Annotated in this window: 44 protein-coding genes; 20 read left to right on the forward strand and 24 right to left on the reverse strand. The window is 44.5% G+C overall.

All coding sequences use genetic code 11. The annotated features are described in order from the left end of the window. Positions 1-192: 192 nt before the first annotated feature. The 19 genes from ACVBIL_RS16345 to ACVBIL_RS16435 form a co-directional block, all read right to left on the reverse strand. Positions 193-714 carry a type II secretion system protein gene (locus tag ACVBIL_RS16345; protein ID WP_447163284.1) on the reverse strand — a complete coding sequence of 174 codons (522 nt, stop codon included), beginning with the start codon at positions 712-714 and terminating at the stop codon, positions 193-195. Positions 715-740: 26 nt separating this feature from the next. Then, on the reverse strand, positions 741-1,256 hold the full coding sequence (locus ACVBIL_RS16350; RefSeq protein ID WP_447163285.1) for a type II secretion system protein: 516 nt from the start codon (positions 1,254-1,256) through the stop codon (positions 741-743). A gap of 26 nt (positions 1,257-1,282) precedes the next feature. Then, positions 1,283-1,798, reverse strand: a complete 516-nt coding sequence (locus ACVBIL_RS16355) for a type II secretion system protein (protein ID WP_447168015.1) — start codon at positions 1,796-1,798, stop codon at positions 1,283-1,285. A gap of 62 nt (positions 1,799-1,860) precedes the next feature. Continuing rightward, a complete protein-coding gene (locus tag ACVBIL_RS16360; protein WP_447168016.1) occupies positions 1,861-2,469 on the reverse strand; it encodes a type II secretion system protein in 609 nt (202 codons plus the stop codon). Positions 2,470-2,538: 69 nt separating this feature from the next. Beyond that, entirely contained in the window at positions 2,539-3,030 is a 492-nt protein-coding gene (locus tag ACVBIL_RS16365; protein WP_447168017.1) for a hypothetical protein, read from the reverse strand. A gap of 21 nt (positions 3,031-3,051) precedes the next feature. Continuing rightward, complete coding sequence (locus tag ACVBIL_RS16370) at positions 3,052-4,272, reverse strand: type II secretion system F family protein (RefSeq protein WP_447168018.1); 1,221 nt, start codon at positions 4,270-4,272, stop codon at positions 3,052-3,054. Between the two features lie 2 nt (positions 4,273-4,274). Next, positions 4,275-6,008 carry a GspE/PulE family protein gene (locus ACVBIL_RS16375; protein WP_447168019.1) on the reverse strand — a complete coding sequence of 578 codons (1,734 nt, stop codon included), beginning with the start codon at positions 6,006-6,008 and terminating at the stop codon, positions 4,275-4,277. Next, entirely contained in the window at positions 6,008-7,249 is a 1,242-nt protein-coding gene (locus tag ACVBIL_RS16380) for a tetratricopeptide repeat protein (protein ID WP_447168020.1), read from the reverse strand. The genes ACVBIL_RS16375 and ACVBIL_RS16380 overlap by 1 nt, the downstream gene beginning before the upstream one ends. Further along, positions 7,246-8,154, reverse strand: coding sequence for an ExeA family protein (locus ACVBIL_RS16385; RefSeq protein WP_447168021.1), 909 nt, complete (start codon positions 8,152-8,154; stop codon positions 7,246-7,248). Before ACVBIL_RS16385 ends, ACVBIL_RS16380 begins: the two co-directional genes overlap by 4 nt. 2 nt (positions 8,155-8,156) lie before the next feature. Continuing rightward, positions 8,157-9,830, reverse strand: a complete 1,674-nt coding sequence (mshL, locus tag ACVBIL_RS16390; RefSeq protein WP_447168022.1) for a pilus (MSHA type) biogenesis protein MshL — start codon at positions 9,828-9,830, stop codon at positions 8,157-8,159. A gap of 5 nt (positions 9,831-9,835) precedes the next feature. Then, positions 9,836-10,171 (reverse strand): MSHA biogenesis protein MshK, encoded by a 336-nt coding sequence (locus ACVBIL_RS16395; protein WP_447168023.1) that lies wholly within the window; start codon positions 10,169-10,171, stop codon positions 9,836-9,838. Then, positions 10,152-10,808: an MSHA biogenesis protein MshJ gene (locus ACVBIL_RS16400; protein WP_447168024.1), complete on the reverse strand. Its 657-nt coding sequence runs from the start codon at positions 10,806-10,808 to the stop codon at positions 10,152-10,154. The genes ACVBIL_RS16395 and ACVBIL_RS16400 overlap by 20 nt, the downstream gene beginning before the upstream one ends. Further along, positions 10,805-11,413 carry a PilN domain-containing protein gene (locus tag ACVBIL_RS16405; protein ID WP_447168025.1) on the reverse strand — a complete coding sequence of 203 codons (609 nt, stop codon included), beginning with the start codon at positions 11,411-11,413 and terminating at the stop codon, positions 10,805-10,807. The genes ACVBIL_RS16400 and ACVBIL_RS16405 overlap by 4 nt, the downstream gene beginning before the upstream one ends. Further along, on the reverse strand, positions 11,410-12,291 hold the full coding sequence (locus ACVBIL_RS16410) for an MSHA biogenesis protein MshI (protein WP_447168026.1): 882 nt from the start codon (positions 12,289-12,291) through the stop codon (positions 11,410-11,412). Before ACVBIL_RS16410 ends, ACVBIL_RS16405 begins: the two co-directional genes overlap by 4 nt. A 224-nt stretch (positions 12,292-12,515) precedes the next feature. After that, positions 12,516-14,435: an RNase E specificity factor CsrD gene (csrD, locus tag ACVBIL_RS16415; protein WP_447168027.1), complete on the reverse strand. Its 1,920-nt coding sequence runs from the start codon at positions 14,433-14,435 to the stop codon at positions 12,516-12,518. Between the two features lie 171 nt (positions 14,436-14,606). Continuing rightward, positions 14,607-15,857, reverse strand: a complete 1,251-nt coding sequence (locus ACVBIL_RS16420) for a malic enzyme-like NAD(P)-binding protein (RefSeq protein WP_447168028.1) — start codon at positions 15,855-15,857, stop codon at positions 14,607-14,609. 200 nt (positions 15,858-16,057) lie between these two features. Then, positions 16,058-16,831 carry a thermonuclease family protein gene (locus tag ACVBIL_RS16425; protein WP_447168029.1) on the reverse strand — a complete coding sequence of 258 codons (774 nt, stop codon included), beginning with the start codon at positions 16,829-16,831 and terminating at the stop codon, positions 16,058-16,060. Between the two features lie 218 nt (positions 16,832-17,049). After that, positions 17,050-17,262, reverse strand: coding sequence for a 50S ribosomal protein L31 (gene rpmE / locus ACVBIL_RS16430; protein ID WP_447168030.1), 213 nt, complete (start codon positions 17,260-17,262; stop codon positions 17,050-17,052). A 201-nt stretch (positions 17,263-17,463) separates the two neighbouring features. Continuing rightward, positions 17,464-18,186: a FimV/HubP family polar landmark protein gene (locus ACVBIL_RS16435; protein WP_447168031.1), complete on the reverse strand. Its 723-nt coding sequence runs from the start codon at positions 18,184-18,186 to the stop codon at positions 17,464-17,466. Between the two features lie 273 nt (positions 18,187-18,459). On the opposite strand from ACVBIL_RS16435, the gene priA reads away from it, so the two are divergent. From priA to ACVBIL_RS16450, 3 genes are all read left to right on the forward strand, one after another. Then, on the forward strand, positions 18,460-20,655 hold the full coding sequence (priA, locus tag ACVBIL_RS16440; protein WP_447168032.1) for a primosomal protein N': 2,196 nt from the start codon (positions 18,460-18,462) through the stop codon (positions 20,653-20,655). A 124-nt stretch (positions 20,656-20,779) separates the two neighbouring features. Then, a complete protein-coding gene (gene argS, locus ACVBIL_RS16445) occupies positions 20,780-22,525 on the forward strand; it encodes an arginine--tRNA ligase (RefSeq protein ID WP_447168033.1) in 1,746 nt (581 codons plus the stop codon). 10 nt (positions 22,526-22,535) lie between these two features. Then, positions 22,536-23,111, forward strand: coding sequence for an SPOR domain-containing protein (locus ACVBIL_RS16450; RefSeq protein WP_447168034.1), 576 nt, complete (start codon positions 22,536-22,538; stop codon positions 23,109-23,111). 141 nt (positions 23,112-23,252) lie between these two features. On the opposite strand, the gene ACVBIL_RS16455 is transcribed toward ACVBIL_RS16450, so the two are convergent. Continuing rightward, the gene (locus ACVBIL_RS16455) at positions 23,253-23,756 is read right to left on the reverse strand and encodes a YbhB/YbcL family Raf kinase inhibitor-like protein (RefSeq protein WP_447168035.1); all 504 of its coding nucleotides are present in this window, start codon (positions 23,754-23,756) and stop codon (positions 23,253-23,255) included. Between the two features lie 583 nt (positions 23,757-24,339). Here ACVBIL_RS16455 and hslV point away from each other — a divergent pair. From hslV to tsgA, 5 genes are all read left to right on the forward strand, one after another. Further along, positions 24,340-24,864 carry an ATP-dependent protease subunit HslV gene (hslV, locus tag ACVBIL_RS16460; RefSeq protein WP_447168036.1) on the forward strand — a complete coding sequence of 175 codons (525 nt, stop codon included), beginning with the start codon at positions 24,340-24,342 and terminating at the stop codon, positions 24,862-24,864. A 49-nt stretch (positions 24,865-24,913) separates the two neighbouring features. Further along, complete coding sequence (hslU, locus tag ACVBIL_RS16465) at positions 24,914-26,239, forward strand: ATP-dependent protease ATPase subunit HslU (protein ID WP_447168037.1); 1,326 nt, start codon at positions 24,914-24,916, stop codon at positions 26,237-26,239. A gap of 129 nt (positions 26,240-26,368) precedes the next feature. Beyond that, on the forward strand, positions 26,369-26,764 hold the full coding sequence (locus tag ACVBIL_RS16470) for a gamma-butyrobetaine hydroxylase-like domain-containing protein (protein ID WP_447168038.1): 396 nt from the start codon (positions 26,369-26,371) through the stop codon (positions 26,762-26,764). A 237-nt stretch (positions 26,765-27,001) separates the two neighbouring features. Next, complete coding sequence (deoD, locus tag ACVBIL_RS16475) at positions 27,002-27,706, forward strand: purine-nucleoside phosphorylase (protein WP_447168039.1); 705 nt, start codon at positions 27,002-27,004, stop codon at positions 27,704-27,706. A gap of 119 nt (positions 27,707-27,825) precedes the next feature. After that, positions 27,826-28,995, forward strand: coding sequence for an MFS transporter TsgA (tsgA, locus tag ACVBIL_RS16480; protein ID WP_447168040.1), 1,170 nt, complete (start codon positions 27,826-27,828; stop codon positions 28,993-28,995). Between the two features lie 47 nt (positions 28,996-29,042). Here the strand turns inward: tsgA and ACVBIL_RS16485 are convergent, their stop codons facing one another. The 4 genes from ACVBIL_RS16485 to ACVBIL_RS16500 form a co-directional block, all read right to left on the reverse strand. Further along, positions 29,043-29,714, reverse strand: a complete 672-nt coding sequence (locus tag ACVBIL_RS16485) for a Crp/Fnr family transcriptional regulator (protein ID WP_447168041.1) — start codon at positions 29,712-29,714, stop codon at positions 29,043-29,045. Between the two features lie 84 nt (positions 29,715-29,798). Next, positions 29,799-30,854: an MJ1255/VC2487 family glycosyltransferase gene (locus ACVBIL_RS16490; RefSeq protein WP_447168042.1), complete on the reverse strand. Its 1,056-nt coding sequence runs from the start codon at positions 30,852-30,854 to the stop codon at positions 29,799-29,801. 9 nt (positions 30,855-30,863) lie between these two features. Beyond that, entirely contained in the window at positions 30,864-31,376 is a 513-nt protein-coding gene (locus tag ACVBIL_RS16495; RefSeq protein WP_447168055.1) for a phosphatase PAP2 family protein, read from the reverse strand. A gap of 233 nt (positions 31,377-31,609) precedes the next feature. Further along, the gene (locus tag ACVBIL_RS16500) at positions 31,610-31,861 is read right to left on the reverse strand and encodes a YgjV family protein (RefSeq protein WP_447168043.1); all 252 of its coding nucleotides are present in this window, start codon (positions 31,859-31,861) and stop codon (positions 31,610-31,612) included. Positions 31,862-32,199: 338 nt separating this feature from the next. On the opposite strand from ACVBIL_RS16500, the gene rraA reads away from it, so the two are divergent. The 12 genes from rraA to hemB all read left to right on the forward strand — a co-directional run bounded on the left by rraA (position 32,200) and on the right by hemB (position 43,039). Then, positions 32,200-32,685: a ribonuclease E activity regulator RraA gene (rraA, locus tag ACVBIL_RS16505; protein WP_447168044.1), complete on the forward strand. Its 486-nt coding sequence runs from the start codon at positions 32,200-32,202 to the stop codon at positions 32,683-32,685. A 197-nt stretch (positions 32,686-32,882) separates the two neighbouring features. Then, a complete protein-coding gene (locus tag ACVBIL_RS16510) occupies positions 32,883-33,917 on the forward strand; it encodes a formimidoylglutamase (protein ID WP_447168045.1) in 1,035 nt (344 codons plus the stop codon). Positions 33,918-34,122: 205 nt separating this feature from the next. Beyond that, the gene (ubiE, locus tag ACVBIL_RS16515; protein WP_447168046.1) at positions 34,123-34,878 is read left to right on the forward strand and encodes a bifunctional demethylmenaquinone methyltransferase/2-methoxy-6-polyprenyl-1,4-benzoquinol methylase UbiE; all 756 of its coding nucleotides are present in this window, start codon (positions 34,123-34,125) and stop codon (positions 34,876-34,878) included. Between the two features lie 11 nt (positions 34,879-34,889). Then, the gene (locus ACVBIL_RS16520; protein ID WP_447168047.1) at positions 34,890-35,513 is read left to right on the forward strand and encodes a ubiquinone biosynthesis accessory factor UbiJ; all 624 of its coding nucleotides are present in this window, start codon (positions 34,890-34,892) and stop codon (positions 35,511-35,513) included. Then, a complete protein-coding gene (ubiB, locus tag ACVBIL_RS16525; protein WP_447168048.1) occupies positions 35,510-37,159 on the forward strand; it encodes a ubiquinone biosynthesis regulatory protein kinase UbiB in 1,650 nt (549 codons plus the stop codon). The genes ACVBIL_RS16520 and ubiB overlap by 4 nt, the downstream gene beginning before the upstream one ends. 60 nt (positions 37,160-37,219) lie before the next feature. Continuing rightward, a complete protein-coding gene (gene tatA / locus ACVBIL_RS16530; protein ID WP_447168049.1) occupies positions 37,220-37,489 on the forward strand; it encodes a Sec-independent protein translocase subunit TatA in 270 nt (89 codons plus the stop codon). A gap of 6 nt (positions 37,490-37,495) precedes the next feature. Beyond that, the gene (gene tatB, locus ACVBIL_RS16535; protein ID WP_202721263.1) at positions 37,496-37,891 is read left to right on the forward strand and encodes a Sec-independent protein translocase protein TatB; all 396 of its coding nucleotides are present in this window, start codon (positions 37,496-37,498) and stop codon (positions 37,889-37,891) included. A 3-nt stretch (positions 37,892-37,894) separates the two neighbouring features. Continuing rightward, positions 37,895-38,662: a twin-arginine translocase subunit TatC gene (gene tatC, locus ACVBIL_RS16540; RefSeq protein WP_447168050.1), complete on the forward strand. Its 768-nt coding sequence runs from the start codon at positions 37,895-37,897 to the stop codon at positions 38,660-38,662. Between the two features lie 170 nt (positions 38,663-38,832). Continuing rightward, positions 38,833-39,345, forward strand: a complete 513-nt coding sequence (locus tag ACVBIL_RS16545; RefSeq protein WP_447168051.1) for a hypothetical protein — start codon at positions 38,833-38,835, stop codon at positions 39,343-39,345. Continuing rightward, positions 39,345-40,139, forward strand: coding sequence for a TatD family hydrolase (locus ACVBIL_RS16550; protein WP_447168052.1), 795 nt, complete (start codon positions 39,345-39,347; stop codon positions 40,137-40,139). The genes ACVBIL_RS16545 and ACVBIL_RS16550 overlap by 1 nt, the downstream gene beginning before the upstream one ends. After that, positions 40,139-42,004 carry a sensor domain-containing diguanylate cyclase gene (locus ACVBIL_RS16555; RefSeq protein WP_447168053.1) on the forward strand — a complete coding sequence of 622 codons (1,866 nt, stop codon included), beginning with the start codon at positions 40,139-40,141 and terminating at the stop codon, positions 42,002-42,004. Before ACVBIL_RS16550 ends, ACVBIL_RS16555 begins: the two co-directional genes overlap by 1 nt. Before the next feature lie 24 nt (positions 42,005-42,028). After that, positions 42,029-43,039: a porphobilinogen synthase gene (gene hemB, locus ACVBIL_RS16560; RefSeq protein WP_447168054.1), complete on the forward strand. Its 1,011-nt coding sequence runs from the start codon at positions 42,029-42,031 to the stop codon at positions 43,037-43,039. Positions 43,040-43,542 lie beyond the last annotated feature (503 nt).

Below are 43,542 nucleotides of genomic sequence, written 5' to 3' on the forward strand. Positions count from 1 at the left end.
AGGTTCTAGGTTCTAGGTTCTAGGTTCTAGGTTCTAGGTTCTAGGTTCTAGGTTCTAGGTTCTAGGTTCTAGGTTCTGCAAATTCTAAAACCTGATTTCCCAACAGTTTAATAATTATGGCAAATAAAGCCACAATTAATGCCCTAGATACAAAAAAGGCCTGCGAGGCAGGCCTTTTTCACTAAGAGCTAATTAACAATCAGAGGCTGAAGGTAAAGCTAAGAAACTTGGACCAACTGAAGTGCTTGTTGCTTCGGTATAAGTCAACTTACATGCAGCTGGTGCACCTTTCTGCCAAATTTCAACAGACTTAGGTGTTCCTGCAGTATCTTTAATAATCCAATCTGCAGTACCAGAAGTCGCTGTAGGTTTGCCATCAGCACCAGCATCAAACACTACATCTAATGCTTTTTGCAATTCAGTTTGTGTCGCCTGCATATAGCCGTATTGAGTTACAGCCGTTACACCAGGAGCAATGATAACTGCAGGAGGCGGAGTCGCGTCAAAAGCGTCTCTCTCCTCACCAGCAATCGCAGCTTTAGAATATACAAGCGAATTTGAGCCTTGGATTGCCGCTTTCATACCCTGAAGCGCAGATGCACGCGCATCGCCTTGCAGGTTGATAAACTTAGGTGCTGCAGTTACAGCCAAGATACCTAGAATGATGATGACAACCACTAATTCGATTAGTGTAAAACCATTTTGCTTTTGCATTTTCATTTTCTCTTCAACAGGTCCGATTAACAGCCGTTATCTGTAATTACATAAGTTGGAACAGTGCTAGCATCTTTTGCTTGAGTATAAACAAGGTTACAAGCTTTTGCTGGCGGTCCAGTTACAGGGTCTGGAGCACCAGCCTGCGTAATTGTGGCCGTAGCCACACCACCTACATCAGCAAAAGTCACAATCCAATCAGTATCTGCAGTACCAAAATCAGCATCAACAGCATTATTTAGCTCTGCTAAAGTTGCTTGCAGGTAACCAAAGTTAGTTTGCGCTGGGTCTTCAGCTCCAATTTCTACACCTTCATCAGTAGCCCAAGATGAACCCGCTTTCTTCTCATCACCAGCTAAAGCAGCTTTAGCGAACACTAGGCCGTTAGCGCCTTGAATGGCACCTTTAACACCTTGCAGTGCTGATGCACGCGCATCACTCTGTAGATTGATAAACTTAGGCGCAGCTGTAACAGCCAAGATACCTAGAATGATAATCACAACCACTAATTCAATGAGGGTAAAACCATTTTGCTTTTGCATTTTCATTTACTCTTAAACAGATCCGATTAACAGCCAGTGTCTACAATTACATAAGTAGGCGTAGTTGTTGCTGTAGCCTCTGTATATGTAACTTGGCAAGTCTCACTGTCATTTGGGGCGCCAACTTGATTGATAACCATAGTTCCAGGAGTACCAGTGGAGCCAGCAGTTACTGTATAAACCCAATCAGCATTGCCAGGCGTTGCTACTGGTGCAAACGAGGCATCAATAGCAGTATTAAAATCAGTGCCTGTTGCTAATAAATAACCGTAAAGAGTCTTTACATTAATAGGAGCAGCCTCTGTACCGATGTTCACATCAGTTCCAGCTACATCGCTAGCTTTCTCTTCACCAGCTAAAGCCGACTTAGCGAACACTAGGCCATTAGCGCCTTGAATGGCACCTTTAACACCTTGAAGTGCTGATGCACGTGCATCGCTTTGTAAGTTGATAAACTTAGGTGCTGCTGTAACTGCCAAAATACCAAGAATGATGATCACGACCACTAATTCGATTAGTGTAAAACCATTTTGCTTTTGCATATAAAATTCCTCGATCACGTAACAAATACAACTAACGAATCAACTCGTTAGGTTGTAAAAACTTAGTCAATAAAACTCGCTACTTGGCCTGAACCTGGGTTGTAAGTCACCCCTTTACCTGCCAAATTGTTCAAATCAGCCAAATCCCCAGTCGGTATGCCCGTTTGAGGATTTAACACGAGTGATGAGGCTAGGTAATACAGACAAACATCAAGACCGCTTACAAGCTCGCCGTCTATAGTATTTGAACTACCACCCGCTCCTTTTGCCACGCTCACTACATATCTTGCTTTACGCGCATCTTCTCCTGAAACTACGCTTCTTGGGGCATTTTGTAAAACAAGCTCAAACACTTGTTGGCAAGAACTTTGGTCCATGCCTTTTGCATCGGTATTGGTTGCACCTGTTGGATAACCAAAACGCGTATCGAGCGATACCGTTGTACCATCTAGCAACACGGTATTATTACGACGACCATCGACTTCCCACTGCGAACGCACAAAGCTCACCGCAGTGCTCAAACCACCCGCTACGCCGTCTACACTGGCATCTTCAGCATCATCAGTTACGTTTAAAAAACGCGGTATCGCTGTCGCAGCCAACAAACCTAAGATCACGATGACTATGACTAACTCGATAAGGGAGAAGCCCTTTTGATACTGTTGTTTCATTTTACCCCCAATGTTGTATGCGGCTATTCTAGCAGTTTGTTAAAATTAGAAAACAGATAATTTCACTCTTTAGTCGGCCCTTGTCAAAAAAATGACTCGCCCCGAGGTGGTTTGATAGCTAATACTATCGCCTGACTCGCCAATATAGCGACACTCACCTGTATACACGTTGAACTCTGTATCAATTTGTAGAGCGTAGCTTTTACCTAGCAACTCTGACAACAACTGCTGACAACCAGCAACACTTATCTCATCCATAATAGGCCAGCCCCCCACTGCCATCCGTACTTGGCCTGTAGAGGTAATATGTTCTTCGCTGTCTGAATACCAATCCAATTGCAGTACTTCAGGCTTGCTTCGCATCAACCATTGTGAGCGCACCACGCCGAGTACATTCAATAATCGAGTATGCTCTACTCGAACGCTTTGCTGGCCCACTTGTTTAATACTGCCAAAATAATGAAAACCTAAGTAAGACAATACAATCAGCAAAATTATCAAGGCGAGCACTTTGCCATAGATGCTAATCAGCTCGCTGTCGGCCTTGTGTTGCCTTAGCACCTTAATGTCCCAGAGGCTTCATTAATTGCCCCCCTTAACCACATTAAGCATATCCCACATAGGCAGGTAAATACCCAGTGCTAGCACCAAGACAATACAGGCAACAAAACCAATTAAAATGGGCTCTAACTTGGCGGTTAAGTTTTTAAGGTCGTAGTCGACCTCGCCTTCATAAAAGTCAGCAGCGTCATTGAGCAGCTCATCGATTTGCCCCGTCTCTTCACCTACCGCCACCATCTGCAGCACGAGAGGTGTAAACAGTTGACAGTTATTCGACACTCTTAACATCGAATCGCCCGACTCGATACCTCGGCGCATACCCACAATACGGTCGTGCATATAGGCATTATCTACGGCGTCAGCAACAAGACTTAGCGCCTGAGTCATGGGCACGCCTGCACTCAACATCATTGAAAAACTACGACAATAACGCGACAGGGTTGAACGCTCGATAATACTGCCGACTACGGGGATATTTAACTTCCATTTATCCCACTGTTTCTCGCCTTTTTCCGAGTTATGCCAATAGCGAATACCCACAAACCCAGCAAGGAGTACAAGGATCATCGCTGGCCAGTAATTGACGAAAATATTCGAGGTATTAATTAACAGTTTAGTCGCCCACGGAAGATCGGCACCAAAACGCGAGAACATTTCTGCAAACTTAGGGATCACCATGATGTTTAAGATCACCATGGCAATCGCAATCGCGATCATTACAAATATCGGATAACGCATCGCCGCTTTAATCCGTCTACGCGTTTCTTGCTCACGTTCGATATAGCCTGACAGCTGAATAAAGGCGTCCTCAAGTTTACCTGTGTTCTCCCCCACATGAACCATAGAGACAAACAGCGCATCAAATACGTCTGGGTGTTGGTTCATCGCTGATGATAGCGGGCGACCTGAGGTTAACTGTGCTGAAATATCATCGAGCGCCTCTTTCATGCGCACCGAATGCGTCGTTTCAGAAAGCCCTGCTATTGCTCTTAAGATCGGGATCCCTGATCGTGTCAACGAGTACATCTGCCGAGTGAAAATCTGCAGTTCTTCTAATGCGACCTTACCTTTAAATAAAGACTTTAAGTCAAACTCTTTAGCTTCTTTTGCTAATACTAGCTCAAGGGGGATCACGCCGCGAGACATCAGTTGATCGGCAGCCGCACTCTCTGAGCTAGCATCAACTTGCCCTTTTATCTGCTCACCTTGAGCGCTTCGACCGCGGTAGTGATATGTAGGCATGTTTAAGCCTCACCCAAATCTAATGAATTATCGCTCACATCTTCAACCAACTTGGCAACCTCTTCTATGGTCGTCATGCCCTGTGCTAAGTATTTTAGGGCCGACTTTGCAAGCGGAGTAAAGTTTGGACTCTGGTAGGCTGCGTGAGTAAAGTCTTGTGGATTACCACTGCGCATCGCCTCAATCATAGGCTCATCAAGCTCTAAGATCTCAAACACACCAATACGGCCGCGATAACCACTGCCATTACAGCTTTGACAACCCGTACCTATTTTAAATGTGGCTTGTGAGTAATCGAGCTGACTCACGCTAGATAGCCAGGCTTTATCTTGGGCGCTGAGATGGTAGTCAATAGCGCAGTTTTGACATACTCGGCGCACCAATCGCTGTGCAATGATGACTCTAAGCGCACTCGCCACTAAGTAGCTTGCCGCGCCCATATCCAGCAAGCGCAGGGCACTGGTCACCGCATCGTTAGTATGCAGAGTCGAGAGGACGAAGTGACCCGTTAATGCGCCACGTAGACCAATTTCTACCGTCTCTTGGTCTCGCATCTCACCGACCATGATAATGTCGGGATCTTGTCGTAAGGTGGTTCTGAGAACGTTAGAAAAATCGAGACCAATTTTATGATTAACCTGTACCTGATTAATACGAGGTAGCTGATACTCAACAGGGTCTTCAACGGTAATGATCTTGCGATCTGCGGTGTTAAGCTCACTCAACACGCCGTAAAGGGTCGTAGTTTTACCGCTACCTGTCGGCCCGGTAACCAGTAACATTCCGTGAGGACGCTTGATCTGACGGCGGATCCTTGCCAGCATTTCTGGCGGCATACCGGTTTCATTTAGCGTCAGTAGGCCTGCTGATTGATCCAGCAAACGCATCACCACAGACTCACCATGATAGATCGGCATCGTCGACATACGTACGTCAATCTTATGCCCTTTGATTTCTATGTGAAAACGCCCATCCTGAGGTAAACGCTTCTCTGAAATATCCAAGCCAGCCATTAGCTTTAAGCGCAGTACTAACGCCGCAGCGATGCTCACTTCAGGCAAAATATTTTCGTGTAGCTGACCATCAATACGCTGGCGAATTCGCAGTGCTTTTTCACCCGGCTCAATATGAATATCTGATGCTCGCATCTGCACAGCATCTTCAAAGATGGATTGCAGCAGTTTAACAACCGTGGTTTCGTTGTCGCTATCACCGTCCGTCAAGCTACCGAGATCAAACAGCTCATCAGCGGCGTATTCCTCTTCCAGCTTACCCGCAATTTGAGCAATTTCGTCGGTGCGGCGATAAAGGTTATCAAACGCATGCAATAACTGCTCTTCAGTTACGACCGCAATAGATATGCTCTTTGGGGCCAACAACAACTCTAAGTTATCCATGGCTTGTAGATCGGCAGGATCGCTCATCGCAATCAGCACGTCATCGCCTCTATCTTCGACAACTAATGCGCGATATCGTCGAGCCTGCACTTCAGGTAACAAACTCACGACTTCCGTCGCTATAGCGCGCTTACTAATATCGATGAAAGGAATGTTGAGCTGATGCGACAAAAACTGCAGCAATTGTTGCTCTGTGATACAAGACAAGTCGATTAGCGTACGCCCAAGTTTCTTTCCCGTACTACGCTGTTCGCTTAATGCTTGTTGCAACTGTGCTTCGGTGATGATGTGCTCTTGAACGAGCAGATCACCTAATCGCATTTTTAACTTGGGTTTCACTAGTACGCTCCTAACTGCAGCAATCGATTATCAACGTAAACTTTAGCTTGTGCAGATAAATTACCTTGCGACAAGGCTTGGTTGTAAGCCAACTTTGCCTCGGTATATTGTTGCTGGGCATCTAACGCATAGCCTAGGCCCATCCACCAGCGCCCTTGATAAGGCTCACTCTTGGCTAGCTGCCTAAAACTTTGCTCGGCAACGGGATAATCCTTCTGCTTTTGAGCTAAATCACTTTGCTGATGCCACTTTTTAATCGCTAAATCACTGGAGTCTGGGATTAGCGCTAAGCTTTTAAGTGCTTGCTCATTTTGCCCCCCCGCCTGCAGGACCCGCGCTAATAACAATGAAAACTCGTATTCCTGCGGAAATAACAACTGACCTTGCTCTAACAGTTTCGCCGCTTGAGCTAATTTATTTTGGCCATAATACAAGGCCGCCGCCTGTCTTCTAGCTTGATGCAATGCAGGGTTATACATCAATGCCGCTTCGTAATAGGTTAACGCATCCAGATGCAACCCCTGCTGCTGTGCATCGGTTGCTAACAGCATCTGCTTTTGGGCAAGTGCTTCAGGCGAAAGCTTCACCTCTGTTACCGCCATATTGCCGCTGCGATGCAACGCCTTTTGAGGCTGACTCGCAGGGGCTATATTCATCTGGGCAACTAGAGATACTGGAACCTGTGGCTTAGGTTTAGTGACTTCAGTTGTTACTGTCTCTGTTTTTGGTTTAGTGGCTGCTGTAGCGGCCAGTGTAGTAGCTGGTTTAGTAGCGGGTTTAATTAGCTCAGTAGTGACTGCTGAGGCCGATAATTTTGCGTCTTGTTGCGGTGCTACTTTGGGCTCTTTCGTCACTGCTGTCACTTTCGCTATGACAGGCGTTGCAGCATCCAGCTCCTGAGTTCCAAGTTGAACGTTAGCCTGCTCCTGAGGCTCTACGTCAGTGTTAACTAGAGGGCTATCATCCTTTGGCTCATCTACAGATTCTTTAACATCACTCATTGCTGCAGGCGGCTGAACACTCACTTGCTTAATGTTTATTTCGGTTTCTGACTGCAACACACCGGTTGCCCAAAAAGCCACAAAGCCACCAATCACTAACGACACTAAGCTCGTTATTACTAAAGCGCGCTTTGAAGTTGAGTTAGCTTTATAAGCCAATTGCGGCGTGGCCATACTTTCGATATTGTGAGGCTGTTGACGCTTATCTAAATCTTTGAGCATTTTGTTGATTACACTCATATCACGCCTCCTTTAAACCAATAAAACACACTAACGGATATGCCTGTTATCACGGCCATGGCTAGCGCCCATTTAATAACGCGGCCTGGATGAGCCCTAGCGTCACTCGTGTCGACAATCGCCGCATTTACGTGGTGCCGCTCAACACGTTTGCTACCTTCGCCAAAGGCCACCAGCAATGCCTTATGGGACAATATATTTATCAACCGTGGAATACCTCTGGCCGCTTTTGCGATACGTTTAGCATAGGAGTCATTAAATAAAGACCCATTATCACTGCCCGCTACGCTCAATCGGTGCTGAATATAAGCAGCCGATTCATCAAGCGTTAATGAGCGTAAGCAATAACTAAAGCTGATCCTTTGTCTAAGCTGCCTAAATTTGTTTTGCGCCAAACGCTCATCGAGCTCTGGTTGGGCAAATAACACCACCTGCAGTAGCTTACGGCTTTCAGTTTCTAAATTAGTAAACAGACGCAGTGCTTCAAGACTTTCATCTGGTAAAGCTTGCGCCTCATCGAGCACCAAGATAATTGAATGGCCGTGTACACTTAATGCCAACAGTTGTTGCTGAATAAGACCGGTTAATTGCTGCTGATTAATTTGGCTTGAATGTTTTAAGCCAAGCTCCATCGCCACTGCCCAACGTAACTCATCTGGAGTCAGGTATGGATTAGGCAGATACGCACAATGAAAACGCTCAGGCAGATCATTCATCAACTTACGGCAGATGAGCGTCTTACCCGTTCCCACTTCGCCGGTTACCTTTATAAAACCTTCACCCGTTTGTAACGCCGTTTGCAGCACTTGTAAGGCTTCTACGTGCGGGGCAAGGCCAAAGAAGAATCCCGTATTCGGGGTAAGTGAAAACGGGACTTCTGTTAAGCCAAAATGCTGCAGATACAAGCTTATTGCTCCTCAGGATACCAACGGTCAAGTAGTTCTTGAGAACGCTTCAACTCGTTTTCCCAAGTGTTAGCACCGACAACAATGGGTTTAAGCAAAATCACCAATTCTGTTTTCACAGTGGAGTTAGCACGGTTAGTAAAGAGTTCACCTAGGTAAGGAATATCACCGAGTAACGGGACTTTTGAGACAATCTCAGTATTCTCACTCTTCATCAAGCCACCAATCACCACGACATCACCGCTAGCGGCCTTAATCACGGTGTCTGATTCGCGGATCTCACTCTGGGCAAGAGGCAACTCCAATGTGCTACCGGAGATCTTAATAATCTTAGTTTGCTCTTTTATATCTATCACTGATGGGTGGATATGCAGCAATACATTGCCTTGCTCATCAATTTGTGGCGTAACATCAAGCGCGATGCCTGAGAAGAATGGCGTCAATTCAACATCTGGAGTGGTTATTGGAGTATTACTTGCCACTGTCGTAGAAGAAACGTTAGTCACAAAGTACTCATCGGTACCGACCTTAATAACCGCCTTCTGGTTATTAGATGCAGTCACACGTGGGCTTGATAATACATCCACATCACCTTGAGTATCGAGCAAACTAATCATGGTGCTAAAGTCAGAGCCTTGCAGCTTAATCGATGTAACCCCGCCTAATACGCTAGTAATTTGATCGCTAAGGCCTGTCGTCGGGCTGGTACCAAAGCTAATATCTGTGCTCCCCGCATGACCGAGGACACTTTCCCAGTGGATCCCCTGCTGATAGCCATCAGAGAGTGTCACTTCAAGTACTTTGGCTTCCAAGATAACTTGACGCTGCAGGTGACTTTCAGCGGTCTTGATAAAATTACGCACCTGGCGAATCTCATTTGGATAAGCTCTAACGGTCACTAAACCCGCTTGCGGCGTCACCACCACTTGGCGTCCACCACCAGAGTTACCAATAATCGATACTAAGGTCTCTTTTAACTCGCCCCAAAAATCTGATTTAGTCTCAGAGCGAATAAAAGTGCCGTTAGTTTGATCGCTTGAACTGCTATTTGAGCCAGAATCACTGTTCGAGGAATTATTGAAATTACTATTACTGTTGCCGTTACTATTACTGTTGCCATTAGAATTTGAATCATTATCTGAAATACGACCTGAACTCACAGAGGTCAAAGACAGACCTTGGCGTTGCATGTACAGATAATTTAACGAGAAAGTCTCTGTTCGCATGCCGGCAGGGAAAATACGTAACACGCGCCCTTCTCGGCTCACCTCGTAACCATAAATATCTTCAACAACTTGTAACGCTTCTTTCAGAGTCACGCTTTTTAAAGACAATGAAATTTTGCCTGTTACATCAGGGTGCACAGCCACACTTAACGGTGTACCTTGTGCTAGGCTTGGGAAAAAAACTCTGGCATCGACATTATTCGCCGAAACATCGAAACGTCGTTCCGTCGGCCTTGCAGGTGCAAAACCTTGCAACAAGTTATCAGAAGACAACTCACGCTGCACATCATCAGGCATGACAGCTGGCGGCGGCGTAACATTTGCGGCCTTATCTGCAGCGATAGATTCAGCTAACGCCTCTTTAGAGGCTACCGGATTAGGTCTGTCAACAGTTTGGCAAGCCACTAAAAGTAGTGACAGCAAAGGGGTGATATAGATAATTGAGCGCATTTTTATTATTGTCCCTTAAGATCTGTTACAGCTGGAAACAAAGTCAACTTACGACCGTCAGCTAACGACACAGTGTCTTTACCAATATGCACGATTTTGACACCTTTAACTTTTCCACCTAATGTGAAAATTTGATTATTTATCACAGCGTAAGCTGAATTACCTTTTTGAACGATACTATTTAGCACCATGCTGGTGCTTGATGTGCTTTTCAGCGAAGTTGTTTTTGCTGACATATAACCCGGTTTGGTCGGATCGCGCAGCGATGCAGCATTAAGGTTAAAACCTAACGTACTGCACAGGAAGGCAATCAATAGCGCACTAATCTGTTTTGGCAACACTGATAAAGTCCTTACTAATACTCAAGGTATAAAGTTCTAATGTAACAGAGGCCTTAGGATACGTATCAACTTGATAGTCCATACTGCGCCAGTACAATTTGTTCGGCATGCTTTCGACCGCTTCCACAAATCGTAATACCGCAAAATAATCACCGACAAACTCAAGCTTAATACCATGGCTATATAGATTGACCTTCTTGTCTTCACCCACCTCTAATAACGGAGTGGGTGCAATTGAAGTAAAAGATTTGAGCTTGATTCCTTTTATCTTAGAAAGCAGGCCAGCCAAAAGCGTTGGCATATAGTCGGCTGGCACCATATCGACCATTTGATGAGAAAGCTGCTCATCAAGCGATTTATGCTGTTGGTTAATGTTGTTTAACCGTTGGCGATAGTCTTCATCAGGATCTTTTCGAAGGCTCTGTTCATATAGCTCTATTTGTTGCTCGGAAATCCTATTTTCACTTGCAACCGCTTGGTTCAGCTCGGTGAGTTGGCCATGCTGTTTCAAAACCGATTCTAGCGGGATATAAAACAGTAACCCGACCACTATCAGCCCCGCTGCGGCGATTAAGACTCGCTCTCGCTGACTTAAAGCATCAAACTTTTCAGCGATTAAATTCCATTTTTGTTTCATTTAATCAACTCCTTACCCATAGAAGTCGCATCGCTGGTCAACTTAAACGCAAGCGGCTGGTTTTCACCTAGATTCATCGTCATGGTTGCAAAGGCATGGCCTTTGAGGGTGGTTGTGGTTTTTAAGCGTTCAATCCATAACGGCACGCTTTCAGGGCTAGAAGTAAAACCTTCAAACATGTAATTTTTCTCATTTACTTGAATACGAGTTAGCCAAATACTTGAATTAGCAACGCTAGCAAGATCTGTCATTAATGGGGAGTAGCCATAACTAGTCAGTATTTCTTGCTGACTAAGCTTACTAAATAACTTCTGTTTCAGTTCCAGCTGCTGCGCTTTTAAATTTACTTCAGCGACTAATGCTTCGCTCGGCCCGCGCTTTGCTAACGCAGTCTCAAGATTTTTTTTATCTGAATCAAGACGCTGTTTATCTTGCAAAAGCATTGTCTTGTCAGACTCTAGGCTAGAATTCAATGCATAGACTGCCGCACTAGAGAGTAATAGTACGACCACTACCGCTAGCATCGCTTGGTTTAATCTTAAAAAGGATAAACCTAGTTCTGGCGGAAAGAGGGTATCGGAATAGAGGTTTACTCTTAACTTCATTGTTGCTCACCTCGCATCGTTTCAGCTAAAGCTAACTCAGCGAACGTTGCGTCAACAGAAGCGCCTTTATAGGCCGTCACACTTTGATTAAAGTTGGCACTAATCAAACTAGCTAGCTGTTCACTCTGCCCCCCCATGACTAACTCTATTGAAGAGACGGGCGCCTCACGCAGTTGACTCTCAAAATAATCCATCGAGCGCTGGATCTCTAAACTCAAGTTGTCAGCAACACCATAGCCCAAATCTTCCGCCGAAATCTTATCGATTTGTAAGAAGCCCCTGACTCGCCTCTGCATGAAGACTTCGCCAGCCTTGACTACAGTTAGCAGTAACTCTTGCCCTTCGCGGTGGCTCAACACTAATCGAGCTTGGTTATCATCAAACAGATTACTGATTGCCATCTCTTCAACGGTGACACCACTGGTGAGCAGGCCTACATTCTTGGCTGCTAATAATAACGCTGAGAGAAACGATTTTTCGGTGACAACGACATTAACTTTATTGGTGGTTTGCTTAGAGGATTCGAAGTAATCCAAATGAATATCTGTAACAGACTGAGTCACAATATCTTTTACTGACCAAAGTAATGCAGCACAGAGCTCTTCTACAGGCACGTTCGGCTTATCAACTAACAGTAGTTGATAAAAATCAGCCGCTAGTACGATTTGGATTTTCGCAGCACCAAATTCTTTAACCACTTGAGAGAAGGCTTGATTCCAGTCGTGATGACTAAAAGAAAAAGTCATCATTTTAGCATCGAGCTGAGGCGTAGATGCTTGAAAGACGGATATTGTTTCAGCGCAAATATAAATGCCCAACATTAACCTTGGTGCAGGTTTACGCCAAAACTGGATTTTATCCAACAGGCTTTTTTCCATTAATCCATGCCTTAAAAAATGACTCAAAATCTAATCTAGAAAATTCGTAGAAGCATATTAAACATGTTTAACATGTAACTTTGTATATTTAATACTTTTATAACTTATCTAGATAGCGCAAGACTCTTATTATGCCATTAGTGTAGCGAGTTATCCCTGATTATTATAGATAAAACCCCAAATTAAGAATATCTCGCAACAAATACCCTAAAAAAGAAAACAAACTATACCTCTTCGATCGGCTCGCTGAAAAAGCTTCCTTGGCCAGCACTAACACCCAAAATCTGCAATGTTTGCCACTCTTCGAACACTTCTACCCCTTCCGCACATACCTGCACATCAGTACGGAACAGACCCGCAATCAGGCTTCGAACAAACAGTTGATTCTCCGCACGCAGATGAATTTGATTAACAACTGAACGATGAAGCTTAATTAAAGAGATTGGGTAACGCTGGATATACTCAGTACTCACGACTTGTTGACCCACGCGATCGACACAGATGCTTGCGCCCATTTTATTGATCATATCCAAGGGCTCTGTGAGCAGATCTTGATGCTTGACTAAGATGTCTTCATTCACCTCAAAGATAAGCCTTGGGGCTAAATGGCGATACTCAAGTAACGTCGTTTTCAACCAGCGCACGAACGCACGGCTGGTTAAGGTGTCTAGGCTTAAATTAATACTAAACTTTAGCGTGTTATCTTTATGCTTAGGCAACAGGTCAAACAACACCATCTCTATGACCTGACGCTCAATTTGTGGTGTCAAACCGCACTTTATCGCCATAGGTAAAAACAAGGTTGCTCTCACCAAGTTTCCTTGCGTATCTCGCAAGCGACAAGTCACCTCTTGGTGATGCGCCAGCGAGTCACTGTCTACCACAGGCTGTGAAAAAAGAAATACCCTTTTGCTCACCAACACATTCTCAAGAAAACTTCGCCAACGTACAGAGCCTTTTGACAAGTCACCATCAACCGAGCCCTTGTCATACATAAACCAACTACTCCCGCCCTGGAATTGAGCGGAGCGCAGCGCGAGTTCAGCCTCTTCCATTAACGCATCTTTATCATCACCGACTTTAAAGTAAGCGCCACCTAAATGTATAAAGTCGTCTGGTAGTGGGATAAATGTATTAAGTTGATTCAGGCTCAAGCGTAGCAATTTAGCAGCCAGCTGGTCAGCCTCAGCTTGAGATATTTGTGGCACCACAACAGCGAATTGGTTGTATGAACGTCTTGAGAAAATACTATTCGCTTTGTCCGCTAAGATTTGGTTGACGACATTAATTAACTGTAACAGCAGCTCGTCGACCTCGTGATCCGCTAACTCTTTACCGAGTAAGTCCAAATCCTCCATCTCAAACAGATACAAAACACCTGGCGTCATCATACCTGAGCCATTACTTAACGCATCCAAGCGGTTTTTCAAAAACAAACTATTACCTATGCCTGTTTCCGCATCTAAAAATGTATTCGACCGAATAAACTGATCAAATCGAGCACGCTCTTTATGCGCATCATCAAGCTCTAACAGCAGGTGCGTTAACGCTCGATTGATTAACCTCGGCTTACCATGCCCCTTTTCGGCCAACGCTTTATCATACTGCCCCGACAGAATAAGACTTGAGCGTTGCGCTAAATGCTCAATCCCTTCAAGGTGCAGTGAGAACCAGCGAAACCCAAAACGCACAAATAGGAATACAGCAAGGCAGCCGATGACAATAATCAGTAATTCATACCAGCCAATCTCACCGCGACTAAATGGTTGAGGTAAAGTAAGGTGCATCGACAACTTGCCACCAGCGAGTTGACTCTGATAGTTCACCCCGCCTCGTTGAGGAGTCGGTGACTGATACTCAAAAATAACCTCTTTGCCTGTCGATAACGTAAAGGCATGTGCGCGATACGCATTAAGTAAAGGCGGTAACCACGCATTAATCTGCCCACGATTTTGCTGCGCTACCTGTTGTTCAACTTGCTGTTCAAGTAAGTTTTCTAGTTCGGTAACCTTTTGCTGCTGAAAGGTATAGGTGAGTTGAATAAAGCTAACCATAGCGGTCAAAAAACAGATGAACGCGACACCAGCGAGTGACATAAGCCAAAAGCTAGTCAGTTTTTTTGTAAGAATTCGAGTCAGTTTCATCTGTCCGCTTCCTGCTGGATCTTATTGTTGTATCTAAACCTGCATCCTCAAGGCGATGGAGAATGACGTAAAGCCAACCTTACCTTGCTAGCCTTCAGTTATACAGTAATCGAAAAACTCTCGGCAACAAAAAAGGGACCCAAGGGCCCCTTTTTCAAACTATCAGAGTACTTACGACTCCATATAGCCTTCTGGAAGCTCTTTAATTATCGCAACGCCAGATTCAATTGCTGCAATTGCAACCGCTTTGGCCACATTAGGCAAAAGACGTGCATCCATTGGTTTAGGGAGCACGTATTCAGGACCAAACTCTAATGAGTCAACATTCGGATATGCAGCGAGTACAGAAGCAGGAACAGGCTCTCTCGCCAAAGCCGCAATTGCACGTACTGCGGCAATCTTCATTTCATCGTTGATTCTTGAAGCACGTACATCTAACGCACCACGGAAAATGAACGGGAAACAAAGCACATTGTTAACTTGATTAGGATAATCACTACGCCCCGTACCCATGATCAAATCTTTACGCACATCATGAGCAATCTCAGGTTTGATTTCAGGATCAGGGTTAGAACAAGCAAAAATCACCGGCTTATCAGCCATTAACGCAACATCTTCGGCAGCTAAAACGTCAGGACCAGAAAGGCCTAAGAATACGTCTGCACCTTTAATCACATCTTGCAGCGTACGCTTGTCAGTATTGTTAGCAAATAGCGCTTTATACTCATTGATGTCATCACGACGAGTATGGATAACACCCTTTCTATCTAACATGTATACGTTTTCACGCTGTGCACCACAATTAACAATCATGGTCATACAAGCAATCGCAGCAGCGCCAGCACCCATACATACAAATACTGCTTCTTCGATAGACTTGCCTTGAATTTCAAGCGCATTAATCATACCGGCAGCCGTTACGATTGCAGTACCATGCTGATCATCATGGAACACAGGTACGTTACAACGCTCAATCAGTGCCTTTTCAATTTCAAAGCACTCTGGCGCCTTGATATCTTCTAGGTTAATACCACCAAATGTGTCGGCAATGGCTTCAACGGTATTAATAAATTCTTCAGATGTTCTGTGCTTCACTTCAATATCAGTGGCATCAATGTTAGCAAAGTGCTTGAAAAGCAAAGCCTTGCCTTCCATAACAGGCTTAGATGCCAATGGGCCTAAGTTACCAAGACCTAAAATAGCCGTGCCGTTAGAGATAACAGCAACGGTGTTGCCTTTACCGGTATAACGGTAAGCGTTGTCTGGATTAGCCGCAATTTCGCGTACAGGCTCTGCAACACCTGGGCTATAAGCCAGTGCGAGGTCCATGCTAGTTTCTGCGGGTTTAGTTAGGCAAACTGCTGTTTTGCCTGGAACGGGGAATTCGTGATAATCGAGGGCTTGTTGACGAAGATCTGCCATTTTTCTAATCCTGAGTGCGACTAATAATATCCTGAGCGAAAGGTCGACAACTAAAGGTTCATTATTCCTCAATTTAGATTCTTTATAGAGATTTTAAATTGAGCAAAAAACAGTTAGTTGATAGCCGCTAAGATACTTGAATCTCAGGTCATTTCAAACAAGTTCTTCTCATTTTTTAACTTTATCGCTATATATTATTCCTAAGGGGCATTTTCCATGGTTATCTGCGAGGCATGTGTCGCATTTAGGCGATATTTGCCGTAAGAAAAGTACAACTTACCTCTTACTATTACGCGGCTTTCAAGCAAATTCAACGTCAAAATGTTGCTAAACTTACCAATATCTTGCTGAGCCATCATCAAAACCAAGTTATTGTCGATATTAAGCTCGAAATTTGGACCTTTTCTTTCATAACCCGTAACAACTCCTCTGACCTCTCGCCATTTATTACTGTCATTACGCGTTAGCTTGTAGGTGGTCAAAGGTTGATAGGCTTTATGACTCCATAAGCCCACTTTATTTGTACGTGCGCTTCGTTCTATTTTACTTAAACACTGCCAAAAATAGTCGTTTTGGTAGACTCGTGCCTTAGCAAAACCATTAGCTAGCATCACCTCTTGCAGATGCTCTAATTGCTCAGTGTAGACATAGGCCAGCGTTCGACCAAACGGATCTAAGCGCTTCTTATCAAATGCAAGTAACAGCGACTGACCGGGTATAACGACTTCAGAAAGGAATTTTTTTGCAGGTGTAGCGTAAGGCTGAGAGAGTTCTGGAAACTGGAAATCAATTTCAGGGGAGTCGATACCGATGAGTCGCACTAAGCGGCCGTCGGTTAAAGTAATCGTATCACCATCATTAACATAATCTAAGGTAACGGTTTCATCAAATTGAGTAGGGACACATAGGCTTGCTTCGACTCCGAAGGCCTGCAAACTAAAAAGCAGAATTGCCAGTAACGTTATTCGGTTCATTTTAGGCTCCGTTTATTACATCCATACTCAGTGCCAACCACTTACGTACTGCATCAACACACATTCATACCTTTCGGCACAACTAAAATAACATGCTCTAATATTATACTGCTAGCCAATAATCTAGTGATTAAACATTATTATCATTGAGTAAACTCATATTTTAGATAGCAAAAAGGCGCCAAAAGGCGCCTTTTTTAAATTCATTGCAGAAGTAATTACTTCTTGCCAAGTGCACCAAAGCGCTTGTTGAACTTATCGATACGTCCGCCACTATCCATAACTTTCTGGGTACCAGTGTAGAACGGGTGACATGCACCACATACGTCTAGGTGTAAATCTTTACCTACAGTAGAGTTAATCTTGATAACGTTACCACAAGTACAAGTTGCAGTGATTTCTGCATAATCAGGATGAATGCCTGGTTTCATTGGAATTACCTCAGTAAAAGGCCATGTCGCTCTTCCAACCCGAAGTCGGACACCACATGCAGTTAAAATAAAATTATTTAGGCGGCGAATAGTACAGGATCTGATTAGCAGATTCAAGCTCCATAATGCGCGAATATCCAACAATCAAAAAAAGTGAGCAAAAGCCTATTCCAATGCACTCTAACAAGCAGCCTTAACCCATTATTTCATCGCATTAAATTGCTTCTCAGCGCCTTTAGCATCGGTATACTTTTCAAGTGTAGCCATGGACGGACACGCTAGTTTCGCTCGCGCTTTAAGCCCATTTATACTCTGCTGATTAAATGCCTTAGGGTTACGCTCAAAAATAGCGAGTATGGCTCCATAAGGGCTTATCCCCCACCGCTTAGCTTGGCGATTACCAATACGCCATAGACTTTCTTTACCATCAAATTCAATTTGGCAATCATCTAAACGGCTTACAATCACCTCCGCGCCGCTAACACGAATGCCGTTTGCAACTGCAGCTACCTGGTCTTGAGTACCCAGATCAACCATTGCAGAGCGGCTGGCAATATAATCGCTATCCATCTCGGCCTGTGCGCGGTTTACATCAAACAAGTTAATCACTTTGACTTGGTACCAACGATTGACTCGATACTCTTTGATCACCAATACGGCCTCTTTATCCACGACATCATCGATACCCGTCACCTGAACCTTAAAACGAGTTAACGGCTTAGATATTAGCCGCTCTTCACCATTGGCTTGACGGATAGAGAACTGCACTTTTTTCAAGTTACTATGTGAAGACACAATGTTTAGCATTAAATTAGGGTGCTGACCGAGCTCAAACTGCCTTTCATTTATGCTGACATGAGACACCTGCGCATGAGCCGTTGTCAGCATAAACAGGCTCGCTAAGGCCAATATAATTCTCTTCATCAAATACTCGTCCTTTTAACCCTAGTTTCCAATTCCCGTCACCCCGAACCCACTGCCCTGAACAAGTCCGCAATGAAACGGCATATAAATCGACTAAGGTGTTTTGTTATATCTATTTTATTGCTAAAAGACATTAATCAGTTACTACCGCCGCAGTCTCCCTGCTTAACGTGCAGCGAAGTCAGTCAATAAGCAATTAAATTAATTGTCGCTAGCTCTGGCCAAGTTGGCTCGGTACACTTAAGGCCAATATCCTTTCGAAACAGTAAACCTATGCCTTTGTTTGTTGAGGTCGCACTCCCCGTTCCGATGCGACGAAACTTTAGCTACCAAGTGCCTGAACACATCACTATTACGCCTCAAAAAGGGTTGCGTGTTCAAGTCCCATTTGGTCGCCAACAGCTCATAGGCTTAATCACTGCTGTCAGTGATAGCTGCTCACTCCCCCCCAAACAAATTAAACCTATAGTTGCAATCTTGGACAATGAGCCACTGTTACCTGAATCACTCTATAAATTAACCGCTTGGGCCGCAAGGTATTACTTCTGTAGCTTAGGGCAAATGTTGTCTCAAGCCATTCCTGTTGCACTACGCAAAGGCGCCGAGGTAAAAGCTTCTAGTGTCTCTTATTGGACACTGACCGATGCTGGTAAACAAGCAGATATTAATCAACTTAATCGAGCTCCGGCGCAGCGCAAGCTTCTGCATTGCTTACGTGAACGCGATTTAGAACTCGGTGACATCACCAGCTTAGAGTTAAGCAAGGCCGCAATCAAAGCTTTGGATGATAAAGGTTGGATCGAAAAACAAACTCGCACTGTCGCAACCGACTTAAGTTGGCGCTCTGAGCTTGAAATGACGGAGGAGCCACATAGGCTTAATCCTGAACAAGCCATTGCGGTGGCCACGCTAACTCAACAGTCAGGTTATCACTGCACCTTGCTCGAAGGCGTCACAGGCTCAGGAAAAACCGAAGTCTACTTAGCCATGCTAGAAACGGTGTTAAAACAGGGCAAACAAGCATTAGTCTTGGTACCTGAGATTGGTCTTACGCCGCAGACGATTAACCGCTTTAGACGCCGATTCAACGTTAAAGTGGCAGTCATTCACTCGGGGCTTACCGACAATCAAAGGCTGGACGCTTGGCGCCAAGCAAAGTCTGGTGAGGCCGCCATTATCATCGGCACCCGCTCCGCACTCTTCACACCGATGGCGTACCCAGGGGTCATCATCTTAGATGAAGAGCATGATTCAAGTTTTAAGCAACAAGAAGGGGTGGGCTATCATGCGCGCGATTTAGCGGTTATGCGCGGTCATCTTGAACAAATCCCGGTATTGCTTGGCACTGCAACACCATCACTAGAAACCCTACAAAATGCACTAACGGGTCGCTATCAACATCTGCATTTGTCCAAACGCGCTGGCGCGGCAGAAAAAGTCCGCCAAGGTATTATCGATATCCGCAATCAGCCGCTACGCTCGGGGATGTCGCACGCGCTATTAAACGAGATGCGCATTCACCTCGACGCTGGCAATCAAGTCATTTTATTTTTGAACCGTCGTGGCTTTGCCCCCGCGCTGATCTGCCATGAATGTGGCCACCTGCATGAGTGCGACCGCTGTGACGCCTTTTTTACTGTACATCAAGCTCTAGGCGAGATCCGCTGCCACCACTGCAGCAACCAATACGCAATCCCCAAGCAGTGCCACAGTTGCGGCAGCACTATGCTTGCGGGCCAAGGCGTGGGTACTGAGCAGTTGGCGTCTTTTTTAGAAAAAGAGTTTCCTAATCATCCTGTGGTACGTATCGATAGAGACACCACCCGTAATAAGGGCTCACTTGAAGGCCACCTTAACGCGATCCACAAGGGTGAGTACAAAATCTTAGTTGGCACCCAAATGTTGGCAAAGGGCCATCACTTCCCCGATGTGACACTCGTTGGACTGCTCGATGTCGACGGCGCTCTATTTAGCGCCGACTTTAGAGCACCCGAACGCTTTGGTCAGCTTTATACTCAGGTATCGGGCCGTGCAGGCCGTGCAACCAAACCCGGCACAGTGTTATTGCAAACTCATCAAAGCGATAACGCTATGCTACGAGAACTCATGCATAAAGGTTATGGCGAGTTTGCCCGTAATCAGTTATTTGAGCGTACTCAGGCATTACTGCCACCAGCCTGGCATATGATTCTGATCCGCGCCGAAGCCCATCAAGCTATCGATGCCGATAACCTACTAAGTCAAATTGGCGCCTTGCTTCCTCAAGATGATGAATGTGAAGTCATTGGCCCGATGCCAGCGCCACTTGACCGAAAAGCGGGTAAGTATCGCCGCCAATTACTGTTTCAGACTAAAAACCGCAATAGGTTACAGCAGGAATTTGAGCGTGCACTGCCGCAAATTGAGCAGCTGCCGCTGGCTAAAAAATGTCGCTGGAGTATCGATAGAGACCCACAAGATCTGCTTTAAATCGACTTTATTGGCTTCAAAGCAGAAAAAGTTCGCTAGAGGATAGTAATTCACCATCACTAGCGGCTAAAATAGTCGGTTACCCCTTATTATTTTACTTAATGTAAGTGTCGATTAAACGCCAATGAAATCACATACTCAATCTTTACTCGCTGAATCTTTAAATGCCCTTAAACAACAAGGGATTGTTCCTGCTGACTTTGAAGCTCGCATTCAAGTTGACCGAACGAAAGATAAGAGCCACGGTGATTTTGCAACTAACTTGGCAATGATGCTAACTAAAGCTGCGGGTAAGAATCCACGTGAAATTGCACAACTGTTAATTGATAACTTGCCAGCATCTAGCCATGTTGAGAAAGTTGAAATTGCCGGTCCTGGATTTATCAACTTCTTTATTGATGATAACGCCCTTGCTAACCAGCTAATGGCAGCACTCAACAGCGATCACCTTGGTCTTGAGTTACCAACACCACAAACGGTTGTTGTCGATTACTCTTCACCTAACCTTGCCAAAGAGATGCACGTGGGTCACCTACGTTCAACCATTATTGGTGACAGCGTAGTGCGCGCCCTTGAATTTATGGGTCACAATGTTATTCGTCAAAACCACGTGGGTGACTGGGGTACTCAGTTCGGTATGCTACTTGCCTACATGGAAGAGCTTCAAGCTGCCAATGGCGAACAAGCCAAAATGGAGCTGTCTGATCTAGAGAACTTCTATCGCGCCGCTAAAGTACGTTTTGACGAATCAGAAGAATTTGCTATCCGCGCTCGTAAACTCGTGGTTGCATTGCAATCGGGTGATGAGTATTGCAACAAACTATGGCGTGAATTTAACGATATCTCGTTAAGCCATTGCCACGAGTTATATGAACGTCTAGGCGTTAGCTTAACTCGCGCAGATGTTCGCGGTGAAAGCGCCTATAACAGTGATCTCGCACAAGTGGTTGCAGATTTAGATGCACAAGGATTATTGTCTGAAAGCAACGGTGCAAAAGTTGTTTTCCAAGACGAATTTAAAAACAAAGAAGGCGAGCCTCTGCCGGTTATTATCCAAAAAGCCGATGGCGGTTACCTATATGCCACCAGCGATTTGGCGGCCATGCGTTACCGCTCAAGCGTGCTCAATGCTGACCGAGCACTGTACTTTGTAGACTTACGTCAAGCACTGCACTTCCAGCAAGTATTTAAACTCGCTAAAACCGCTAAGTTTGTACGCGAAGAAATGAGCTTCGAGCACATGGGCTTTGGCACCATGAACGGTGAAGACGGTCGTCCATTCAAGACCCGTTCTGGCGGCGTAGTTAAACTTATCGACCTACTAAAAGAAGCCGATATACGCGCACTTGAATTGGTACGCAGCAAGAATCCCGATATGGACGAAGCTGAACTTGCTGAAATTGCCCGCGTTGTGGGTATTGCTTCAGTTAAGTACGCCGATCTTTCAAAGAACCGCGCCAGCGACTATATCTTCAGCTTCGAGCAAATGCTGAGCTTTGAAGGCAACACGGCGCCATACCTACTTTATGCTTACACTCGCGTAGCAGGTATTTTTAAGCGTGCTCAAGACGTTGACTTAAGCGATGCAACAATCATTCTAGAACACGAAAAAGAGAAATACTTAGGCACTAAGTTGGCTCAATTTGGTGAAGTGATGACACGCATGGTTGGCAAAGGTCAGCCTCACGCTCTTTGTGGTTACCTATTTGAACTTGCAGGTGCCTTCTCAAGTTTCTATGAAGCGTGCCCAGTATTGGCCGCGGAAACAGAAGCGTCTAAGAAGAGCCGTTTACTCTTGTCTCAGCTAACCGCTAAGACATTGAAGCAAGGCTTAAATCTTCTTGGTCTAGAAACGTTAGAACGGATGTAAACTTTAGCTCATGACAAATCGTGATTATGCAAACCGTAAGCCTGCTCGAAAAGGTAAGAACAGCGCTCGCACCAAGAGCTCAAAAGGAAACGCCCCTAAGCGTTTTCCTATTCTGCTGTTGCTTATCACGCTTGCAGGTGTTGGCGGCTTTGGCTATTTACTGTGGATTTTAAGCAGTAGTGACGAACCAGCAACCACACCTGCGGTTGTCGAGCAGCCAAAGAAAAAGCCTGTTAAGAAAGATCCAGACGCCCTTCCTCCAGCCCCGAAGGAAGAGTGGACCTATCTTAAAGAGTTAGAGAACAAGAAGGTTGAAGTTGATCTACCAGAGGTATCGACTAAGCCTAAGCGTCCATATCAGATGCAATGTGGCTCATTTAGAAAAGAGTCACAGGCTAATGAACTCAAGGCTATTATCGCGTTCCAAGGCTTAGAGGCTCAGGTGCGTAAGGCCAAAGGCAGCAGCGGCGTTTGGTACAAAGTCGTACTGGGACCTTATGACAAGAAACGTGATGCCGAAAGGCAACGTCATGTCTTGCAAAATTCCGGCACTAACGGCTGCCAGATCTGGTTCTGGGAAGGCTAATCCCCCGAAGTCTTGAACGCTAAAGCGCTGCTTATTGCAGCGCTTTTTTATTACCATCAACACACCTGCTAATAACAGTGATCCTCAATGACAAAGATGGCCGGGGCCAAAATGGCACATTGGGATCAAACTAAAACAAGCTTACTCTTGCACATAGACAGAGGTTAATGTGGCCGATGCTGTCGCAGTAGCATTCAGCATAAAACCGACCATAGCTGCAGAAGCAGCCTCTGGCAATTCTAAGGTCTCAACAGGTAATGCCCATAGGGTAAAGTGATATCTGTGCATGCCATGGCCCACAGGAGGATTAGCACCACCGTAGCCTAAACTACCATAGTCATTAGCTAACTCTCTAGCACCTGCTATCTGACCCGATGCACCACGGGCAATACTGGTAGTGCTCGCAGGAATATTAACGACTTGCCAATGCCACCAGCCAGAACCAGTAGGCGCATCAGGGTCAAATACCGTAATAGCATAACTCTTAGTGCTAGCAGGTGCTCCTTGCCAGCTCAGTTGTGGAGACAAGTTATTTTTATTTTCACCAAAGGTAAAAACATCACCCATTGGCTGACCTTCAAAAATATCTTCACTGGTTAACGTCATGCCTACGCTATTTTCACTCAGAACATGTATTGCTCTCATCACACAACCCTCTTTAATTGGATAGCTAAAGAATAGGCCTATTTTGCGATGACGGTATGAGATCCCCCTGCTTTCTCCGCATTAAATACGTTCGAAGAATTACCGTTGCAGCAAGACTCCTTGCAAGATAAAACCACAACCAATCACTCGCTCAAAAACAATCAGCGGCTATAAAGTTCTGACCCCGAGCGGTAACAACATAAAGCCCCTATTCACAGTGTTCGTTCAGAGTGTAATGTTAAATCGTTGTTTTTGAAGATTGCGCTAGTCCAACATCCGATCACATAGACATAGGTTAGAGCAAGCTTTGTTATGACGACCTTGATACATCAAAGCGCAATGGGTTTCCAAATCCAATACTCTTTGGGCATGAAGTCGGGGCAAATCCAGACTTATTTCTTGACAGGACTGCGCTTAATTTAGCCTAAAGCTATCCCTATTATTTACGCTCAACGTATATACAGATGCAGCTGTGGCACGAAGCAATACCAATATTCCCCTTGATATTTACTCATGCATCCCCATATCTCTATTATCGTCAACCAGTAGGCAGACCGTCTCTGGCTAGAGAAGAGGATTTATTGTGACCACAATCGTATCAGTACGCCGAAATAACCAAGTCGTTATCGCCGGTGATGGCCAAGTTTCTCTCGGTAACACCGTTATGAAAGGCAATGCGAGAAAAGTTCGTCGCCTGTACCACAACAAGGTACTTGCGGGCTTTGCTGGCAGTACCGCCGATGCATTCACCCTATTTGAGCGTTTCGAAGCTAAGCTCGAAATGCACCAAGGTCACCTTATGCGCGCAGCCGTTGAAATGGCTAAAGACTGGCGCTCAGATAAAGTGTTACGCAAGCTTGAAGCTTTACTTGCCGTAGCAGATGCTGAATCGTCATTGATCATTACCGGTAATGGTGATGTGGTTCAGCCTGAAAATGATCTTATCGCGATTGGTTCTGGTGGCGCCTTTGCCCAATCTGCAGCGACTGCACTGCTTGAAAACACTGACTTAAGTGCATTAGAAATTGCTGATAAATCGCTAACAATTGCAGGTAACATTTGCGTGTTTACCAACCAATTTAAGACTATTGAAGAATTAAAGTACTAGGCGAGCAAATCGTTTATACCAAAAATGCTGCAAAGCATGAGGAAAGATTATGTCTGAGATGACACCACGTGAAATTGTTCACGAGCTAGACAGCCACATTATTGGTCAACAAAAAGCTAAGCGTTCAGTGGCCATTGCCCTACGTAACCGCTGGCGCCGTATGCAACTTCCTGCCGATCTTCGTCAAGAAGTCACCCCGAAGAACATTCTAATGATCGGCCCAACGGGTGTGGGTAAAACTGAGATAGCTCGTCGCCTAGCTCGCCTAGCAAAAGCGCCATTTATTAAAGTTGAAGCCACCAAGTTCACCGAAGTGGGTTATGTGGGTAAGGAAGTTGAACAGATCATTCGCGATCTTACTGACTCAGCAATTAAATTGACTCGCGAAGAGCAAATTAAAAAGTGTAAATTCCGCGCTGAAGAAGCTGCAGAAGAGCGTATTTTAGATGCATTGCTGCCTAAGCCTAAAGAAGATTGGGACAACGAAAAGCCAAGTGACAATGCCACACGTCAAATCTTCCGTAAGAAATTACGCGAAGGTCAGCTAGACGACAAAGAGATTGAAATCGATGTATCGGCGCCGCAAGCAGGCATTGACATCATGTCTCCTCCAGGTATGGAAGAGATGACTAACCAGCTGCAAAGCATATTCCAGAACATGGGGCCGGGTGCCAGCAAGCGCCGTAAAATGCCAATCAAAGAAGCTTATAAGCTATTGATTGAAGAAGAAGCGTCTAAGTTAGTTAATCAAGAAGATCTTAAAGAGCAAGCAATTGAATTAGTTGAGCAACACGGTATTGTGTTCCTTGATGAGATCGACAAAATTTGTAAGCGCGGCGAATCATCAGGCCCAGATGTGTCTCGCGAAGGTGTGCAGCGCGACCTTCTACCATTAGTAGAAGGTTGTACCGTTAACACTAAGCACGGCATGGTAAAGACTGACCACATTTTGTTTATCGCCTCTGGTGCATTCCAGATGTCTAAGCCGTCAGATCTTATCCCAGAGCTACAAGGTCGCTTGCCAATTCGTGTTGAGCTAGATGCACTTTCTGCCAATGACTTTAAGCGTATCTTAACCGAGCCACACGCGTCGCTAACTGAACAGTATATTGCGTTGATGGGCACAGAAGGCGTGACAATCGAGTTTACCGAAGACGGTATCGATAGTATTGCAGAAGCGGCTTGGCAGGTAAACGAGCGTACAGAAAACATCGGTGCCCGTCGTCTACATACTGTAATGGAACGCCTAATGGAAGAGCTTTCTTATGAGGCCTCTGACAAGTCAGGCTCTGTGACTGTTATCGATGCCGCGTATGTGAAAGCAAGCTTAGATAACTTGGTGCAAGACGAAGACTTAAGTCGCTATATTCTTTAAGCTAAGGCTAAAGTACAAGCTAGTATCGTCGCCAAGCTAATGGCAAAATTAGTGATAGCGGTTAAGGACATTTACGGACTTAATCGCTATTGTGTTTCTAATACTCGTTAAAATCATTTTGGTTAATCAATGACTCAAGATAACAACACTCCCAATGTTGCAGCGCTAAAGCTAAAACGAAAATCTCGCCAACTTGAGATGACTTTTGATAATGGTGAAACCCATCAATTAAGCTGTGAGATGCTAAGGGTTTACTCGCCTTCGGCTGAAGTGCATGGTCACGGCAATCCGGTACTGGTGACCCACAAGAAAAATGTCAATATCACCGCTATCGAACCTGTTGGTAACTATGCGGTAAAAATTGTCTTTGATGATGGCCACGATACCGGCCTGTTTTCTTGGAAGGTCTTGTACGATCTTGCCACTCATCAAATAGAGTTATGGGAAAAATATCTCGCTCGCCTGCGTGCGGCCAAAGCCAGCCGTGAGCCGTTAATCGATATGACCGTGAAGTACCATAAGTAGACTCCAGCAAGGTTAACAAAGCCTACAGCAATAGATCGCCTAACACCTCTTAGGTGATCTACGTATCAGCCATCTATTTTCCACTATCGCTCAAATCACAAAAAATGGCACATCGAAACCATTTCCCTGTGAGCAAATACAAAAAAATGCGCATATTTCAGTCTATGCGGACTTATGTCCTCTATGCATACCGACATGGCACTTACTATCGGTTGCAATCAAAAAAGAGGATAACTCATGACTGCACACATCAATGGCAAAATCGGCGACTTCGCCGAAACTATCATCATGCCGGGCGACCCACTTCGCGCCAAATACATCGCAGAGAACTTTCTAGAAGACGCGGTTGAAGTCACCAATATTCGTAACATGCTCGGTTTCACGGGTTTTTATAAAGGCCAGCGTATATCGGTAATGGGTCACGGTATGGGTATTCCATCGATGGTGTTATACGCCCATGAGCTTGTCGCTGACTTTGGTGTTAAACGTATTATTCGTGTTGGTAGCCTTGGAGCAACTCAGCAACACGTCAAAATTAATGACGTGATTTTAGCGCAAGCAGCAGGCACAGATTCACCGACTAACGCTAAGCGTAGTAGCGGTTATCAGATGGCCACGTCCGCGACATTCGATCTACTACATAAAGCCTATATGATCGCGCAGCAGAAACAGATCAACGTTAAAGTCGGTAACGTCTTCAGTGGCGACATGTACTACGACCCAGATGAAGATATGATCCCAGCCCTTGAGCGTTTTGGCGTTTTAGGCGTGGATATGGAAGTGGCTGGTCTTTATGGCCTTGCACACCATAAAGGCTTTGAATCACTCGCAATCCTTACGGTTTCTGACCACTGCTTAACTGGCGAAGAGACCAGTGCAGAGGCTCGTCAATTAACCTTTAATCAGATGATTGAGCTGGCATTAGAAACCGCCTGTCAGTAAGACTCAAATAAGCCGCTCGAAGCCTTACTTCCAGCGGCTTACTTTTTAACGACTAGCTTTAATGATTAGTTTTAATGGTGAGTTGTTAGCTGGTGATACAGCAACAATAGGAACAGATGATGAAAAACAAAATATCCTTAACCTTGCTCAGCTTTTTAGCCAACTTCGTGATGGCAGGCTTTGCAACTCAGTTCGGTATGCTAATTGAACCGATTAGCGATAAGTTCTCTGCTAACGTTAACGAAGTCGCTTCTATCTTCTCGCTGCTTAATGGCGGTGCGCTAGCCGGTACTATTGCAGCGTTTTTCTTAATTGAAAAAATTGGCGTAAAGCGCATTACTCTGCTCAGTTACGTTAGTATCGCACTCAGTGCTGCGGCGCTGCACTTTACTGGATCACTAAGTGTGGTCATGGTCGCGATGACTGTGATTGGTCTTTGTGGCGGTGTGGGCCTTTGTATTGCGGGTACGATAGTGGTATCGGTATGGAAAGATAAAATTCAAAGCACCATGCTAGTCGTGCAAGATGCCACCTTTAACGTGGCCGGTGTGGTCTTCCCATTAATCACGACCTATGCACTAAGCAATGCACTTTCTTGGAGCTACAGCTACCTTGCCGTCGGTATCGTTGCACTCGCTACAGCAGCAATCGCTCTAGCTACTAACTTTGAGCTTTGTGAGACTAAGGGCAAGACTGAAGCAAGCAAAGATCAGTCTGAGTGGAACCTTGGTATTATCAGCGGCGGTTTAGGCTTATTTCTTGGGATGTTAGCGCTTTATACCTTCCTCACTTGGGCACCGATGTTTGTTAAGACTAAATTCGACATCCCTTTTGAAGAAGCGGGTAACATCATCACTCAATACTGGTCAGCAGCATTAGTTGGCGCGTTAGTATCAACCGTGATTGTCTCAAGAGTGAAAATCCAACACTTTATTATGGGTATGATTTCACTGGCATTAGTCATTACCAGTCTTATCGTTACCACAGATAACTTAAGCTGGATTGGTTACCTAACCTATGGCTACGGCTTTGCCTGCGCCGCGCTGTATAACGCGTTTATCGCTTATGGCGTATCATTTGTGAAAAATGCCAGCAGCCGTAACGTGTCTTACATCTTAATTAGTGGCAGTGCGGGCGCTATGTTTAGCCCTGCGATTAGTTCACTATTTGAAAGTGTTATCGGCCTACAAACCGTGATGTATGCAATCCCAGTCATCTACGCGTTAATCATTGCAATGCTAGTCCTGTCGACACGTCAGAAAGGGCCGTTAACGACACAAGTAGCCTAATACCTAGATCTTAAATATGCTCTAAGCGCTATAGTTAGCGTTTAGAGCTATTCAATAAATGCTTTTAATCCTTTTAAATCACAAATGATGAGCCCCTCTTTCTCTCGCTTTATTAATCCAAGATCTTCAAGCTTTTTAACTGCGCGGCGATAAACTCGGTCTGTCGTAGCAAAGCGTTCAGCTTCTAAATAACACTTAGTAAAACCTTCGACCGGCTGGTCTTTTAAATACTGATGGTAAAGATCATAAGCGATGTTATAAGCAATAGGATATAGCATTCTACGGGTAAAAATATCGACCGTATCCTGATAATCAATAGCGATTGCACTGGCAAAAAATAGCGCAAACTGTGGCGTTTTGAGCAAGGCTTGCTGCAGCTTATCGCCATTAATAATCGAGATCTCTAACGGCTCTTCCGCAATGATGTCTAGTTGACATAGGTAATCGGTAAAGAACTCCATCTCGCCAAATATCTGTGAATCACAAGTCATGGTTCCCAGCTGAAAACTGCGACCATTTCTGGCAGTGTACCCCATAGAGATCCGCCCGTGTGGCACAAGAATGAGTGCATTAACCTGTTGGCCTTGCTGCATCAGCTTGTGCTGCGCCGCAACCATTTTAGTTTCGGTAATACACTCTCGCATGATCTGCTCAATAGCATCATGCTCTTGCTCCCATAAAGAATGGAAGCGCCCTTTTGCGAGTGGTTTTAGCTGCATAGTCTTGTTGGTCTAGTTTACATTCAGGCGATTGATAGCTTTTATTATACGCCTTTGTAGGCACTGAGTGGCAGCTTCACTAAATTAGGGGCTCTTTTTCTGCCAACTGACAGGCAAGCTTACGTTCTCCCATAGCGATTGGCATAATGCTTCAGGCTGACTCCAATTCCCTTGTAATAGCCATGTAACTAAGGCATCACCGACTTCAGGATATTGAATCGCTTCTGGCATAGGAGCCTTTAACCAACGCCTTAATGCATCAGGATCTAAATGTGTTTTCATACATTCTGCAGCGCCTAGCAGCTCTAGTGCTGCCACATTCGACAGCTGCTCAAACTGCCCCAATAACGGTTTAATTAACAGCTTTTTCCCCAGCGTTAAGGCTTCACTCGCTAACTCAAATCCAGCATTACCAATGACACCACCGCAGCTTGCCATCGCCGCTTTAAAACCGCTTCGGTCAAAACCATGCCACTTAACGTGCCCAGGCACACAATGAGGCGCCTCACCTGCGTGATACACCCAAAAAGTATAATCGCTAAAAGGAGTAAGAAACTTCGCTATTTCGTCTGGCGATTCAAACGGTAAATACACGACTATTTGATGTGCAAGTTGCAACTCAACCTTATCAACCTCAACAAATGGCGGCAAAATAGGAAAGCCAAAATGATGCCAATGACAGCCTAACGCAATGTCCACAGGAGCAAAATAACTTAGCATCACCTCGTTAAACCAACTGTCACCTATCTTAGGAACCGGATAATTCAACGCCGCTTGGTGGCTAATGCCTATGGATGGAATACCTTGATTTTTTGCCGCCCAAGCCGATACGGGCTCAAAATCATTGAGCACTAAATCATAACCGCTTAAGTCGAGATTTTTAACGTCTTTAATAAACCCAAACCAGGCATTATGTTTTGCGGTTTTTGCTACGCTAACCCGGCCATTTGCAGTTGCGAATGTCAGTCCAGCTTGCAGCTGATATTGACCAAAACACTGCATATCAAAAAACTGCTCAGCTGAGCGTCCTGAAAAGAAGAAATCAACATCTACACCTTGGCGTTGTAGTGCTTTCGCCATAACGCGTGCGCGACTTAAATGACCATTTCCCGTACCTTGAACACCATAAAGAATTCGCAAATGATTCTCCTAAATAAATTGCCGGCTTAATAACACAGATATAATTCCCAGCATCGCACCTGCCAGTATATCTAGCGGATAATGCACACCTAGCACGACGCGAGCTAAACCTATCGCTAACGCCCAGAATATGGTGATATAGAAAAGTGATGGGTAGACAAGATAGATGCTCGTTGCCATAACGAAAGCCGCTGCCGTATGGCCTGATGGTAAGCTGAATTTGTCTGCCGGTTCAAAACTCGCGACGCCATCAGCAAGCGCGTGACATGGGCGGGGGCGACGGATCATATTTTTAAGCGCAAAGTACAGCGGAAGCTCTAGCAGATATGCTGCCACCATAGTATTGAACAACTGCTCCCCCCTGTTATCCATGATTAGAAACGCCACCGCTAGATAAAGATATACGGGGCCATTACCTGATGCTGATAACAAACGTGCACACTTTTGCAGCCCGTGCAGCTGGCCTTTTTGAACAATATAACGGTAAAGAAACCGATCGAACGTCGTTATCAGAGCCATTATCATTACCCACCTATTGTTTATGCTCTTTCAATCTAGGCAAGCTATGAAATCTCTATGACGTGGCAGTGACAACTTATCTAAAGTTTTATGACAGATGCTTAGCTTAGGCTATACCCCTAAGGCTCTTAGGTATAAATAGGGTTAAGGAAACAGCAGGAAGGTAGAAGGCGTTAAAAACAGCAATGATAACCAGCCTAAGAAGGAGTTATAGGCTGGTTTACAGTGTGCTCACATTATTCTGGCGCAAGCACTGGATTATTGCGGTTTCTATATAGCTTTAGTAAGTGATAGATATTGATACATGCGACGAACGCGTTCATACCGGCAACGGGCCAGGCTTCAATGGATGAACCATAAATGACAAACAATGTACATCCAGTAAAGTTAAGACATCTTAGCCAAATAATGTCTTTCATCATGAGTGATATTGCCACCATAATTGATGCAGCATAACCGATGATTTCAATAGTGTTAACAGCTTCCATAAGGCACCTTTTTTAGGCCCTATGCCTTCCCTAAGCTAATCGGGGGATCCGTGCCCCTAAAGCGGGTCAAAATTAAAGTTTACGTTAAATTATCTGACAACATGCTAACAAATATCGCTACAAATGGTAATAAAAAAACGTTATATAATGACTCAAGTCATGTTTTAGTGGTTTTATTAACCAATGCGTGGAAATATTACTACATCAATATCAAACGCAGCCTTAATAGACAATTGCGTGATTGATAACACTTTTCTTTTTAAGAATCCCTTATATACTGAGTGCAACTACTTGCTTGCTCGGACTTCTGAGCATCTCTATTTATCAGGAGTGTTCTTATGGAATACAACACCTCAGAACTTTGTGACACTTATATCGATGTTGTTGATGTTGTCGAACCCATGTTCAGTAATTTCGGTGGTTGTAGCTCTTTTGGTGGCTCAATTAGCACCATTAAATGTTTTGAAGACAATGGTCTTATCATTGACGCTGTCCAAGAAGATGGAGAAGGTAAAGTACTACTGATTGACGGTGGTGGGTCACTACGCCGTGCACTTCTCGATGCAAGAATTGCAGAAGTTGCAGTAGCCAACAACTGGGAAGGTATTATCGTTTACGGTACTGTACGCGATGTTGATGCACTGGAAGACTTAGATATTGGCATTCAAGCATTGGCTTCTATTCCAGTTGGCGCAGACAGCAATGCTGTGGGCGAGTTAGAGATCCCGGTAAACTTCGGTGGTGTAACTTTCTTACCTGGCGATCATGTTTATGCTGACAACACAGGCATTATTCTGTCACCAGAACCATTAGATATCGATTAAACCAAGATTAACTGATGCGATTTAGCCTCTAGCTTTGTGCAATAAAAGAGTCTGTTCCATGGTGAAATAATATAAAACCAGTCCCATAAGGCTGGTTTTTTTGTATCTGTAATCTGCCCCCTTATTCTTGCGCTACTTGCAGACAGAATTTATCCGCTTAAACTAACGCTATCAGAGCTAACAATAAGAATAGCAATATGACGTATTTATCTCTTTTCGACCAAGACAAACTCTCAAGCCTGCTTACAACTCGTCATGGCGAAACTAAACTAGGCCAAACAGTTTTACTTCCCGACTTAACATTAGATCTCTTGGGTATTTTAACCCACGCCAAAGCGCACGGTGCTCGCTTTGCGATAATAGGCATTGGGGAAGATATTGGCCCACGCGCCAATATCGGACGCGGTGGTGCTACCGATGCATTTGATAGCGCTATGAAGCAATTCCTTAATCTACAGTCGAATCGATTTTGCAGCGGTCATCAGTGTTTAGTACTTGGACAGATTAATACGCAAGATCTTCAGTTGCCTTCAAATAGCTCTGCCGATACGTTGCGAAATAATGTCGAGCAACTCGATAAACGCGTCATTACGGTGTTAACCGCTGTATTTAATTCAGGGCTCGAACCTATCGTTATCGGAGGTGGGCATAACAATGCCTATGGATTACTGATGGCAGCAAAAAGTGCCTTTAAGCGCCCTATCGCAGCCGTTAATATGGATCCACATTCAGATTTTAGACCTAAGGAAGGGCGCCATAGCGGCAACGGTTTTAGCTACGCCGCGGCTTCAGGAGCACTTGGCTACTATCATGTGCTCGGTCTACATGAGCTCAAAAATAGCGAAACCACACTTGAGCAACTTAGCGCATTTGGTGGTCATTGGCATAGTTTGCAGCAAATCTGGATCCGTCGAGAACTCAGCTTAGAGCTAGCTTTAAAGAGTATCGCTACACAGCTTAACAATACTCAACTACCTGTTGCTGTCGAGCTTGATCTTGATGCTATTACCAATATGCCCAGCAGTGCATCAACGGCCGCGGGTGTGCCGTTACTCGACGCACTTTATTATGTCAGTTATATCGCCAAGCATTGCCCAAGCGCCTACTTGCATTTAGCTGAGGCGGCGCCTTGCTGCCATGTTGCAGGAGCAGAAGCTGGCCACCGCGAAACAGGCCAAAGCATCAGTGAATTGATCTACTCCTATATCAGCGCACGTATGAATGCGTTATAGCTAGTAATAATTATTCAACAATGACAATTATTATGGTGTAATGCGCTGTCAATTTTGCGATAGCCTGCGCAATCACGCATTTTTTTATAATCCTTAAGCGGATAGCTAACATCGGTCACAGAGTGATAGATGAAAGATTCAGCAATTCGCTTCGATGACTTACAATCGCAAAAAATTTAATTGCTAACGTTATAGGAACAGATAGATGTCAGAGGACACTCCAAAGAGCACTCACTTCGGGTATAAGACCATTGAAGCAGAGAAGAAAGCCGACATGGTTGCTGGCGTATTCCATTCTGTCGCAGCAAAGTACGACATAATGAATGACGTCATGTCTTTCGGTATTCATCGCATGTGGAAGCGATTCACAATCGAAAGTGCGGGTGCACGTCCAGGCATGAAGGTGTTAGATCTTGCTGGCGGTACAGGCGATCTAACCGCTAAATTTTCTCGTATTGTTGGTGACACAGGCCAAGTGACTCTAGCCGACATCAACGATTCTATGCTTAAAGTAGGCCGTGAAAAGCTAAGAGACAAAGGTATTGTCGGTAACGTCAACTACGTTCAAGCCAACGCTGAAGCGCTGCCTTTCCCTGATAATCACTTTGATATCATCACGATTGCTTTTGGTCTACGAAATGTGACCAATAAAGATGCAGCGATTGCATCAATGCTTCGTGTATTAAAGCCTGGCGGAAAGCTATTGGTACTTGAGTTTTCTAAACCTCAGCATGAAATCATGCGTAAGGTTTACGATTTATATAGCTTTAAAATTCTGCCGAAGATGGGTTCACTCATCACTAAAGATGCTGACAGCTACGAATACCTTGCAGAATCAATTCGTATGCACCCAGACCAAGATACCCTAAAGCAAATGATGGAAGATGCTGGCTTTGAACAAGTCAACTACACCAACATGACTGACGGTATCGTTGCCTTGCACAAAGGTTACAAATTCTGATTGGACTCACTATGTCTCGTGACCTGCCATTACTTGCCTGCGCCGCGATTGAGATCAGCCTAAACAAGCTGATCTCACAATCTCCTGAAGACTACGCTAAATTGCGTAGCCTTCACGGCAAAGTGTTATGTATCCAACTTTCACAGCTCAACTGGCCGCTTTACTTTTTGTTTGCCAAAGAGATCTTAGTCTTCTCTCATTACGAAGGTGAGATCACGACTAAAGTGAATGCCGATGTCACCACGCTGTATCAGCTGACTGAAGGTGCAAACCTGACCGAGTTGATAAAACAAGACAAACTCAGTCTTGAAGGTGACTTAAGCCTATTGCAGACGTTTAGTCACTACATGCAACACATTGATATCGACCTCGCAGAGCCTCTTTCTCGTTACATCGGTGATGCACCGACACATTTTATCAGCCAAGGCCTCAAACAGGTCAAAAGCGATCTAAGCAATGTGCTGTTTAAGACTCGATCACACCTTGGTCAGCTCACAATCGAAGAATATAAGCTCGCTCCTCATAAACTCGAATATATCTATTTAAGTGATAGAATCGATGATTTAACCGTCGATGTCGACGCCATGGCTACACGAGTAGACCAGCTTATCAACAGGGTAAAAATGAAACCATGACAGTAAAAAGTATCAGGCGCGCTTATCACGTCATTCGTACTGCTCTGCACTACGGACTAGATGATTTAATTCCTTCTAAGTTAACGCCATGGTACTTCAAACTGTTAAGGGGCTGCTTCTTCTGGCTACGCAATCAACACAAGGATAAAGTCGGTGGCGAACGCCTAAAGCTGGCGATGCAAGAACTCGGGCCTGTTTATATCAAGTTTGGCCAAATGCTATCGACTCGTCGCGATCTATTATCTGACGAGTGGGCCGAAGAGCTTGCTATGCTGCAAGACCGAGTGCCGCCTTTTGACTCCGCTATTGCTCGCGCTTCAATCGAAAAAGAGCTAAATGCACCAATCGAAACCTATTTTGACCATTTTGATGATACGCCGTTAGCATCAGCCTCTATCTCACAGGTGCATACTGCAACACTTAAATCTAATGGTGCAGCAGTGGTATTAAAGGTTTTGCGCCCGGATGTTGAACAGAAGGTGCATGCTGACATTCTACTCATGTCACAAGCCGCAGGTTTCCTAGAAAGCCTGCTTGGCGCAAATAACCGCTTACGTCCTGCTGAAGTCATCGAGGACTATCGTACGACGATAGAAGGCGAGCTGAACCTTAAGCTTGAAGCTCTCAATGCCATTAAGCTACGCAACAACTTTATCGACTCCAATGCACTCTACATCCCTTATATGTATGAAGAACTGTGTTTTACACGCCTTATCGTGATGGAGCGCATCGATGGTATCCCCGTATCGGATAAAGTGGCATTAGAAGCGCAAGGGACTAATTTTAAACTACTCGCAGAGCGTGGTGTAGAGCTATTCTTCACCCAAGTGTTTCGTGATAACTTTTTCCACGCAGATATGCATCCTGGCAATATTTTTGTCAGTCGTGAGCACCCTAACGATCCTTTCTATATCGGTTTGGACTGCGGCATTATGGGTACGCTTACCGAAGAAGATAAACGCTACTTAGCCGAGAATTTTTTAGCCTTTTTCAATCGCGATTATCGCCGTATTGCTCAGCTGTATATTGAGTCAGGCTGGGTTTCGCCAGATACGGATGTCGGCGCATTTGAACAAGCTGTTAAAGTGGTTTGCGAACCTATGTTCAACAAACCGCTCGATGAAATTTCATTTGGCCATGTTTTACTCGAGCTATTTAGAACGGCTCGACGTTTTGACATGGTCGTTCAACCCCAACTCGTGCTACTCGAAAAAACCTTGCTTTACATTGAAGGCCTGGGGCGTCAGCTATACCCACAGTTAGATTTATGGCAAACAGCCAAACCTTTCCTAGAGCAGTGGATGGCAGAACAAGTTGGGCCAAAAGCAATGGCCGACAAGGTTAAGAAACAGTTACCGTATTGGGCTGAACATTTGCCTGAACTACCAGAGCTTATCTACGACAACCTAAAAATGGGTCGCAACCTATCTAAAAATCAAAATAATTTGTTAGATCGGTATCTCAAACATCAACAAAAAGCTCATAAAAGTAACTATCTTTTGATTACATCGGCTGTTTTAGTGATCTGCGGCACGATTTTGTTAAACCAAGACGCTACACTATGGCCCTCTTATGGCAGTATTGGCATAGGCCTCACTCTGTGGGTGCTTGGATGGCGATCTAGACCGAAGAATCGCAAAATTTAGCTAGACCTAATTAACCAAAGGTTCATAATAGAACCAGTATCTAATTAAGAGGATTCATCCATGGGTGGCATTAGTATTTGGCAGCTTCTTATTGTTGCTTTGATTGTCGTATTATTGTTTGGAACTAAGAAGTTACGTTCACTAGGCGGCGATTTAGGTGGTGCCGTTAAAGGCTTTAAGAACGCCATGTCTTCTGAAGAAGAAAAGAAAGCTTTAGAAGAAAACGCAACTGACAAACCCGCTGCTGACACTGCAAAAGTGACAGAAACAGCAAAAGTTGCAGAGACAGCCGAAAAAAAGGCTGAGTCTAAAGGTAAAGAACAGGCGTAATCGACTATGTTCGACGGTATCGGCTTTATGGAGTTGCTGCTGATTGGGATCTTGGGCCTAGTAGTACTTGGCCCTGAAAGACTTCCAACGGCTGTACGTTCAATCTCTAGCTGGATCCGCGCCATGAAAAAAATGGCTAACTCGGTAAAGGACGAATTAGAGCAAGAGCTTAAAATTGAGCAACTGCACTCTGATTTGAAAAATGCAGAGAGTCAGGGTTTGAAAAACCTTTCTCCAGAGTTACAGGATTCAATCGATCAATTAAAAGAAGCGGCTCAATCTGTTAATCGACCTTATCAAGTAGAAGACGTTCCAGCGGCGAAAGATACACCAGCCAAAGAAACGCCTCCAGCTGAGACAAGTTCGACAACGAGTGCTAATTCAGACAAACCTAACGGGTAGTCCATGTCACAACAGCAGCCATTAATCAGCCATTTGCTTGAGTTACGAACCAAGTTACTAAAAGCAATTGGCAGTGTTCTTTTGGTATTTATTTGCTTGGTTTACTGGGCTAACGATATCTACCATTATATGGCCACACCATTGATGCAAGTACTGCCGGAATCAAGCAGTATGATTGCAACTGATGTCGCTGCGCCATTCTTTGCCCCTTTTAAATTGACATTAGTTTTGTCATTTTTTGTTGCAGTACCTTATGTCCTTTACCAGGTGTGGTCTTTTGTCGCACCAGGCCTATATAAGCATGAAAAGCGTTTAGTTGTGCCGCTACTAACCAGTAGCACACTCCTTTTTTATCTAGGTATTGCTTTTGCTTACTATATCGTTTTTCCGGTCGTCTTTGGATTTTTCGCCAGTGCCGCACCAGAAGGGGTCCTAGTCGCAACGGATATAAGCAGTTACCTGGACTTTATTTTAAAGTTGTTCTTTGCGTTTGGTTTAGCGTTTGAAATCCCGGTAGCCGTTGTTCTGCTATGTTGGGCAGGCGTCACCACACCTGAAGACCTGAAACAAAAACGCCCTTATATTGTTGTTGGCGCCTTTGTTATTGGTATGCTTTTAACGCCTCCAGATATCATCTCTCAAACGATGCTAGCGATTCCTATGCTCATTCTGTTTGAAGGTGGTTTGATTGCTGCGCGTTTCTACAGCAAAGGCAATGAAGATGACGAGAACGAAGATGGAGACGAACAGAAAGAGTCAGAGTCCCAATAGATTTTCTTGTTAAGCTTATATAAAGGTATTATCTCGTTGTCACTCAACAAAGATAATACCTTTTTTGTTTTTATAACGTTAAGTAATCAATAACATTAATGTTTCAATTCGCCTAATAAAATGTAAAATCAGTCTAAAACCTGCTTTATAAAAATAAAAGGAAGTTATTGATGACCAAGCAACGCTTATTGCTACTTACCACAGCGTCTTTACTTATCTCAAGCGGCGCCCATGCATCCGTTGAAACTCAGTTAACACAATGTGCAGCAATTCAAGATAAGCTCGAACGATTAATTTGTTATGACAAGCTTTCTTCATCACTAAATTCACATCCAGCTAAAACTGCACAGCTCCCGGTTACAGAAACCCTCGCCGTAGCGGCATCAACCACTGCCGTCGTATCAACGGCAAACAAGACATCCCATGATGACTTTGGCCAAGTAAAAAAAGCCGACAAAGAAGAGATAAGCAAGATCTACCTAGAGGTAGCCAAAGTCTCTAAAGATGCTTACGGCGCCTTAAAAATTTCATTTGCCAACAATCAAATCTGGAAGCAAACAGATAATCGCACCTTCCGAATAAAACCTGGGCAAAAAGTCTTTATTGAAAAGGCGGCTTTTGGTTCATTTATGCTAGGTACAGATGACCGTAACACCACCATTCGAGTAAAGCGTCTAAAGTAATGCCTCAATATATGGATATAGCTGTCAATCTTATCGGCAGCTCGCTTGAAAACGACATACAAGGTGTCATTGAAGATGCTGTAAACCAGTCGGTTACTTCTATGGTTGTTATTGGCAGCGATCTAGATGAAAGTAAGCATGCCATCGAGCTATGTGAACGGTTTCCCAAGCAACTCTATAGCACGGCGGGTGTTCATCCTCATCATGCCAGTGAGTGGCAACACAATAGTGCAGACACCATCCGCATGCTTGCCAAATCACCATGTGTCGTTGCCGTAGGAGAGTGCGGCCTTGATTACAATCGAGACTTCTCGCCACGAGATATGCAACGCAACGCATTTGCTAAGCAGCTAGAGCTCGCTGTCGAGCTGAAAATGCCGGTTTTGATGCATGAACGTGATGCTCACCAAGACTTCTTAGCTATTCTAAAAGAGTATCGCGCAGATCTCCCAGCTGCGCTATTACACTGCTTTACCGGTAATATGCAGTCTCTCGAAGCCTATATAGAGCAGGATATCTATTTAGGGATCACGGGGTGGGTATGTGACGAGCGCCGCGGGCAAGAACTCGCTTCGATAGTTCCTTATATTCCCGATAATAGAATCCTCATTGAGACTGATAGCCCCTACCTCTTACCAAGAAGTATGCGTCCAAAACCAAAATCCAGTAAAAATGAGCCTAAATACCTACCGTATATCGCGCAGTATATTGCCGATCTAAAACAGCAAGAAATTGATACCTTTGCTGAAAATACCTATAGAAATAGTCGCCAATTTTTTGGTTTAGGTTGTTAATGCAGCTTCATTTTCAGTTATTCGTCTTTATTGCGCTATTCGCCTTTTCTAATCTCGCCAATGCCGAGATGCACCTCGTTATTAATGAAGAGACTACTGATAAGGTTCCTTTAACACCTCTGTTATATATTAGTGAGTCACTAGCCAACTCGAATATACAGCAAGTCGTTAACTCTACAGACCTGCCGTGGCAACAATATGAATTAAGCAACATTAACGGTATAGGGCAACATCTCCATTGGGTTAAGTTCACTCTAAAGCATCAGTCCCATGATCCACGCCAGCAAATTTTATCGTTAGCTAATCCACATTTGGACTATATTGAGCTTTACCACTTCAATGGCGCGACGCTTGTTGAACAGCTAATAGTTGGTGACAGCCTTCCATTTAGCCAAAGGCCTATCTTAAATACACACTTTTTATACGCTTTTAATAGTCAGCAATATGAAAACCATAGCTTCTATTTGCGAATAAATACATCAGGCTCGGTCAACCTACCTTTGACCTTATGGAGCAGTGATACTTATTATCAAGATGCTGAACAGCGTTCGGTTTTTTATGGTTTTCAGATTGGTGTACTGATGGCCATTGGTATATTTAGCCTACTCATTGCCATTACATCCAATTCATTTAGCTATACCTACTATGCAGGGTATGTACTCTCTATCACCCTATTTATAGCAACACTTCACGGCTTAGCATTTCGATTTATCTGGCCGAACTTTCCTGTTATTCAAGAATACGCATTACCGGCTCTCCTTAGTCTATCTATGATGTTCGCTTTCCTGTTTTCTGAAAAGGTGATGCAGCTAAAATACTACAACCAAGCTATGTTGAGGTTGTGCAGAGTTTGTGCCGCACTCTCTGTATTACTTCTGTTTATGGGCTTGCTACTCAACTATACGACCGCGTTAATGATTAATATTTACGCTGTAATGCTGGCAAGCCTGATGCTAATGTATATGTCCTTGCTCGAAGCAATTAAGGGCTACAAGCTGGCAAAGTTGTTTGCCATTGGTTGGGCAGGAATGATGCTAGGTGCATTATTGTCTGGTGCGATTTACTTAGGCCTACTCGACTGGAATATTGAACCGAAAACCCCGTTTATGATTGGGCTTAGCGTCGAGATTGTTTTTATGGCAGCGCTATTAGCGATTCGCTACAACGATGAGCGCCTATCTAAGCTTCAAATTCAAAAAGATGCTTTAGCTCAGGCCAAAGACAGTAAAGAAGCTGCACTACGTATTGAAGCTCGAAGCAGCGAACTTTTAACCCAAATGGTACAAGAACGCACCTTAGAACTAGAGATTGCACTAAGGGAGCTCAATGAAGCTAATCAAAAGCTCACTGAACAAACAACAATAGATAGCCTTACCGGTGTGAAAAACCGCAACTCATTTGATAAGCGTATTATCGCAGAGGGTCGGATTAGCCGTAGGCAACAATCTCCAATGGCAATTTTAATGCTCGATTTAGATCACTTCAAAATGATTAATGATTCCTATGGCCATCTTGCAGGTGATCAAGCATTAAGGGTTATTGCTGAGAAACTAAAAGAGCATTTAAAACGACCAACTGATCTAGTATCACGTTTTGGGGGTGAAGAGTTTGCTATTATATTACCCAACACTGATCAAGTTGGTGCGACACAAGTCGCTGAGTCAATAAGAAAAGTTATCGATAAGCTACCGATTTATTGGGAAGAAAATACCATCACAATATCGGTAAGCATTGGGGTAAGTAGTGAAGTTATCACCTCAGAAGAGCATACCACCTTGTTATTAGAACAGGCTGATAAAGCACTTTATCAAGCAAAGAATGAAGGGCGTAATCGTATAAAACTATACCGCCCGGAACAAAATTAATATCACCATCGTCTGGAGCCAAATGTGAATATTATTACCAGTGCCTATCCACAACGTAGAATGCGCCGCATGCGTAAGCATGAATTTAGTCGTCGCCTAATGGCAGAGAATCAACTGTCGGTTAATGATTTAATCTACCCAATGTTTGTTCTTGAAGGGAACAACCGCACAGAGCAAGTTGCCTCTATGCCTGGTGTAGAGCGATTATCTATCGATCTACTGCTTAAAGAAGCAGAAGAGCTCGTGGAACTAGGTATTCCTCTAATCGCTCTATTCCCAGTGACTCCAGCTGAGAAAAAGACTTTGATGGCTGAAGAAGCCTACAATGCGGATGCCTTAGCTCAGCGAGCAGTTCGTGCACTTAAAGAAGCTTTCCCACAGCTAGGTGTGATGACTGACGTAGCCCTCGATCCATTCACGACTCACGGTCAAGATGGCATCATCGACGAAACTGGCTACATCATGAATGACATCACTACTGAAATTCTGGTGAAACAAGCCTTATCTCATGCAGAAGCTGGCGCAGATATTGTCGCGCCATCAGACATGATGGATGGACGAATAGGTGCTATTCGCCAAGCACTAGAAGAAGCGGGTCACGTTAATACCCAAATCATGGCTTACTCTGCAAAGTACTCTTCTAACTACTACGGTCCATTCCGCGATGCAGTAGGCTCAGCAGGCAACCTAAAAGGTGGCAATAAGCACAGCTATCAAATGGATCCAGCTAACAGCGATGAAGCGCTACATGAAGTTGCTCTCGATATTCAGGAAGGTGCGGACATGGTAATGGTTAAGCCTGGCATGCCTTACCTAGATATCGTTCACCGCGTAAAAACAGAACTTGCAGTGCCAACCTTCGCGTATCAAGTTAGCGGTGAGTACGCCATGCATATGGCTGCAATCCAAAATGGTTGGTTGGCCGAGAAAGCCATCGTAATGGAATCATTGCTTTGCTTTAAGCGTGCAGGTGCAGACGGCATCCTAACTTATTTCGCTAAACGCGCCGCTCAGTGGTTAAAAGAAGACAAGTAATTAAGCCCTAGCCATTAAAAAGCCAGAGATTATCTCTGGCTTTTTTTATTTCCGACGGTTTCTTTATGCCAGTCGGTATACCCCATAAGAAACCAATTCGTTTTTATAGCTACTTGATAGATCGTGGTTAATGTCATCAATCTTCAAAAGATACCCATTGATCTCATGAGTAGGTCGTCATCTTCCTGGTTGTGAGAGACTGTGCTGCCAGTAAATCTTATTCCAACAAATCGAAGCGATAAAGCCCGATGCATTAGCAACGGGCTTTATCGCTTCTCTTTCGAGAATACTGTTTTGTCTTCACTTTTACAAAAGTGAAAATAAAAGTGGCGCCTGGAAATGACCAGCTTCGAGGCCATTTATATGCATCCTGCATAAATGGCATTCCCTACATCCTGTAGGTCACAAGCTCTCCGCGTTGACCCACATGGATAATGGAATGGACCCATCCACTTTTAATCGGCCTCACAATGGGCCACGATGTAGTTGCTTAAACTCATCAG

It is taken from the genome of Shewanella sp. 125m-7 (genome assembly GCF_052977045.1).

Coding starts and splice junctions, on each gene's coding strand:
- ACVBIL_RS16450 (WP_447168034.1), top strand. CDS start 22,536: ATGACAAATCGTGATTATGCAAACCGTAAGCCTGCTCGAAAAGGTAAG.
- ACVBIL_RS16370 (WP_447168018.1), bottom strand. CDS start 4,272: ATGCCTACATATCACTACCGCGGTCGAAGCGCTCAAGGTGAGCAGATA.
- tatA (WP_447168049.1), top strand. CDS start 37,220: ATGGGTGGCATTAGTATTTGGCAGCTTCTTATTGTTGCTTTGATTGTC.
- ACVBIL_RS16355 (WP_447168015.1), bottom strand. CDS start 1,798: ATGCAAAAGCAAAATGGTTTTACACTAATCGAATTAGTGGTCGTGATC.
- rpmE (WP_447168030.1), bottom strand. CDS start 17,262: ATGAAACCAGGCATTCATCCTGATTATGCAGAAATCACTGCAACTTGT.
- ACVBIL_RS16360 (WP_447168016.1), bottom strand. CDS start 2,469: ATGAAACAACAGTATCAAAAGGGCTTCTCCCTTATCGAGTTAGTCATA.
- tsgA (WP_447168040.1), top strand. CDS start 27,826: ATGAAAAACAAAATATCCTTAACCTTGCTCAGCTTTTTAGCCAACTTC.
- ACVBIL_RS16485 (WP_447168041.1), bottom strand. CDS start 29,714: ATGCAGCTAAAACCACTCGCAAAAGGGCGCTTCCATTCTTTATGGGAG.
- ACVBIL_RS16345 (WP_447163284.1), bottom strand. CDS start 714: ATGCAAAAGCAAAATGGTTTTACACTAATCGAATTAGTGGTTGTCATC.
- priA (WP_447168032.1), top strand. CDS start 18,460: ATGCCTTTGTTTGTTGAGGTCGCACTCCCCGTTCCGATGCGACGAAAC.
- ACVBIL_RS16405 (WP_447168025.1), bottom strand. CDS start 11,413: ATGAAGTTAAGAGTAAACCTCTATTCCGATACCCTCTTTCCGCCAGAA.
- mshL (WP_447168022.1), bottom strand. CDS start 9,830: ATGCGCTCAATTATCTATATCACCCCTTTGCTGTCACTACTTTTAGTG.
- ACVBIL_RS16555 (WP_447168053.1), top strand. CDS start 40,139: ATGCAGCTTCATTTTCAGTTATTCGTCTTTATTGCGCTATTCGCCTTT.
- ACVBIL_RS16510 (WP_447168045.1), top strand. CDS start 32,883: ATGACGTATTTATCTCTTTTCGACCAAGACAAACTCTCAAGCCTGCTT.
- csrD (WP_447168027.1), bottom strand. CDS start 14,435: ATGAAACTGACTCGAATTCTTACAAAAAAACTGACTAGCTTTTGGCTT.
- ACVBIL_RS16425 (WP_447168029.1), bottom strand. CDS start 16,831: ATGAACCGAATAACGTTACTGGCAATTCTGCTTTTTAGTTTGCAGGCC.
- ACVBIL_RS16455 (WP_447168035.1), bottom strand. CDS start 23,756: ATGAGAGCAATACATGTTCTGAGTGAAAATAGCGTAGGCATGACGTTA.
- ACVBIL_RS16420 (WP_447168028.1), bottom strand. CDS start 15,857: ATGGCAGATCTTCGTCAACAAGCCCTCGATTATCACGAATTCCCCGTT.
- ACVBIL_RS16545 (WP_447168051.1), top strand. CDS start 38,833: ATGACCAAGCAACGCTTATTGCTACTTACCACAGCGTCTTTACTTATC.
- ACVBIL_RS16400 (WP_447168024.1), bottom strand. CDS start 10,808: ATGAAACAAAAATGGAATTTAATCGCTGAAAAGTTTGATGCTTTAAGT.
- ACVBIL_RS16380 (WP_447168020.1), bottom strand. CDS start 7,249: ATGAGTGTAATCAACAAAATGCTCAAAGATTTAGATAAGCGTCAACAG.
- ACVBIL_RS16500 (WP_447168043.1), bottom strand. CDS start 31,861: ATGGAAGCTGTTAACACTATTGAAATCATCGGTTATGCTGCATCAATT.
- ACVBIL_RS16470 (WP_447168038.1), top strand. CDS start 26,369: ATGACTCAAGATAACAACACTCCCAATGTTGCAGCGCTAAAGCTAAAA.
- ACVBIL_RS16520 (WP_447168047.1), top strand. CDS start 34,890: ATGTCTCGTGACCTGCCATTACTTGCCTGCGCCGCGATTGAGATCAGC.
- ACVBIL_RS16435 (WP_447168031.1), bottom strand. CDS start 18,186: ATGAAGAGAATTATATTGGCCTTAGCGAGCCTGTTTATGCTGACAACG.
- ACVBIL_RS16410 (WP_447168026.1), bottom strand. CDS start 12,291: ATGGAAAAAAGCCTGTTGGATAAAATCCAGTTTTGGCGTAAACCTGCA.
- tatC (WP_447168050.1), top strand. CDS start 37,895: ATGTCACAACAGCAGCCATTAATCAGCCATTTGCTTGAGTTACGAACC.
- ubiB (WP_447168048.1), top strand. CDS start 35,510: ATGACAGTAAAAAGTATCAGGCGCGCTTATCACGTCATTCGTACTGCT.
- ACVBIL_RS16350 (WP_447163285.1), bottom strand. CDS start 1,256: ATGCAAAAGCAAAATGGTTTTACCCTCATTGAATTAGTGGTTGTGATT.
- tatB (WP_202721263.1), top strand. CDS start 37,496: ATGTTCGACGGTATCGGCTTTATGGAGTTGCTGCTGATTGGGATCTTG.
- ACVBIL_RS16550 (WP_447168052.1), top strand. CDS start 39,345: ATGCCTCAATATATGGATATAGCTGTCAATCTTATCGGCAGCTCGCTT.
- ubiE (WP_447168046.1), top strand. CDS start 34,123: ATGTCAGAGGACACTCCAAAGAGCACTCACTTCGGGTATAAGACCATT.
- rraA (WP_447168044.1), top strand. CDS start 32,200: ATGGAATACAACACCTCAGAACTTTGTGACACTTATATCGATGTTGTT.
- hslU (WP_447168037.1), top strand. CDS start 24,914: ATGTCTGAGATGACACCACGTGAAATTGTTCACGAGCTAGACAGCCAC.
- argS (WP_447168033.1), top strand. CDS start 20,780: ATGAAATCACATACTCAATCTTTACTCGCTGAATCTTTAAATGCCCTT.
- deoD (WP_447168039.1), top strand. CDS start 27,002: ATGACTGCACACATCAATGGCAAAATCGGCGACTTCGCCGAAACTATC.